This window comes from Dyadobacter sp. CY323 (assembly GCF_021390245.1).
GTDB lineage: Bacteria > Bacteroidota > Bacteroidia > Cytophagales > Spirosomataceae > Dyadobacter.
In genome coordinates, this window is sequence record NZ_JAJUXH010000010.1 from 57,672 (window position 1) to 115,342 (window position 57,671).

At 45.1% G+C, this 57,671-nt stretch carries 52 protein-coding genes (2 of these 52 cut by a window edge); 26 read left to right on the forward strand and 26 right to left on the reverse strand.

Annotated features, from left to right (window positions below; all coding sequences use genetic code 11):
• On the reverse strand, nt 1-1,295 hold the 5' portion of the coding sequence (locus tag LZG72_RS15610; RefSeq protein ID WP_233874156.1) for a M61 family metallopeptidase. The gene continues 184 nt to the left of window position 1, outside the view; the window shows 1,295 of its 1,479 coding nt (coding positions 1-1,295); it begins with the start codon at nt 1,293-1,295; its stop codon lies off the left edge, out of view.
• Nucleotides 1,296-1,406: 111 nt separating this feature from the next.
• On the opposite strand from LZG72_RS15610, the gene LZG72_RS15615 reads away from it, so the two are divergent.
• The 9 genes from LZG72_RS15615 (at nt 1,407) to accC (ending at nt 8,429) form a co-directional block, all read left to right on the forward strand.
• Nucleotides 1,407-2,048, forward strand: a complete 642-nt coding sequence (locus tag LZG72_RS15615) for a hypothetical protein (RefSeq protein ID WP_233874158.1) — start codon at nt 1,407-1,409, stop codon at nt 2,046-2,048.
• 109 nt (nt 2,049-2,157) lie between these two features.
• Nucleotides 2,158-2,790: an acetyltransferase gene (locus LZG72_RS15620; protein ID WP_233874161.1), complete on the forward strand. Its 633-nt coding sequence runs from the start codon at nt 2,158-2,160 to the stop codon at nt 2,788-2,790.
• A 129-nt stretch (nt 2,791-2,919) separates the two neighbouring features.
• Nucleotides 2,920-3,480: a DUF177 domain-containing protein gene (locus LZG72_RS15625; protein WP_233874164.1), complete on the forward strand. Its 561-nt coding sequence runs from the start codon at nt 2,920-2,922 to the stop codon at nt 3,478-3,480.
• A gap of 36 nt (nt 3,481-3,516) precedes the next feature.
• Nucleotides 3,517-3,711 carry a 50S ribosomal protein L32 gene (rpmF, locus tag LZG72_RS15630; RefSeq protein ID WP_215234912.1) on the forward strand — a complete coding sequence of 65 codons (195 nt, stop codon included), beginning with the start codon at nt 3,517-3,519 and terminating at the stop codon, nt 3,709-3,711.
• A 132-nt stretch (nt 3,712-3,843) separates the two neighbouring features.
• Entirely contained in the window at nt 3,844-4,782 is a 939-nt protein-coding gene (gene plsX / locus LZG72_RS15635; protein WP_233874168.1) for a phosphate acyltransferase PlsX, read from the forward strand.
• A gap of 88 nt (nt 4,783-4,870) precedes the next feature.
• A complete protein-coding gene (locus tag LZG72_RS15640) occupies nt 4,871-5,866 on the forward strand; it encodes a beta-ketoacyl-ACP synthase III (protein WP_233874171.1) in 996 nt (331 codons plus the stop codon).
• Nucleotides 5,867-5,910: 44 nt separating this feature from the next.
• Nucleotides 5,911-6,477 carry an elongation factor P gene (efp, locus tag LZG72_RS15645; protein WP_233874173.1) on the forward strand — a complete coding sequence of 189 codons (567 nt, stop codon included), beginning with the start codon at nt 5,911-5,913 and terminating at the stop codon, nt 6,475-6,477.
• Nucleotides 6,478-6,567: 90 nt separating this feature from the next.
• Nucleotides 6,568-7,050, forward strand: a complete 483-nt coding sequence (accB, locus tag LZG72_RS15650; protein ID WP_233874176.1) for an acetyl-CoA carboxylase biotin carboxyl carrier protein — start codon at nt 6,568-6,570, stop codon at nt 7,048-7,050.
• 35 nt (nt 7,051-7,085) lie between these two features.
• Nucleotides 7,086-8,429 carry an acetyl-CoA carboxylase biotin carboxylase subunit gene (accC, locus tag LZG72_RS15655; RefSeq protein ID WP_233874180.1) on the forward strand — a complete coding sequence of 448 codons (1,344 nt, stop codon included), beginning with the start codon at nt 7,086-7,088 and terminating at the stop codon, nt 8,427-8,429.
• A gap of 59 nt (nt 8,430-8,488) precedes the next feature.
• Here the strand turns inward: accC and LZG72_RS15660 are convergent, their stop codons facing one another.
• The 5 genes from LZG72_RS15660 to LZG72_RS15680 form a co-directional block, all read right to left on the reverse strand.
• Complete coding sequence (locus LZG72_RS15660) at nt 8,489-8,923, reverse strand: type II toxin-antitoxin system HigA family antitoxin (RefSeq protein WP_233874183.1); 435 nt, start codon at nt 8,921-8,923, stop codon at nt 8,489-8,491.
• Nucleotide 8,924: 1 nt separating this feature from the next.
• Entirely contained in the window at nt 8,925-9,257 is a 333-nt protein-coding gene (locus LZG72_RS15665; protein WP_233874186.1) for a type II toxin-antitoxin system HigB family toxin, read from the reverse strand.
• Nucleotides 9,258-9,326: 69 nt separating this feature from the next.
• On the reverse strand, nt 9,327-10,634 hold the full coding sequence (locus LZG72_RS15670; protein ID WP_233874189.1) for a Gfo/Idh/MocA family protein: 1,308 nt from the start codon (nt 10,632-10,634) through the stop codon (nt 9,327-9,329).
• Nucleotides 10,635-10,705: 71 nt separating this feature from the next.
• Nucleotides 10,706-12,028 (reverse strand): Nramp family divalent metal transporter, encoded by a 1,323-nt coding sequence (locus LZG72_RS15675; RefSeq protein ID WP_233874191.1) that lies wholly within the window; start codon nt 12,026-12,028, stop codon nt 10,706-10,708.
• A gap of 122 nt (nt 12,029-12,150) precedes the next feature.
• On the reverse strand, nt 12,151-13,611 hold the full coding sequence (locus LZG72_RS15680) for a TonB-dependent receptor (RefSeq protein WP_233874194.1): 1,461 nt from the start codon (nt 13,609-13,611) through the stop codon (nt 12,151-12,153).
• 109 nt (nt 13,612-13,720) lie between these two features.
• Between LZG72_RS15680 and LZG72_RS15685 the strand changes: the two genes are divergently transcribed.
• A complete protein-coding gene (locus LZG72_RS15685) occupies nt 13,721-14,116 on the forward strand; it encodes a gamma-glutamylcyclotransferase (RefSeq protein WP_233874197.1) in 396 nt (131 codons plus the stop codon).
• Here the strand turns inward: LZG72_RS15685 and LZG72_RS15690 are convergent.
• Nucleotides 14,113-14,880 carry a type III pantothenate kinase gene (locus LZG72_RS15690; RefSeq protein ID WP_233874199.1) on the reverse strand — a complete coding sequence of 256 codons (768 nt, stop codon included), beginning with the start codon at nt 14,878-14,880 and terminating at the stop codon, nt 14,113-14,115. The two genes, LZG72_RS15685 and LZG72_RS15690, sit on opposite strands and share 4 nt — an antisense overlap.
• 174 nt (nt 14,881-15,054) lie before the next feature.
• Between LZG72_RS15690 and LZG72_RS15695 the strand changes: the two genes are divergently transcribed.
• A complete protein-coding gene (locus LZG72_RS15695; protein WP_233874202.1) occupies nt 15,055-18,432 on the forward strand; it encodes a glycoside hydrolase family 2 TIM barrel-domain containing protein in 3,378 nt (1,125 codons plus the stop codon).
• A gap of 13 nt (nt 18,433-18,445) precedes the next feature.
• On the opposite strand, the gene LZG72_RS15700 is transcribed toward LZG72_RS15695, so the two are convergent.
• The 5 genes from LZG72_RS15700 to LZG72_RS15720 all read right to left on the reverse strand — a co-directional run bounded on the left by LZG72_RS15700 (nt 18,446) and on the right by LZG72_RS15720 (nt 22,526).
• Nucleotides 18,446-19,006 (reverse strand): YceI family protein, encoded by a 561-nt coding sequence (locus tag LZG72_RS15700; RefSeq protein ID WP_233874205.1) that lies wholly within the window; start codon nt 19,004-19,006, stop codon nt 18,446-18,448.
• Between the two features lie 12 nt (nt 19,007-19,018).
• Nucleotides 19,019-19,909 carry a DUF5777 family beta-barrel protein gene (locus LZG72_RS15705; protein ID WP_233874208.1) on the reverse strand — a complete coding sequence of 297 codons (891 nt, stop codon included), beginning with the start codon at nt 19,907-19,909 and terminating at the stop codon, nt 19,019-19,021.
• 11 nt (nt 19,910-19,920) lie between these two features.
• The gene (locus LZG72_RS15710; RefSeq protein ID WP_233874210.1) at nt 19,921-20,415 is read right to left on the reverse strand and encodes a ubiquinol-cytochrome c reductase iron-sulfur subunit; all 495 of its coding nucleotides are present in this window, start codon (nt 20,413-20,415) and stop codon (nt 19,921-19,923) included.
• Between the two features lie 64 nt (nt 20,416-20,479).
• Complete coding sequence (locus LZG72_RS15715) at nt 20,480-21,976, reverse strand: PorT family protein (RefSeq protein ID WP_233874213.1); 1,497 nt, start codon at nt 21,974-21,976, stop codon at nt 20,480-20,482.
• Complete coding sequence (locus LZG72_RS15720; protein ID WP_233874216.1) at nt 21,957-22,526, reverse strand: RNA polymerase sigma factor; 570 nt, start codon at nt 22,524-22,526, stop codon at nt 21,957-21,959. Before LZG72_RS15720 ends, LZG72_RS15715 begins: the two co-directional genes overlap by 20 nt.
• Nucleotides 22,527-22,760: 234 nt before the next feature.
• Here LZG72_RS15720 and LZG72_RS15725 point away from each other — a divergent pair, with 234 nt between their 5' ends.
• The 6 genes from LZG72_RS15725 to LZG72_RS15750 all read left to right on the forward strand — a co-directional run bounded on the left by LZG72_RS15725 (nt 22,761) and on the right by LZG72_RS15750 (nt 32,592).
• Nucleotides 22,761-24,572 (forward strand): ABC transporter ATP-binding protein, encoded by a 1,812-nt coding sequence (locus tag LZG72_RS15725; RefSeq protein ID WP_233874219.1) that lies wholly within the window; start codon nt 22,761-22,763, stop codon nt 24,570-24,572.
• Nucleotides 24,572-26,383 carry a MutS-related protein gene (locus tag LZG72_RS15730; RefSeq protein ID WP_233874222.1) on the forward strand — a complete coding sequence of 604 codons (1,812 nt, stop codon included), beginning with the start codon at nt 24,572-24,574 and terminating at the stop codon, nt 26,381-26,383. The genes LZG72_RS15725 and LZG72_RS15730 overlap by 1 nt, the downstream gene beginning before the upstream one ends.
• Nucleotides 26,384-26,483: 100 nt before the next feature.
• The gene (gene rseP, locus LZG72_RS15735; protein ID WP_233874224.1) at nt 26,484-27,809 is read left to right on the forward strand and encodes an RIP metalloprotease RseP; all 1,326 of its coding nucleotides are present in this window, start codon (nt 26,484-26,486) and stop codon (nt 27,807-27,809) included.
• Entirely contained in the window at nt 27,784-28,356 is a 573-nt protein-coding gene (locus LZG72_RS15740) for a DUF6702 family protein (protein ID WP_233874227.1), read from the forward strand. Before rseP ends, LZG72_RS15740 begins: the two co-directional genes overlap by 26 nt.
• A gap of 130 nt (nt 28,357-28,486) precedes the next feature.
• Entirely contained in the window at nt 28,487-31,003 is a 2,517-nt protein-coding gene (gene lon / locus LZG72_RS15745; protein ID WP_233874230.1) for an endopeptidase La, read from the forward strand.
• Nucleotides 31,004-31,113: 110 nt separating this feature from the next.
• On the forward strand, nt 31,114-32,592 hold the full coding sequence (locus LZG72_RS15750; RefSeq protein WP_233874233.1) for a tagaturonate reductase: 1,479 nt from the start codon (nt 31,114-31,116) through the stop codon (nt 32,590-32,592).
• Here the strand turns inward: LZG72_RS15750 and LZG72_RS15755 are convergent.
• The 5 genes from LZG72_RS15755 to LZG72_RS15775 all read right to left on the reverse strand — a co-directional run bounded on the left by LZG72_RS15755 (nt 32,576) and on the right by LZG72_RS15775 (nt 37,943).
• The gene (locus LZG72_RS15755) at nt 32,576-33,241 is read right to left on the reverse strand and encodes a bifunctional 4-hydroxy-2-oxoglutarate aldolase/2-dehydro-3-deoxy-phosphogluconate aldolase (RefSeq protein WP_233874236.1); all 666 of its coding nucleotides are present in this window, start codon (nt 33,239-33,241) and stop codon (nt 32,576-32,578) included. The genes LZG72_RS15750 and LZG72_RS15755 overlap by 17 nt on opposite strands.
• Nucleotides 33,242-33,324: 83 nt before the next feature.
• Nucleotides 33,325-34,320, reverse strand: a complete 996-nt coding sequence (locus LZG72_RS15760; RefSeq protein ID WP_233875015.1) for a sugar kinase — start codon at nt 34,318-34,320, stop codon at nt 33,325-33,327.
• A 145-nt stretch (nt 34,321-34,465) separates the two neighbouring features.
• The gene (uxaC, locus tag LZG72_RS15765; RefSeq protein WP_233874239.1) at nt 34,466-35,887 is read right to left on the reverse strand and encodes a glucuronate isomerase; all 1,422 of its coding nucleotides are present in this window, start codon (nt 35,885-35,887) and stop codon (nt 34,466-34,468) included.
• An 88-nt stretch (nt 35,888-35,975) separates the two neighbouring features.
• The gene (uxuA, locus tag LZG72_RS15770; protein WP_233874242.1) at nt 35,976-37,187 is read right to left on the reverse strand and encodes a mannonate dehydratase; all 1,212 of its coding nucleotides are present in this window, start codon (nt 37,185-37,187) and stop codon (nt 35,976-35,978) included.
• Nucleotides 37,188-37,331: 144 nt separating this feature from the next.
• Nucleotides 37,332-37,943 carry an RNA polymerase sigma-70 factor gene (locus LZG72_RS15775; protein WP_233874245.1) on the reverse strand — a complete coding sequence of 204 codons (612 nt, stop codon included), beginning with the start codon at nt 37,941-37,943 and terminating at the stop codon, nt 37,332-37,334.
• A gap of 278 nt (nt 37,944-38,221) precedes the next feature.
• Between LZG72_RS15775 and LZG72_RS15780 the strand changes: the two genes are divergently transcribed.
• Entirely contained in the window at nt 38,222-39,247 is a 1,026-nt protein-coding gene (locus LZG72_RS15780) for a LacI family DNA-binding transcriptional regulator (protein WP_233874247.1), read from the forward strand.
• 286 nt (nt 39,248-39,533) lie between these two features.
• Here the strand turns inward: LZG72_RS15780 and LZG72_RS15785 are convergent, their stop codons facing one another.
• Complete coding sequence (locus LZG72_RS15785; protein WP_233874250.1) at nt 39,534-40,814, reverse strand: DUF349 domain-containing protein; 1,281 nt, start codon at nt 40,812-40,814, stop codon at nt 39,534-39,536.
• Nucleotides 40,815-40,885: 71 nt separating this feature from the next.
• Between LZG72_RS15785 and ettA the strand changes: the two genes are divergently transcribed.
• Nucleotides 40,886-42,553 (forward strand): energy-dependent translational throttle protein EttA, encoded by a 1,668-nt coding sequence (gene ettA / locus LZG72_RS15790; protein ID WP_233874253.1) that lies wholly within the window; start codon nt 40,886-40,888, stop codon nt 42,551-42,553.
• A gap of 57 nt (nt 42,554-42,610) precedes the next feature.
• Here the strand turns inward: ettA and LZG72_RS15795 are convergent, their stop codons facing one another.
• On the reverse strand, nt 42,611-44,266 hold the full coding sequence (locus LZG72_RS15795; protein ID WP_233874256.1) for a hypothetical protein: 1,656 nt from the start codon (nt 44,264-44,266) through the stop codon (nt 42,611-42,613).
• Between the two features lie 122 nt (nt 44,267-44,388).
• On the opposite strand from LZG72_RS15795, the gene murC reads away from it, so the two are divergent.
• The 3 genes from murC to LZG72_RS15810 are packed head-to-tail and all read left to right on the forward strand — an operon-like array spanning nt 44,389 to nt 48,002.
• Complete coding sequence (gene murC / locus LZG72_RS15800) at nt 44,389-45,771, forward strand: UDP-N-acetylmuramate--L-alanine ligase (RefSeq protein ID WP_255701039.1); 1,383 nt, start codon at nt 44,389-44,391, stop codon at nt 45,769-45,771.
• A gap of 38 nt (nt 45,772-45,809) precedes the next feature.
• On the forward strand, nt 45,810-46,406 hold the full coding sequence (locus LZG72_RS15805) for a TIGR00730 family Rossman fold protein (protein ID WP_233874262.1): 597 nt from the start codon (nt 45,810-45,812) through the stop codon (nt 46,404-46,406).
• Between the two features lie 15 nt (nt 46,407-46,421).
• Nucleotides 46,422-48,002: an OmpA family protein gene (locus tag LZG72_RS15810; RefSeq protein WP_233874265.1), complete on the forward strand. Its 1,581-nt coding sequence runs from the start codon at nt 46,422-46,424 to the stop codon at nt 48,000-48,002.
• Between the two features lie 21 nt (nt 48,003-48,023).
• Here the strand turns inward: LZG72_RS15810 and LZG72_RS15815 are convergent, their stop codons facing one another.
• The 3 genes from LZG72_RS15815 to LZG72_RS15825 form a co-directional block, all read right to left on the reverse strand.
• Nucleotides 48,024-48,635, reverse strand: coding sequence for a heme-copper oxidase subunit III (locus LZG72_RS15815; RefSeq protein ID WP_233874267.1), 612 nt, complete (start codon nt 48,633-48,635; stop codon nt 48,024-48,026).
• An 84-nt stretch (nt 48,636-48,719) separates the two neighbouring features.
• Complete coding sequence (gene ispE, locus LZG72_RS15820) at nt 48,720-49,529, reverse strand: 4-(cytidine 5'-diphospho)-2-C-methyl-D-erythritol kinase (protein WP_233875052.1); 810 nt, start codon at nt 49,527-49,529, stop codon at nt 48,720-48,722.
• A 43-nt stretch (nt 49,530-49,572) separates the two neighbouring features.
• On the reverse strand, nt 49,573-51,036 hold the full coding sequence (locus LZG72_RS15825; RefSeq protein WP_233874270.1) for a M28 family peptidase: 1,464 nt from the start codon (nt 51,034-51,036) through the stop codon (nt 49,573-49,575).
• Nucleotides 51,037-51,354: 318 nt separating this feature from the next.
• Here LZG72_RS15825 and LZG72_RS15830 point away from each other — a divergent pair, with 318 nt between their 5' ends.
• On the forward strand, nt 51,355-52,839 hold the full coding sequence (locus tag LZG72_RS15830) for a xylulokinase (RefSeq protein ID WP_233874273.1): 1,485 nt from the start codon (nt 51,355-51,357) through the stop codon (nt 52,837-52,839).
• Here the strand turns inward: LZG72_RS15830 and LZG72_RS15835 are convergent.
• Nucleotides 52,834-53,166, reverse strand: a complete 333-nt coding sequence (locus LZG72_RS15835; RefSeq protein ID WP_233874277.1) for a single-stranded DNA-binding protein — start codon at nt 53,164-53,166, stop codon at nt 52,834-52,836. The two genes, LZG72_RS15830 and LZG72_RS15835, sit on opposite strands and share 6 nt — an antisense overlap.
• Nucleotides 53,167-53,410: 244 nt before the next feature.
• Between LZG72_RS15835 and LZG72_RS15840 the strand changes: the two genes are divergently transcribed.
• Together LZG72_RS15840 and LZG72_RS15845 are read left to right on the forward strand one after the other, a co-directional pair.
• Nucleotides 53,411-53,767, forward strand: a complete 357-nt coding sequence (locus LZG72_RS15840; protein ID WP_233874280.1) for a hypothetical protein — start codon at nt 53,411-53,413, stop codon at nt 53,765-53,767.
• A gap of 33 nt (nt 53,768-53,800) precedes the next feature.
• A complete protein-coding gene (locus tag LZG72_RS15845) occupies nt 53,801-54,676 on the forward strand; it encodes an aldo/keto reductase family oxidoreductase (protein ID WP_233874283.1) in 876 nt (291 codons plus the stop codon).
• Nucleotides 54,677-54,679: 3 nt separating this feature from the next.
• On the opposite strand, the gene LZG72_RS15850 is transcribed toward LZG72_RS15845, so the two are convergent.
• Nucleotides 54,680-55,612 carry an S-adenosyl-l-methionine hydroxide adenosyltransferase family protein gene (locus LZG72_RS15850; protein WP_233874286.1) on the reverse strand — a complete coding sequence of 311 codons (933 nt, stop codon included), beginning with the start codon at nt 55,610-55,612 and terminating at the stop codon, nt 54,680-54,682.
• Between the two features lie 38 nt (nt 55,613-55,650).
• Nucleotides 55,651-56,229 (reverse strand): hypothetical protein, encoded by a 579-nt coding sequence (locus tag LZG72_RS15855; protein WP_233874289.1) that lies wholly within the window; start codon nt 56,227-56,229, stop codon nt 55,651-55,653.
• An 87-nt stretch (nt 56,230-56,316) separates the two neighbouring features.
• On the opposite strand from LZG72_RS15855, the gene prfA reads away from it, so the two are divergent.
• Entirely contained in the window at nt 56,317-57,390 is a 1,074-nt protein-coding gene (gene prfA, locus LZG72_RS15860; RefSeq protein ID WP_233874292.1) for a peptide chain release factor 1, read from the forward strand.
• A gap of 148 nt (nt 57,391-57,538) precedes the next feature.
• Here prfA and LZG72_RS15865 read toward each other — a convergent pair whose 3' ends face one another.
• Nucleotides 57,539-57,671, reverse strand: partial view of a DUF255 domain-containing protein gene (locus tag LZG72_RS15865; protein ID WP_233874295.1) — the 3' end only. The gene runs 422 nt beyond the window's last position; the window shows 133 of its 555 coding nt (coding positions 423-555); its start codon lies off the right edge, out of view; the stop codon is at nt 57,539-57,541.

A 57,671-nucleotide genomic window follows, 5' to 3' on the forward strand; every position in this document is an offset into this window, starting at 1 on the left:
TAAATGCAGTCATGCCAATACCATTCCAGCGTTTCTCCGGCCACTTCTTCGGCGATTTGAATGTAATCTTCCAAAGTATATCCGATAAATGGCTTCCCGAACCGCAGCCAGAGCAGGCGCATCACATCATCCAGAGATTGAGCGTGATTCGTCTTCTTTCGGATGTAAAGGTCGAGGATCAATGCAGCCAGCGCGCCTTTATGGTATACGGATACTTTGCGGTTCGGTATTCCCTTTTCATAACCGTCCAGCCAGAGATCAAAAGAAGAATCGGCAAGTGATTGCGTTGCCTGCCCGGCAGTTTCAAAATGCCTCTTCATGTAAACCTGCAATTCCTTTATATATGCCTCATCCGTAAAAACTCCCGACCTTTTTAGGAAAAGATCCCCATAATAAGTCGTGCAGCCTTCCGCTACAAAACAGGTACGAAAGTAGTTTTCTTTGGTAAAATCGTATGGCAACAACTCGATCGGACGAATTCTGATAATATTCCATGTGTGGAATAGCTCATGAGAACTAACCCCCAGAAGATCAGAATAAAGCCCCTCACCTTCATCGTCCGGCCCGAGCACGATCATCGTCGAATTTTGATGTTCTACTCCATGGTAAAATGCAGTGGGCAAAATGAGGTTCAGGAAATGGTACTCCGTTTCCGGAAATTCTCCCATAGTTGCAATCTGTTCCCTCGAAAACCTTCTGAAATCTCTTTCAATGCGGCGCCAGTTGGGCCGTAGGTTACCGTGCATCCAGATCTTAAATTGCACGCCCCGCACCCTATAATCACATTGCTGAAGTGTTTCCGAGGCGAGCAGCGGGCTGTCGACAAGCTGGTAAAAGTCATTGGCATATAATGTGTTTTTACCGGTTTCCGGCAATCCGCACGCAATCTGATAACTGTCAGGCAATCCAAGCTTTATTGTGTAAGGTTCTGTAATACGTCCTTCGGTGTACATACAGAAATTGATGAAGTTCAGATACCAAAGTTCTTCGTCCACATAACTTGTCCCCGCATTCTGACTAATTGCATAATACGAATATCGGATGCGCACCTCTTTTTGACCGGCCGTTCCAACGCGCCAGCGGTCTTTTGTTACTTTGTGAAGTGGCAGTTTCTCATTTGCTTCTGAAATCGCTTCGATAAATTGAATATTTTTGGCGAAGTTTTGTATTTCGTACCGTCCGGGCCTCCACGCAGGCAGCTGAATTTCAATGTAGTCGCTGCTAATTTCGGGAATGGTGTAGGTGATATTCAGGAAGTGGGACTGTGGATCGGATACCGAAATTTGATAATGCATACACAAGAATGAGGTTGTCGTAGAGGAGTTTGAAGGCCTGGCAGCATTGGTAAACCAAAATCTTCGGCCGGTACGTTACTAATTACAATATATAAAATAAACGATTTTAAGATGAAAAGAAAAATCCTCCCGTTATGCATATTCCTGCTCACACTATTTGCCTCCGCAGACCTTCTGGCGCAAGACGATTATTACCGTCCGGATTCAATTGGCAAAGAAAAACCAGTAGAGAAAGATGTTCCACCGATTGAAAATAAGCAGATTGAGGATAAAAAAGATGTTGATTTCAGCCAGCTGCCTTTTAAAGACAGACTCCGGCTTGGCGGCAGTTTTGGATTAAGCTTCGGAACGGTCACAAATGTGAATTTGTCCCCCATGATCGGTTACGAGCTCACTCCCAAGCTTGTCGGTGGAGTTGGTGCAACGCTCATGTACTTCAGATATAAATATTATGATATCAATACAGCCTACTACGGTGGCAGGGCGTTTTTAATGTATAATGTGATACCTATTATCAACATCATCGGTGAATTTGAATCGATGAATGTGGTTGGTTCTTACCAAAAACGCCAGTGGATCGGCTCGCCATTGTTAGGTGCTTCCTATTCTCAGCCAATCGGCGGGCGATTCATCAAACAAGTGCATTTTACTGCATTGTATAACCTCAATTACAACAGTCAGATCGACCAGTATAGTGGTCAGAATCTCTCACCTTATGGCAGTCCGTTTGTTTTTAGGATCACCTTCCTGTAATTAGGTTCATTTTTTTGATACCAACTCCACTGCCAATCCGGCAGTGGTTCACTTTTTTAGTCTTCATTTGTCCCTCATTCAAATGAGACTTGACTTTTAATTTACGAATATGGAAAACCCCGTTTTAATTTTTGGTGCCGGAGATCTTGGAATGCAGGCACTGGATATTTTCAGACGTAACCAGGTTCTTGTTTACGGCTTATTGGACGATCACAAAGAACTACATGGCAAGGAATATGGTGATGTCAGCGTGCTTGGAGATACGGATGACAGCGCTTTTCTCAATATTGTAGGAGAAAAATGTGAGGCTTTTATTGCCATCGGAGAAAGGTCGGTACGGGAAAGGCTTGTGGAGACTTTGAATGATGAGCGTAAGGTTATGCCTGTCAATGCGATTCACGACAGTGCGATCATTTCCGCGATGGCTTCCATTGGTCATGGGAATCTGGTTGGTGCCCGTGTTACCATTGGCGCGAAATCTAATATCGGCCATCATTGCCTGATTCAAACTGCCGCTGTTGTCGATACTGCTGTCGAAGTTGGTGACTTTGTAACCATCGGAAGTGGCGCTGTAATCAACGATCGTGTGAAGATAAACAGTGGTGCTTTTATTGGATCAGGTGCCATCATCGTCGCAGGTGTGGAAATCGGAAAAAATGCGCGCATTGGTGCAGGATCCGTAGTTGTGGAAAACGTACCGGCAAAAGCCACGTATTTCGGCAATCCGGCGAAGAAGATTTAGTACCCCTAATCTCTGAAAGGGGACTTATAACTAGGTTTGTTAAGCGAAAGAGGAAGGTGAATAAAATCCTCTTATCGTTTTTTTATTAAATCGAAAGACATTACCTTTGCAGTCCTTTTGACAGAAAAAGTGAAAGAGCTAAGTAAATATAACATAGACATTTACGGTTTGGAAGACAAACAGTATGACTATGAGATGGAATCGGGAGACGCTTTTTTTGAGGAATTGGAACAGGATCTGATCCAAAACGGGCATTTCAAAACGCACGTTCAGCTCAACAAATCGGCGACGATGATCCAGCTCAATTTTCATACGGTGGGTGCTGTTACATTAACATGCGACCGCAGTCTCGAACCGTTTGAAGAACCCATTGATTCCAACGATCGGATTATATTGAAGTTCGGGGACCACAATGAGGAACTGACTGATGAGATTGAAATCATCAACCGGAACACGCCAAGAATTAATGTAGCCCGCTACATATTCGATTTTATTGCATTATCGCTCCCGTTCAAAAAGATCCACCCGGATCTGCGGACAGAAGATGATGAACTGGAATCGGCCGAAGATGAAGAAGAAGCAATTTTAGTATATTCTTCTGAAGTCTCCGACGATCCTGAAAGTGACGAAGAAGAAGAAAAAGTTGATCCCCGCTGGGAAGCATTGAAGAAGCTGAAAGGGGAAGGATAATAACAGATTTAAACAAAACAATAGACATAAAGCATCATGGCACATCCTAAGCGGAGACATTCCACTACTCGTCGCGACACTCGCAGAGCACATGACTTCCTTACCGGAAAGCAATTAGGTACTGATTCCTCGACCGGCGAAATACATCAATTACACCGCGCTCACGTGCACGAAGGTAACCTGGTTTACAGGGGAAAAGTGGTAGTTGAAAACTACACTAAAACCGTTTAGTTTCAGCCGGTGAACTTATCAATTTCGCAGCAACCGTATAAAAGTTGTTGCGAAATTCTTTTTTACTACGGCACATCTGCTAAATTTACACCTTCGATTTCTAACGTATTAGTCTAAAATAACAGCGTGTAAATGAAAATTGCGGTAGATGCTATGGGGGGAGATTTAGCTCCGCAGGCAATTGTTGAAGGGGTCATCCAGGCCGCTTCTGAGCTACCATCCGAGGCGAGAATCGTTTTAATTGGACGTGAAAGTGTGATTTGGGAAATATTCAATCAACACAATTTCACCCCTACTAATGTTGACGTCGTTCACGCAGAAGATGTTATTGAGATGGGGGAGCATCCGACCAAGGCCCTGTCACAAAAACCCAATTCCAGTATAGGAGTTGGTTTCAAGCTTCTGAAAGAAAAAGAGGCCGACATTTTCTGTAGTGCTGGTAATACAGGCGCAATGCATGTAGGCGCGCTTTTTAGCATAAAAGCAATTGAAGGAGTTATAAGACCTGCCATCGCAGGATTTGTGCCCCAGGTCGGCGGAGGACACTCGGTAATGCTTGACATCGGAGCAAACGCCGACTGCAAGCCCGAAGTGCTCGCCCAGTTTGGAGAAATAGGCTCTTTATTCGCACAGCATACATTCCAGATCGAGCGGCCCCGCGTTGCTCTGATGAACATAGGCGAGGAAGAACAAAAAGGTTCTCTTACTTCCCAGGCGACTTATCCGCTCCTCAAACAAAACAAAAAAATCAATTTTATAGGAAATATTGAAGGTAAAGATCTCTTTACCAACAAGGCCGACGTGATCGTTACCGACGGTTTTACTGGAAATATATTATTTAAACTGGGAGAATCACTTTATGAAATTTCCAAAAAACGGAATTTCAGGGACGAGTTCATTGACCAGACTAATTACGAGTCAGTGGGAGGTAGCCCGATAATTGGCGTGAACGGAAATGTCATGATTGCTCATGGAATTTCTTCGCCATTGGCTATAAAAAACATGATTGGCTGGGCTTACAAACAAGTTAAATCCAAAGCTTATTTGCACATTGCGCAGGCATTGAATTAATCCGGACACGGACAACCACAACCACATGTCTAAACTGATACTGTCTACCTTACCAAAACCTATTCGGATTTTGAATAGTTAATTTATCATGACCCAAATCAAAGCCTCTATAACAGGAATACAAGGGTATGTGCCTGATTATGTTTTAACAAATGCCGAGTTGGAAACAATGGTTGCGACAAATGACGAATGGATCGTAAGTCGCACCGGTATTAAAGAAAGGCGTATTTTGAAAGGTGAGGGTTTGGGAAGTTCACATATGGGTGCCGAGGCGGTGAAAGGGCTGCTTGCAAAAACCAACACCAGCCCAAAAGACATTGACCTTCTGATTTGCGCAACAACTACACCTGATTTTATTTTTCCCTGTACCGCCAATCTCATTTGCGATATGGTGGGCATTCGGAACGTGGGCAGTTTTGATATCCAGGCAGCATGTTCCGGATTTCTCTACGCGCTCACCCTCGGTTCACAATTCATCGAAACAGGAAAGTATAAGAAGGTCATCATTGTCGGTACCGATAAAATGTCCGCGATTGTTGATTACACCGATCGCAAAACGTGCATTCTTTTCGGAGATGGCGCCGGGGCAGTTTTACTTGAACCAAATACGGAAGGATACGGAATTGTAGATTCAATAATAAAATCAGACGGTGCAGGATATCCTTACCTCAACCAAAAAGCGGGAGGAAGCCGCTATCCGCCTACACATGAAACCGTCGAAAACAGGTTACATTACGTCTATCAGGACGGAGCGCAGGTTTTCAAATTTGCTGTGACCAATATGGCTGACGTTTCTGCCGAAATTATGGAAAGAAACGGGTTGGCGGGCAATGACGTAGCGTGGCTGGTCCCGCACCAGGCAAACCGCCGGATTATCGAAGCTACTGCTAACCGGATGGGCGTTGGCATGGAAAAAGTAATGGTGAACATTCAGAAATACGGCAATACTACGGCTGCAACAATACCTTTGTGTTTATGGGATTATGAATCTCAGATAAAAAAAGGTGACAATCTTATCCTGGCTGCCTTTGGAGGTGGGTTTACCTGGGGCTCTATTTATCTTAAATGGGCATACCAGGCTTAGACCAAGGTTTAGTGAAAGCTTCATATTAATTTTATTGACTAAAAATGGCAACTACTGCAGATTTGCGCAACGGACTGGTAATCAATTTTAACCACGACCTGTTTCAGGTAATTGAATTTCAGCACGTTAAACCAGGCAAAGGCAATGCTTTTGTTCGTACCAAACTGAAAAGTCTCACTACCGGAAAAGTATTGGATAACACTTTCTCTTCCGGCGCCGGCATCATTCCCGTTCGTGTTGAAAGACATAAATTCCAGTATTTATATAAAGACGAAGTCGGCTACAATTTCATGAATGCGGAAACCTTTGACCAGGTTTTGATTGATGAGAAATTGGTTACCAATGCAGATCTGATGAAAGAAGGTCAGGAGGTAGAGATTTTGATCAATACAGAAAATGACTCGGCACTGCTCTGCGAACTTCCTCCTTTTGTAGAACTAGAAGTGACCTACTCTGAGCCTGGCCTGAAAGGTGACACAGCCAACTCTCCAAAAAAAGCCATTGAGGTTGAAACAGGCGCCCGTATCATGGTCCCGCTTTTCATTGAAGAGGGTCAGAAGATCAAAGTCGATACCCGCACTTACGATTACGTAGAAAGAGTAAAATCATAATTTTGTTTGCTGTAAGAGGTAAATGCCGGAAATCAAGCACTTATTAAGTTGACCTTGATCGCTCATTCTCAACAGTTTAAATTTGACTAAATGGAAACCAGAGAAATCCAAAAATTGATTGACTTCATTGCCCAATCCGGCCTTGATGAAGTGAATATTGAAACCGCAGATCTGAAAATCAAAGTAAAACGTTACGGTTCGGCTCCCGCAACGGTGAGCTCGACTCCGGCAGCAAGTACTGCGCCATTGTTCGCACCTCCTGTTCCCACTACCGCTGTCACTCAGGCTGCTTCTACGGGGCCTGCTGCCACCAGCGATTCGGCAACTCAGAATCTGGTTACCATTAAATCACCGATGATCGGTACATTCTATCGTGCTTCAAATCCTGAAACACCTGCATTTGCCAGCGTAGGGGACGAAATCAAGCCGGGTAAGATTGTTTGCGTGATCGAGGCGATGAAACTATTCAATGAGATTGAATCCGAGATTTCGGGTAAAATTGTAAAAGTACTGGTAGAAAATGCCACGCCGGTAGAATTTGATCAGCCATTATTTCTTGTGGAGCCCATCTGAAGCAGAGGATGATCTGCAAAACCTAATTGATTTTTATGTTTAAAAAGATACTCATTGCTAATCGGGGAGAAATCGCCTTACGGGTTATCCGTACCTGCCGGGAAATGGGGATAAAAACCGTTGCAGTATATTCTACTGCTGATCGGGACAGCCTTCATGTACGTTTCGCGGACGAGGCAGTGTGCATTGGCCCGCCTCCCAGCCGGCAATCCTATTTAAGTATTCAAAACATTATATCAGCAGCAGAAGTTACCGGGGCAGATGCGATCCACCCGGGTTATGGCTTCTTGTCGGAAAATGCTGAATTCTCTCAAATTTGTGCGGATTACGGGATCAAATTCATTGGAGCCACTGCTGCTCAGATCAATGGAATGGGCGATAAAGCCACCGCAAAAGCTACGATGATAACGGCCGGCGTGCCCGTCGTTCCGGGATCGGAAGGCTTGCTCGATTCGGTTGAACACGGAAAAAGACTGGCAGAAGGCATTGGTTATCCGGTGATCGTAAAAGCAACTGCCGGAGGTGGTGGTCGTGGAATGCGAATCATCAACAAGCCTGATGAATTTGAGAAAGCTTGGAATGACGCCCGCACAGAATCAGCCGCTGCATTTGGCAACGACGGTTTATACCTCGAAAAATTTGTCGAAGAACCTCGTCACATTGAAATCCAGATCATCGGGGATCAGTTTGGTAAAGTTTGTCACTTGTCCGAGCGCGATTGTTCCATTCAGCGTCGTCACCAGAAACTGGTTGAAGAAACACCTTCTCCAATCATTACGCCTGAGCTGCGCGAACAAATGGGGGCTGCGGCGATCAAAGGTGCGCAGGCAATCGGTTACGAAGGAGCTGGCACTATTGAATTTCTAGTTGATAAACATGGGGACTTCTACTTTATGGAAATGAATACCCGTATTCAGGTAGAGCACCCTATCACTGAGGAAGTTACAGATTTTGATTTAATAAAAGAGCAGATAAAAGTAGCTGCGGGCGAGCCTATTTCCGGTCAGAATTATACGCCCAAACTGTTCGCGATGGAATGCCGGATCAATGCAGAAGATCCTGCCAATAATTTCAGACCGGCGCCGGGAAAAATTACGAATCTGCATTTCCCAGGTGGTCATGGTGTTCGGATCGACAGCCATGTTTACAGTGGCTACACCATCCCGCCGAATTACGATTCCATGATTGCGAAGCTTATTGTGAGCGGCCAGTCAAGAGAAGAAGTGATCACCCGTATGAAGCGCGCCTTGCAGGAATTTGTGATTGAGGGTATCAAAACCACCATTCCATTCCATATCAAGTTAATGGACGATCCAGGTTTCAAATCAGGGAACTTCACGACTAAATATCTGGAAACGTTCGATTTTTCGACGCTTTAAGATAAAAATTATAAAAGTAAAAAGTCCGGTAAACCTGTCGTTTATCGGACTTTTACGTGTTATACATCTTGCAAAATTCGCTTGGTGCTTTCCTTACTGCGCTCGCCGGAGTTCTCGTGCAAAAGCTGATATTCCCTGTTAAATGCCTCCTGCCTCATTTTGAAACGCTCGGCAAGTTTGCGGATTACTTCTTTTGACATCCCTTTTTTATAATGCAAGATGTCAGATACATAGCCTTTGCTTACATTCAAAATTGCAGCTAGATCACGTGCTTTCAGCTGATGATCAGACATTAATGAGTGGAGCAGTTCAACCGGATCGTAATTTGATTTAGTCTCCCTCTCCGCATCGTAAGTTTCTATCAGAAGAGTTAGAAGCTCAGCCTCATCGACAAATTTGTCGGCTTCCAAAGAATCATCCAGCTTTTCTAGCTCCCGGCAGTATTCATAGTACTGTTCCTTCGTTTTTATCACTTTATACTTAAGGACCTCCATGCTAAAATTGATTAACTGTGTATTGATGGCCACGCCTACACAAATATGTATAATCAGCATGTGTTCCAATCCAACAAACATATATGCGGACAGAGGCCTCGCCGAAAACGTACTTACATATTATGCGGTAATTGTTCCCCCCTACATCAAAAACAACTCGTCTCGAAGCATTACCTAGGAAATCTGCCGTTGAAAAACTTTCCTGAATATCTCCCGGAAACCGCCAATCCGCATGCTTTACCCTTTGCAGCCAATCTTCAAATGACGTTTTACTTCTCGCATGATTTCTTACAAATTCTTCAATACTCTGTTTTTTTATTAAATGTACTCTCATGAACAAGTGTGTAAATATAAAAAAAGTTCTCGTAAAGAGAACTTTTGAAAAGCCTTAGTTAGAAACCGGTCAAACCGCCCCAGGCATCGAATATGGCGATCTATACTTTCTGGTCAGCATTTTATTAGCTTCATCATCTGCAATGAACTTTTCAGTTTTAGGGTCAAACGTCAATGCGCGCCCGGTGCGATATGCGATGTTTCCTAGATGCGCCAGGCCCGACGATAAATGTGCGGTTTCAACCGGGCCGTTTAGCAACTTGGCATCCTTAGCTACTACTGCGTCTATGAAGTTTTTGAAATGGTCTCCACCGGCTTTACGCGTTGGTCCCGGCTTCTTTTCCTTTCCCAGAAACGTTTCGTAAAAGTCATAGCCTTTCACAACCATATACCCTTCTGAACCATAGAAAATGTTCCCGATTCCCGTTCCACCTTCATCGTTTGTCATCCATGGACGCACTTCGAATTCGATGATCTTTTTTTCTTTGGGATAAACAAAAGAAGAACTCAATACCTCAGGCGTTTCCTTCGCATCATTCCACAGAAATTTACCTCCGGAAGAGGTAATCTTTTCCGGGAAACTATCAACCCCCAAACCCCACATACACATATCCGTCTCGTGAATTCCCTGATTACCGATATCGCCGTTCCCATAGTTCCAGTGCCAGTGCCAGTCGTAATGCACATAGTTTTTAGAAAATGGCTTCATTTCGGCCGGGCCGGTCCATAAATCGTAATTCAAACCTGCCGGAACTGCCTCCGTTCCTCTGTCACCAATATCGGGGCGCCATTTATAAACGAGACCTCTCGCCATATACACATTCCCTATCAAACCGTCGCGCAGATGCTTCACTGCTTCCTGCAATGCTTCCGAGCTGCGCAACTGCACGCCATGCTGCACGATTCGTTTGTATTTGTGAGCAGCCTCGATCATTTTGCGACCTTCATGCAGATTATGTGAGCCTGGTTTTTCAACGTAAACATCTTTTCCCGCCTGACAAGCCCAAATCGTTGCCAATGCATGCCAGTGATTGGGAGTTGCGATACTGACTACATCAATCGATTTGTCCTCATATACCTTTCGAAGATCATTTTCAGTCTTGACTTTTTTGCCTGTTTTGGTTTCAAACTCCTTTGCTCTCGTCTGAAGAATGTTATTATCAGGATCGCATAATGTAGCTACCTCCACATTGCTCAGTTTGCTGAACCCCGCAATGTGCGACTGGCCCCGCCCATTTACACCAAGAACGGCCACCCGTACACGATCATTCGCGCCAAATGCATTCGCAGGAATAATGTAGGGGATTGAGAGCGTTACCGCTGCTGCCGTTGAATTTTTAATAAAATCTCTCCTTGAAACTTCGTTCGGCTTTTCCATATGACAGAATTTAAGATCCGGTTAAGGTTAACAGCTTTACTATTATTTTAAAATTTCGTACTATTTAAAAATCAGAGAATCTGCACAATGCCGTAGCCGCTTACTGTTAAAATCGATACGACACTTATCCAGAAAAACAGATCATATGCCATTGATGGCTTTAATGAAGCAGGCAATTCACGATAGCGGAAAACCAGTGACACATATACAATCAACAATAGCAAAATAGACGTCGCAATTCCGCCGAGAATAACCATCATCACGGGAGACTGTAAAAACAAAAACAAGATGCACCAGATTGCAGGCAAAACCCATGATAGTATGCCGATGCTTTTACGTTGCTCTGCCTCAGTATTGAATTTCATCCATCCCAATTGTCCGAAGGCATCCCCCCACACTCTTGCCCAGCTTGCAGCAGCCGTAAATAAGGTGGAATACAAAACGAAAAATGCCCCGACCAGAAACAGGTTTTTAGCCCAAGGGCCCAGCGTTTCAGTGAATATTCTTGACAACACTTCTACCATTTCATATCCCTCGGGAACGCTGCCTGCACTGTGCAGAACCGCCGCCCCAAGTAAGTAAAATGCAGCCGTCACGATCGTATAAACCACCATCGACAGAACGGCATCCAGGTACATGACCCGAAACCATCCTTTGGCCCTGACCGCCCATTCTTCGCTTCCATCGTTTGGCCCCGTGTATGCGGCATAACCCTTTTCGATGCACCAGTAATTGTAGTACATGATTTCATCGCCACCCACGCCGGTAATACCAAATGCCCCGAAAGCCATCGCAACCATGCCAACCGGAAGTGAAAACTGCAGTCCCGTCTTTATTTGCTCCCAATGAATGGCATATTTTGTTCCTTGCAGCAGAAAAAGTGATAATAAAATCACAACTGTAAACAGGAGGATCATCACCAGAGAGCCTTTTTCGATCGGTCCGTAGTTTCCTCTGTAAACCCAAAACGAAGTAACAAGTACCGAGATAATTGCCCAGACATTTACTGAAATTCCAGGCCAGGCCATATTGAGTACAATGGCGACACCTCCGACAATTCCTCCTACCTGCAACAATTTCAAACCCTGCAGTGAAAGCCAAAGCCAAATGCTCCAATGCGATTTTCCAAACCTCAATCCGGGCAGGTTATTGAAATTATGCATGATAAAAGTGCCGGTGTAAATCGCATTTTTACCAAATTCCAGTTGGAGAGCCACCTTCACCAGGCAACTGAGAATGATAATCCAGAACATGACGAAACCAGCTTTCGCGCCTAATGCGGTGGTCGCGATCAACTCGCCGGAACCGACAATTGCTGCCGAAAGGATGAATCCGGGGCCGAGGTAACGTATTCTGCCTAAAAAGGTTGTGGGAGGGGTTAGGATTTTGGTCATTAATTTTGTTTAATGCCAAAAGTCAATTTTAGAGGGGGACTACTCGGTTTTTAAAGCCACGGATACACGAATGTGACACTAATACATTCGTGTGTCATTCGTGCATTCGTGGCATTAAAAGACTAAAGATTACCAACCGCCTGATGGATCTGTGTAACAGTATCCGCGTAATTATCTTCGCTCGGCAGACCAAAAAGCGCCTTCTCCTTGATCATGACCGCCACATTTTCGGGAACCAGTTTTTCCCAGCCCGGCTCACCCCTTTTAATTTTTTCGAGAACACTATCAGTGGTAATATGCATGTGTTCTTTATTATAATTCCGGATATCCTCTATTTTATCATTAATGATCAAATATTGAAAAAGTGGTCTCAGATGATCAGGAACCACGAAATTCTCACAACTGTAAACAGAACCGTCGGGCTGTAAAGTGGGGTAAATGAACAGCTTTACTTTCCGGCTGAAAAGTGTTGCAAAAGATTCCAGAATACCTCCCTGCAGAAACTCATAATGCTTTTCTTCAAAAATATCCTGCAAACTCGGACTACCCAGCAGCAGCCCCGCTTTCAATTTGGTAAGCCGGGAAAGATAGGCGACCAGACGATAATATTCATGGTGGTTGGAAATCATTACCATGTGGCCGAGAGAACAAAGAATGTCTACACGGTCCAGAAAGTCCTTTTCGTCAATATCCCGGTCGCCGCCTTTGAGGTTATGCAGGGTAAGTTCGGAGATCAAAACTACTTTCGACTCGTCCACATCCGGCTCAGCCAGAAACTGCTTTTGCCCATTGCTGATCAGGTCGATATGGACGTTCGTGATCGGCCTCAACCGGCCGCGCATCATCAGGATGTGTTTTTTATATAAAGCCTCCGAAGGTTGCAAAACACCACCATCGCTGCCAAAAAGTGCGGCGTCCGTAAACCCGTTTTTAACCAGTCTGAGGCTCATTAACCGGTTATCCACCTTCGCGAAATCCGGCCCGCTGAAACGCACCATATCAATTTCGATCCGATCACTGGTCAGATCGTCCATTAAAGACAAAAGCAGTATTTCGGGCGATTTATAGTAAAAAAAACAGCCGTACATCAGGTTTACGCCGATAATACCGAGCGCCTGCTGCTGCAGAATGTTCTCATCATCACGCATCCGGATATGTATGACCACATAATTGGTAGGCCCCATTGGCGTAAGCTGAAATTGCAGACCCACCCAGCCGTGTGATTCATTGGTTTTTTGAAAATTAAGAGCAACTACGGTATTGGCAAATGCAAAAAACTGGCTGTCCTCGCCCCGTTTCTCCGAAAGCCTTTTTTCTACCAGATTATATTCCCGGTTCAACATCTTCATCAGCCGGGATTCCACCACATATCGTCCTCCTTCTTCCGTTCCGTAAATTGCGTCGCTGAAAGTCATGTCGTAGGCGGACATGGTTTTGGCTACCGTCCCGGAAGCCCCGCCAGCCTTAAAAAAATATGCAGCAGTCTCCTGACCAGCCCCGATTTCAGCGAAAGAACCATATATTCTGCGATCAAGGTTGATCCTTAATGCTTTTTGTTTGGTACCAAGGTTCTTTTCGTACATAACTTGAATAGGTAAGATAAAAAACGTTACTTGTAAATATAAGAAAAATGCATTACCATATTAACGTATTTAACCGCATTCTAGTTACAGAATGGAAAAGTTCTAAATCATGTTTCCCGAAAATGTTTATCTGTTTACTTACGGCACCTTGAAGAAAGGATTTAAAAATCCATTCGCCGAAACGCTTCGTTTCGCTTCGGTTTTTGAGGGCGAAGGTTATTTCAATGGGCGTCTGTACCTGATTTCTTGGTACCCGGGTGCCGTATATGATGAAATGGAAACGGCAAAAGTGCATGGAGAAGCTTACCGGCTCACCGACACTGAAATACTTTGGGAGCTCGACGAATATGAGGAGGTTCTTGGGGATGAAGCATCCAGCCTGTATCTGAGAAAGGTTGTTACTGTGACCCTGCAAAACGGATCAGAAGTTCCATGCTGGACCTATTTGTATAACCAATCTGTCGACGGATTACCACTTATTTCAGACGGCCGTTTTACGGTTTAAGCGCGAAGACTTTCACCGATTATGCGCAGACCGTCCAAGGTCAATTTCCGGTCAATTTCTACAAATTCGTCACGCAATGTGTCGATGATCGAGGATAGCCCGCCCGTTGCCACGGCAATGCATTCGCCTCCCAATTCGGCCCGAATGCGACTGATCAAAGATTTCACCAAACCTTCATAGCCTAACAAAATACCCGCCTGAATTGCTTCTGTAGTATTTCTGCCGATTGCAGTGGCAGGTAATTGCAACGGTACCTCGGGCAACTGCGCAGTGTTGGCAAATAATGCTTTTACGGCGGTCAACAATCCAGGCAGAATGGCGACGCCCAGGATCTTGCTATCTTTCGATACCGTGGTGAAAGTGAGCGCGGTACCGAAATCCACAACGACACAATTTTGTTTATACCGCGTAGAAACGGCGACCGCATTGGCGATCAGATCGGCGCCTATTTCGTGCGGATGATCGATGGCAATGCTCAATGCGGGATAAATTTCCGGACCGACAACAATGACATCATCCCCGAATAAAGACCGGAGCATTTTCTGGATAATGGGTGTCATTGCCGGTACAACACTGCTTAAAACAACGGTTTCTACATCGCCAAACCAAAGTCCGGCTTCCAGGAAGTGCAGCCTGAGCCTTGACTCATAATGTGATTCATTTTCTTGCACCAGTGACCGCATCCGCCAGATATGTTCCCAATTACCAGATTGGTAGAGTCCAAAAACGGTGTCGGTATTGCCGACGTCTACGGCTAAAAGCATAAAATTGAATTTACATCCACGGGCAAATTAAAGGCATTATTCAAATAAAACTTCATCTTGCCCATGATTTGCACCCGTTTCTTTTTGAGAATATCTATTTTTAACAAAAAAATAAACCAGTCTGTACCGCAGACATTTCAGATACCTTTCGCAAGATTTACCGGGAACCTCACTATGTTTTTTAACAAACTGGAAAGACTCATTTTAACGGGCTTTCTACTTATATTTCCGCATTTGTCAGCTCATTCTCAGGCTATTCCTGAATGGCAGGATCCGCAGGTCATCAGCATCAATACCGAACGTCCACGCGCCGATTTTACACCCTACCCTACTGAAAAAAGTGCATTGCTCAGAGAAGTGAAAACGCCGTTTGTGCAATCGCTGAATGGGAATTGGAAGTTTAAATGGGCTCCTCATCCGTCCAAAGCACAAGTCAATTTTTTCGATCCAAAAACACCCGACGCGAACTGGGAGACGATACCAGTCCCATCCAACTGGCAGGTGTTCGGAGCGCGGGAGGGTCGCAGTTATGACAAACCGATTTTCTCCAACATCAGGCATCCATTTAAGGCAACGCCCCCGCGGATCACGGCCGACACGAATGCGGTTGGCATGTACCGGACCACATTCACGGTTACCGACAATGTAAAAGATAAGCAGCTATTCCTGCATTTCGGCGGCGTTCAGTCTGCCTGTTATGTGTGGCTGAATGGCGTTGCGCTGGGGTACCATGAAGACGGGATGACGCCTTTTGAATTTGATATTACAGAAGATGTAAAACAAGGTATTAATTCGCTGGCAGTGGAGGTAATCAACTGGTCTGATGGAAGTTACCTGGAAGATCAGGATTACTGGAGGCTGTCCGGGATTTTCAGGGATGTGAACCTGCTTCTATTGCCGAAAGCTATGCTGGCCGATTTTTCCGTGCGGACCATTCTTGACGCCAATCATGAAAATGCTACGTTGAAACTGAGTGCGTTTGTAAAAAATTATGGCCCGCAACCCATTCATGCACATCAGGTACTTTGTACCTTATACGATCATGCTAAAAATGTAGTGGTAACCCCTGCAAGTCAGATGGTTGGAACGCTGGAACCGGGTAAGGAAGGGGCTGTGAGACTGGACGTTGCTATTCCGAATCCAACCAAATGGAGTGCTGAAAATCCCTATTTATATACTCTGAGCGTCCAGCTGATGAATTCGGATGGAAAAGTGCTGGAAGCAACAAGCCAGCGTGTAGGTTTCAGAGAGGTGAAGATCAAAGGCGGTCAACTGCTGGTGAATGGAAAAGCGATTACATTAAAAGGTGTAAACCGCCACGAATTCGTTCCTGAAACGGGCAGGGTTATGAGCCGGGAAACCATGGTCCGCGACATTACCTTAATGAAGCAATACAACATCAACGCAGTCCGCACATCGCATTACCCTAACGTATCGGAATGGTACGACCTGTGTGATGAATATGGCTTGTATGTCATGGATGAGGCGAATATTGAGAGTCATGAGTTATGGAGTAAAAATGTGATCCTGGCTGACCAGCCTCAATGGAGGTCTGCATTCCTGGCACGCGGCAATGCCATGATCGAGCGGGATAAAAATCATCCGTCTGTCATTATCTGGTCGCTCGGAAATGAATCAGGAATGGGGCAGAATTTCACTGCGATGGCCGATTTCATCCGCCTTGCCGATCCGACACGCCCGATCCATTACGAAGGCAGAAAAGATTACAAACCGACTACGCTGAGCAACTTTGACATCATTTCAGTCATGTACCCATCCGTTCAGGATATGATTGAATTGGTAAAAAAAGACAAAACGCGCCCATTGATCGTTTGCGAGTATGCACACGGAATGGGTAACAGCATTGGTAACCTGAAAGATTACTGGAACGTGATCGAGAAAAACCCAACCATGCAGGGAGGTTTTATCTGGGATTGGGTGGATCAGGGACTTAAACTAAAAAACACCGATGGAACAACCTATTGGGATTATTTCAACTACATCGACGGTGCCAATGCGGGCGATGGACTGGTAAATCCGGATCGGACGCCACAGCCCGAGCTGAACGAGGTGAAAAAGGTTTATCAGTCTGTCAAATTCGAAATGCCGGACACGTTACGCGTCGGCGAAAAGCAGATTACCCTCCATAACGCATTTGATTTCCAAACTCTGAGCGGCTATGAGTTAGTATGGAATCTGCAGGAAAACGGAAAGGTAATTGGAAAAGGGGGTACGATTGGAAATCTCAACGCTCAGCCGGGCCAAAAAAACCAGGTTACCATTCCTTACGAACTTCCAGCCACAGCGAAACCGCTGACAGAATATTTTTTAAATCTGAGCGTGAGATTAAAAAATGCAACAAACTGGGCATCAAAAGGTCACGAGATTGCCTGGCATCAGGTACCTGTTTTAAAACAAACTCCTCAGGCTCCATTGGTGAGTATGTACAGTGAAAGGCCACTTCGCGTTGCGCAAATCAGCTCAGGACGCGTTTCCATTAGCGGGCAGGATTTTTCGGTAGTATTTGATAAAACCGCCGGCCGGATGATTTCTTTTAAAAACAAAAAAGAAGAAATGCTGGAAACAGGTCCGTTCCCAAATTTTTGGCGCGTACCAACGGATAACGATGAAGGTGGTGGTGCTAACAGTTATGCCTCCAAATGGCGTGGCGTAAATCTGGATACCCTTGAACTGGCGTCCTCAGAAATGAAAACCCAGCGTCTGACTTCGCAAGTTTACAGGGTTACATTAAATAATACGCTGAAATCCGGCAAAGGTGAAGTGGTGGTGAATGCCGAATATCTGGTATATGCTTCGGGTGATGTTCTGGTACGTTGTACCTATACCCCAACCGGCGAATGGCCGGTGCTCGCCAAGGTAGGAATGCAGTTTCGGATGCCGGTTAGTTTCAATAAAACGCAATGGTACGGAAATGGCCCGCACGAAACTTACCCCGACCGGAAAACCAGTCGAAAAGTCGGAATTTACGGCGGAACTGTTGCAGACCAGCACTTTCCGTACATTTCCCCGCAAGAGAATGGTAACAAAACGGATGTCCGCTGGGCCAGCATAACCAATGCAGAGGGGATCGGATTGCTCGCAGTGAGTGACTCGGTGTTCAACTACAACGTACATGACTATACGGACAAAAGCTTACTAGCCGCAAAAAAGCGGGCGGCAACATTGGTAAGAGGCTCCTCGACGACCGTCAACATCGACCTGGCCCAAATGGGACTCGGGGGCGACGACAGCTGGTCGCCGAGGGTTCATACCGAATACCTGCTTCCAGCCAAAGTGTATTCGTATAGTTTCAGGTTGAAAGCCATTGATAATACTTCTAACATCGAACAGATTGCCGGTAGCCAGCTTCCGTATGCCCGCAAGTCCGGGAATGCTGAGTCCAGTACTTCTAGCGATGAAAATGCAGTTACATCTGAGGACGATGCTGAAGCTGAACTGGAAGAACCTGCTCCTAAACCGGTTGTGAGAAAAGCGCCGGTACGGAAAAAGCCCGTACGGAGGAGAAGCTCCTCCCGGAGAAGGCGGCGGTAAGTCTTTCTTCCTACTACTTCGCCACCAGCGTATAATTCGCTTTTACGCTGATTACCTGGGCTATTTTTACAAAAACTACCTGCGGAACTTCGATTTTGTGATCGGTTAATGGTACCTCGAATGCAGAAGAAATGGAGATCTTCCCGCCTTCTATCCTCATCTTTCCGGGAATGGTCCGCACTTTTGTAACACCATGCACTGTGAATTTGCCGGTGGCCGAAACATCATATTCCCCATCTTTCGCATAATCCGGCGCTTTATCCACTTTTCCACTGAATGTGGCCGTCGGGTATTTGGCCGACTCGATGTAGTTTTCATTAAAATGCTCCTGCATTAACTTATTCGGAAAATTAAATTCCCTCATATTCATACGGATAGCAATTTCTCCTGTGGCCGTATTCAGAATTGCCTGGGACTTCTTATTCTCGGCAAATACATTTTCCAATGGCGTTACCGAAGAAAAAGTAGTGACTCCGGACGAAGTAGAAAACATTCCCTGCGCCGAGAGCGGTACCGAATGCAAAGTCATCCCCAGCAAGGTTACGAGAACCATGCGAATAAAAAGCGCTTTCATAATCGTGTTGATTTAGTTTGCTGGCTGTCTTTTATTCTTTTTATCAAAACTGAAAGTCCTGGACAGATTGAACCCGTAATGAATATCACCTTTGCCCCAGGTTCCGGCTGTTTCTCCGATAAATTGCTTTTCGATCATGCCTAACGAATTTGTAAAGTGGAGCTGGAAAACGTGTCCGCCCGTTTCAATGTCGACTCCAAAAGACATAGAATCATAGTACCGAGCAGTGACAGTATTTTTTTCGCGGGCTGTGTAAAAGTACTCTCCATTCAGTGAAACGCGTTTCGATAGCTTAAACCGTCCGCCAATCCCAACCGCCAGAAGTGTATTCTCGTCGCCCAGCACATCCGGATGATTTCGATGCAGGAATGTCGGCGAAAGTTGCAACGATAATCGTTCCCCAAACTTTCTGGCGATGAGCACCTGCGCCGTATACGTGAGCTTATCCTGAAATTCGAGCTCTTTGTTCACCGTTGCAATGGCCATGCTGCCGAAAAGCGTCACCGATACAGGTACGGACCGAGCACCGGTACTTTGTTTTAACACTTTATATTTTCCCAAAAAATCATAGGCTTTTTGAGAGGTACTTCTGCCGACGCCAATCATGAAATTGTCGGTCAACCCATATTCAAAACCCATGCGCATAGTCGCCTGGTCCAATCCGAAAAAGTTATATGCGCCGGAATTCAGTCTTCCGAAACGGTGCGAGATCCGGAAATCCATGTGCTTTTTCTTCATGGTTTCGACGGAATGCCCATTCACCACACGGGTTGATTTGAATGTGGCATCAACCGGGATTTTCTGTGCGCTATCTTGTTTCGACAGTTGATTTAACAGATCATCCTGAGCGTAGGCCACAGCGGATGAGCACATTAACAATAATGCGAGGCGGAGCATTTTCATAATGAGTTTGGTTAGGCTGTAATTGTAAGCGTATTTCCGTCCGCAGAGAGTGCGGTTTTGTAAACTTTCAGCGCGGTAGTTGCCGGTCCGTTTTTCACGGCACCGGTTGTTGAAAATTGTGATCCGTGATTGGTACACAAAAAGTCATTTTCACCCGCACGGAAACCGATTGTAAAACCTTCATGCGTACACGTTTTTGAAAGTGCGACATAGGACCCCGCTGTCGTGTGAGCTACAATGGTATCACCAATGACCCTGAAACCTCCACTCGCTTTAATGTCGGTGGCCTTGGTCAGATCGATGGAAAAGTTTACCGAGCCGGTCGTTGTTCCCGTAATGCCCGTACTTGTACCACCGCCGGGAGTCGGTTCCGGGTCATCACTACCCGACCCGCAGGATGACAGGGTGGTGCCCATGCAGTAAAAAGCCATTAAAGTGGAAGTACTGAGTCCAAGACTTCTTAGGAATTCGCCTCTTTTCATTCCCTCTTTTTGAGTAGTATCCATAGTGAATAAGTAATTAATAATAAATTAATTAGTAGATATTAAGCAGTACTGGTAATTCGTGTTCTTAACGGAATGCAGGTGTGTAGCGGAGGGATAGCCACATACCTGTGGTGAACAGGTTGACTTTGCCGTATCCTACCCTTTTCAACGGCACTCTTAAATAAGGTTCGGCAAGTAGGGAGAGTTTTTGAGAAATCTTGTATTCATAACCCGCGGAGACATTCAGATGGCTGAACCAGTACCATCCTGTCTTTCCATTCCAGCTTCGCATTTTAATCTTCGGATCCATTTCATTCTCGAAGCTGTATTTATATTTTTCCTTGTTCATGTGATAGGAAGAAAAACCACCACCAGCAAATATGGACGATCTTGCTATTTGTAAAACATCATATCGCAGATTCAGAGGTATTTCCAGGACTTTGCAAAAGCCATCCACACTCTTTACATCAGGTCCATAATAATGGGGATCTTGCATCAAAGGCAACTTGTAACTTTTTCCATCTCCGTAATACCCTTTTGAACTCCATACTGCTCCGGTTTGTACGAACAGTCTAGGCACTATCGAATATTCGACAAGTAGTGATACCGCTGTTCCAGGCTTCGTAAAGTCCTTCATACCAACTGTACTTAGGTCAGGAGAATAGCCAAACCGTACAGCCCATTTCGCATTAGATATCTCAATGCTTTCTTTCGATTTCTCCTGATTAGCATCAGGCTCTGCTTCTGTTACAGCAATTACTGGGTAGTCAATCCGATTTGCCCAGTTTATTTGTTTGTTACCTAAATTGGACACCGTAATCTGCATTCTATCCAACTGGTCATCGGCTGATATAACCTCATTTTGCTGGACATTAACAGGCGACATATTGGTCGCATCTGCATTACCTCCCATTTCAGTCCGATTGGGTGTGACCCCATTGGAACCAATTGCCTGCCTTGCCCCAAGTTCGGAGGCACTGGTTCCGTTAGGATCATTTTTATGCACTTTTTCGTCGGCATTTAATGAAAGAGCCCCGTCGCCTCCTTCCCTTTTTGAGCGGTTAGGCTCTAAGTACACTCCGCCTGCCTTAGATAGGCTCCGGGGCAATGTTTTACTGCTTTTTGAAGAAACAGCCTTCAAATCTGATTTTAAGGAGGATTCCGGAGTACGGGTATCCTTTTCTGATCTTGGTGAAATGCTCGGTTCAGTATTTTCTTTCTCCTGCGCTGCGTTCGTTAAAGCTTCTTTATCTATTTTCTCGATGATTTTCGCATTGGTTTGTTCTTGTGCAGCCGATTTATTTTCAGTAACCTTTGATCCCGGAACAAGCTGAATTTGCTCATTTACCTGGTTTTTTTCTTCATTACCAAACAAATAATAAGACGCAATTCCTCCGGGGATCATCAATAACAACAACCCCAGCGGCCACCATTTCCTGAACCAGGCAGCCGGAGTTTTCCCATCCGTCTCATCAAGTCGTTTTTTCAGGCTATTCCAATCTTCCGGATCAAATTGCGGATCAAGCTCTTCTGATGACTTTCTGAAGAGCTTATCCAGTTCGTCATCTGGTAACTCTATCATAATTGTCAATACTGATTTTGGATAACATTTCTCTTAATTTTTCTCTTGCACGCGACAAATTCGACTTTGACGCCCCAACCGAAATATTCAGCTGATCTGCAATTTCTTCGTGTGTGTAGCCGTCAATCACTGATAAACTAAAAACAATCCGGTAGGAGGGTGTAAGTTTTTGGATCAGGCCAACCAGCTCCTCATGAGCGATTTTACTGATCACCGTCTCATCAACAGACACTTGCTCCGCCATCTCCACGTCGTCGAACACATCCCTGCGGACCTCCTGTCTGTAATGATCCAGTGCTGTATTAATCATGATCCTACTCAACCAGGTTTTAAATGAACGGTCTGAATCAAAACTGTCAAGTTTTGTAAAAACCTTCAGAAATCCATCGTTGAGTATTTCCTTAGCCTCCTCCCGGCTACGTGTATAGCGTAAACAAATGCTCATGGCATAGCCGTAAAACTGTTTGTACAACAGCTCCTGACTGCGGCGGTTTTTTCTTAAACAGCCGTCGAGTAGTTCATGAAGAACGGCGGAGTTATACTCGGGCATGCTATTCGCTTTTTTACACCATTACGTTCATTTCAAAACAACGGTTGCTTGGTATGGTCAAGATTTTCGTTAATTTTTATAACTATTTGAAAATGTTAAGGTTAAAACGCAAAAATCGGTTTAATCTCCTGTTAACCGCATCCTTGATTTAATTGACTATTTTTGCAGGCTGATCCAATCAGTTATTTTAAAACAGCCGGAAGATGGGCTGAGTAATGCACAATATGAATTGTAATGGCTGCTATCGACACTAAAGAAGACCCTCAATCACCGTTTGCAATAAAAAAAATCAGTTGGCAGGGTCTTAAAACCACAAAGGAACTTTTAAAATACCTCCGGCCATACCGCTGGACATTCTTTGTCGGAATGATCTTCCTGGTACTCTCAACCGGTACTTCACTCGCATTCCCCAAGCTCGTCGGAAACATCATCAAAGTTATTGAGGGAAAGTCAAAATACACGATCAACGAGATTACCGGATTTCTTTTTATCGTTCTGATCTGCCAGGCCGTCTTTTCTTATTTCAGGGTATTTCTCTTTACAAAAGTGAGTGAAATGGCCATGAGCAATATCCGGTCTGACGTTTTCAGCAAGATCATTACATTACCGATCTCGTTCCTGGAACAACGTCGCGTTGGTGAGCTAACGAGCCGCATCACTTCCGATGTATCCCAATTACAGGGACTTATGTCATTTACACTGGCCGAGGTTTTCCGTCAGGTGGCCACACTCATTGTCGGTATCAGTATTCTTTTTTACACCTCCTGGAAACTGACCTTATTCATGCTGGCGACTTTTCCGATGCTGGTCGTCGCCTCGGTTTTTTTCGGGCGTCATATGCGCCGGCTATCCAAAAAGGCGCAGGACGAGCTGGCAGCGGCGAATGTAGTGGTTGAAGAAACACTCCAGTCTGTCAATGTCGTAAAAGCATTTACCAACGAACCGCTTGAAGTGGATCGCTATAACACAATCCTTGGCCGCGTGGTCGACCTTTCACTTTACGCTGCCAAGTTTCGGGGCGGGTTTGTGTCATTCATTATTTTTGCCATGTTTGGCGGCATTGTTGGCGTGGTATGGTATGGCGCCGGGCTGGTGCAGGCGGGCGATTTCGGACTTTCCGAGCTTTTTACATTTATCCTTTATACTACATTTATTGGTGCGTCGATCAGCGGAATGGGTGACCTATATGCCCAAATCAACAAAACGATCGGCGCTTCCGAACGCATTTTCGAGATTTTACGGGAAACACCGGAGATCTCCCTCGAAGTTGCCAAAAACGCGACGGCGGGCGGCGTCACCGGCGACGTGGTGTACGACGATGTGCATTTCTCTTACCCATCCCGCTCCGATCTGCCGGTGTTAAAAGGTATTTCTTTCCACATCAAAGCAGGTGAAAAAATCGCATTGGTAGGTTATAGCGGCGCAGGCAAATCCACGATCGTGCAACTATTACTGCGTTTTTACGACCATCAATCGGGTAATATCCTGGTTGACGGAAAGCCATTGAGCAGTTTCGGGATTACGGAGCTTCGGAAAAATATCGCGGTCGTACCTCAGGAAGTGATGCTTTTTGGCGGGACGATCTATGAAAATATCTCGTACGGAAAGCCAAATGCGACCCGTGAAGAAATTTACGATGCCGCCAGACGCGCCCACGCCAGCGAGTTTATCGATACGTTTCCCGAAAAGTTTGAAACCATTGTGGGCGAGCGCGGCATTAAGTTATCCGGTGGTCAACGTCAGCGCATTGCCATTGCGCGGGCCATTTTAAAGGATCCGAAAATTCTGATATTGGACGAAGCTACCAGCTCGCTCGACGCAGAATCGGAAAAACTGGTACAGATCGCACTCGACGAATTAATGCAAAACCGGACCACGATCGTCATCGCGCACCGGCTCGCTACCATCCGCAAAGTGGATATGATTTACGTGATCCGCGAAGGCCGCATTGCCGAATCGGGCTCACATCAGCAATTGACGTTGCTGGACAATGGTTTGTACGCCAATCTTATCAAGTTGCAGTTTGAAACCGCAGAAAGTAATTAATGGAAAACCCCACAGAATTTTCTAAAACTGCCCCGCAACATTTTTTTGAAACCGAATTCGAAAAGGCCCGCCTCGCACAAGCCGCAGCGCAAAAAAGATTTAATGCATTAGCGATTGTAAGGTTATCCGTTTTCGCAGGGATATTAGTCGCTGCCTGGATCTGGAACAGAACCGGTGAATCGCTGCTGGCAATCGTAGTTGTGGCATTGATTGTGGCCTTTTTTATTTTAATGAAAAAACACCAGGCCGTAAAAAGAAAAAGGGATTTTCAGAGAAATATTCAGACCGTCAATGAAGATGAATTGGAAAGATTGGCTTACCGGTTCAAAAGAACGGATACTGGAACTCAGTTCTCAGAAAAAGAACATGCATATGCCACAGATCTGGATATTTTCGGCGGATATTCTTTATATAAGTTATTGAACCGCACGAGAACCGCAGAAGGAAGCCGGCGGCTCGCAAACTGGTTGAAAAATCATGCGGATACCGAAGAAATTGCATTAAGACAGCAAACTTCCATTGAATTCAAAAACCAGCCTCAGTACATTCAGGAATGGGAAGCGACTGCATTGCTTCATGAAAAAGCCGCGCAACAGATCGGTACATTTCGCGCCTGGATTACGGAGAAAATGCCGGATGAACTAGTCAAGTCCCTCCGTTTGCGCTGGGTTCCGTTGTTGACACTGGTCATTGGGATTGCCGCAATTTTAAAATTGATTCCCGTCGGATTGTTTTTACTGGCATTAGCCGCGCATTTTCTTATTCTGAGAAGATACCTTACTAGCATTCAACAGCTTACAAATAAAACGGCGACGCTAGGACGTACGCTTATTGCTTACGCAGACCTTTTAAAAAATGCAGAATCGGCCCCATTCACATCTCCGTGGTGGCTGCGCCGCAAGGAATTTATTACCGGTTCTTCGTCAGCATTACATCAGGCCGGAAGTTTGTTCGAGCGGCTTGATTATCGTAATAATCCATTCTTCTCGCTTTTTGTCGGCCTTCCTACACTTTGGGACTTGCATTGTTTGGCTGCTTTGGAAAGCTGGAAAGAAACCAATCGCTCAAAATTGGCGGACTGGCTCGATGTACTTGCCGACACCGAAGCCATGAACAGTCTGGCCGGATATGCATTCGCCAATCCCGAATGTGTGATACCGGAAGTAAGTCGGCAGGATGATGTTTTTATAAAAGCCAAGGAAATGGGACATCCGCTCATCCCCGGATCGAAAAGGGTTTCAAATAGCTTTGAAATGAATGGGACCGGGCATACAATTCTGATTACGGGCTCGAATATGTCAGGTAAAAGCACGTTTTTGAGAACGATTGGGCTCAATTTTGTTTTAGCTCAAACAGGTGCGGTAGTGAGTGCCGATTCATTTTCATGCGCTCCCGTTCGCATTTTCAGCAGCATGCGTACGCAGGATTCGCTCGAAGAAAGTACTTCTTCCTTTTATGCTGAACTAAAAAGGCTGCGGAAGCTGCTCGAACTGGCCGACGAAAAATCAGGAACACCCGTTTTTTACCTGCTCGACGAAATTCTGAAAGGTACCAACTCCGCAGACCGGCATCGCGGCGCGGAAGCTTTGATCCGGCAATTACATAAGAAAAATGCTTCCGGGCTTGTTTCAACGCATGATCTTGAACTGGGTGAATGGGGCGCTACTGAAAACTACGTGCATAACTTCCATTTTCGTTCCGATGTGGAGAACGGAAAGCTGCATTTTGACTATCGCCTGCACGAAGGAATTTGTACGAGTTTCAATGCGTCGGAACTCATGCGCATGATGGGGATTGATATAGAATTGTAACTTTACTCACTACATTTACGTTTAAATACTTATAATTACACCAGCCTGAAATCCGAGTAATTGATTTAATAAATAACATAATAACGACTAAGAAACCTGAATGGAAGTATTAATAATGGCGGGACAGCTCATACTGGGCTTGTCGATTTTGGTAGGACTGCACGAGTGGGGACATATGTTTGCCGCGAAAATGTTTGGAATGCGGGTTGAGAAATATTTTATTGGCTTTCCGCCCAAGATTTTCAGTATTACAAAAGGAGAAACAGAATATGGCATCGGCGCGATCCCGCTTGGTGGATTCGTGAAAATATCGGGGATGATTGACGAGTCGATGGATACCGCGACTATGAACCAGGAACCTCAACCCTGGGAATTTCGCTCCAAACCGGCCTGGCAGCGTCTGATTGTCATGCTTGGCGGAATCATCGTCAATGTAATCGTGGGTATCTTCATTTTTATCGTGATCGCATATCATGAAGGTGACAAATTTCTTTCGATCAACGAGGTCAATAAATACGGTATTTTCGCTGGCGATCTTGGCCAGGAACTGGGTTTAAAAACCGGGGATAAGATTGTGAAGGTCAATGGAAAGTCTGTTGCCAATTTCAGCGACGCGCTCAGTTCGGACGTATTTCTGGGAAGTAACAGTTCGTATACAGTTAATCGCAATGGTCAGGAAATCCAGATCGATATCCCTAATAACTTCATCGAAAAGCTTTCTGCAAGACAAAGTCCGGAAGAAAGAGGCAGATTTATCCGCGCGCAGGAACCGTTCACGATCGGCGAGGTGGCGGCTGATTCTCCCGGCGAAAAAGCAGGGCTTGAAACGGGCGACAAGGTGATCTCCATTGCTGGCAAACCAATCAATTACTTTCACGAACTTCAGAACGAACTGGCAAAGCTGAAAGGGAAAACGACGCCATTGATCGTGCAGCGCGGCACAGAACAAAAAACGCTGAACGTCACAATCTCGGAAGAGGGCACTCTCGGTTTTTACCCACAAAGCCTGCTCAACTACACCTCTGTCGATTATACCCTGGGCCAGGCGATTGTAGTCGGTACCAATGACGCTTTTGCTGTTGTTTTTAATAATATCAAAGGTTTTGGCAAGATCTTCCGCGGCGAAGTTTCGGCTTCCAAAGCATTGAGCGGCCCGATCGGCATTGCCCGGATGTTTGGCGGAGTTTGGGACTGGGGCCGTTTCTGGTACCTTACCGGCTTGCTTTCTATGGTGCTAGCATTCATGAATGCACTTCCAATTCCTGCTCTGGACGGCGGCCACGCAGTAATTCTTTCTTACGAGATCATCTCGGGCCGCAAACCTTCCGATAAGTTTCTTGAAAATGCTCAGAAAGTCGGAATGGTACTTTTGCTCGGCCTGATGGCATTTGCAATCTTCAATGATGTTTGGAAAGCTGTTTTTTAATAAAGGGAGAAGGGAGGAACGGGAAGGAAAGGGAGGAAGGAATTATGGATTTCAATCCTTATTCCCTATCGTCCTTTTCCTCCCCCTTCTCCTTTTCCTCCTATCCTCTACTCCAAAGCACGACTATCACGTTTCGGTCACCCAGATGCAATACAATCCTGCATTGAAATCGTTTGAAATCAGTATCCGGATCTTTACAGACGATTTGGAAAAAGGCCTGTCGTTAAGCAATGATAAACAACGGTTTATACTTAAAACCGGCGACAAAAATGACGCATTTATCGAGAAATATATTCGTAAATCGTTTATACTCACGGATAGCCAGAGGAAACCTGTCACCATCCAGTTTGTAGGAAGAGAACAAGAAGAAGACGCGACCTGGGTTTATCTTGAAATACCGTTCCAGGGCCCATTGGACGGCTGTAAACTTCAGAATGCAACCCTGATGGAAGTGTTCGACGATCAGGTCAATATGACCAACATTAAGTTAGCTTCTGACAAGAAAACGCTTTTGTTTAAAAAAGGCCAATCAACACACATACTTTGAATTTTAGCGGACAAAAAACGCCTGACATCCGGGTCGTGGCATGGCTATTTTGTTTGTAAGATTCCCTTTCTTTTAAGAGTCATTATATATATATTGGGAAAACGATATCTGTCAAATTGACAGAATGCCTATGAAATTTGAACCTTCTGACTTATATAGTCGGCTCCTCATGTCTGATTCAGATATGGATAGCCTAGAAATTGTCCCTCTCGGTGGCCCTGACGGTTCCGATGAGCCTTTTGAGCTTCCAAATGAACTTGCTATACTGCCAATAAGGCAAACAGTGCTCTTCCCCGGAATGGTAATTCCTGTCACCGTAGTGCGTCAGAAAGCCATTCGTTTGGTTAAAAAGATCTATCGTAATTCTGATATCAATCAGCGGATTTTAGGAGCTGTAACTCAGGCTATTCCAAATAAAGAAGATCCCACTGCCGAGGATCTGTATAACGTAGGTACAGTTGCTCAGATCTTAAAAATGATCACTCTTCCCGACGGAAACGTAACGATTATTGTTCAGGGAAGGCAGCGTTTTGAGATCAAAAACATCATTCACGAAGAGCCATATCTTACCGCGGAAGTACGTGCGATCGAGGACTCTTTTTCTGGACCGACCAAAAAGGAATCCAAAGCATTATTACAGTCATTACGCGACGGTGCTCACAAGATCATGCGCCTGAACCCTGAAATTCCTCAGGAAGCACGGATTGCATTAGATAACATTGAAAGTCCGATTTTTCTGATCCATTTCCTTTCTTCCAATATCAATGTGGAAGTGGCGGACAAGCAAAAACTGCTCGAAGAACGGAATGGTCACAAGCAGGCCACGCTTTTGCTTCAGTACATGATGCGGGAGATTGAAATGCTGGAATTGAAACGGGAAATCCAGACGAAAGCCAGCTCGGATATAGATCAGCAGCAACGGGATTATTTTCTTCGCCAGCAGATCAAAGTATTGCACGATGAGCTTGGAATGGATAGTCCGGAACGCGATCTGGATGAGATACGCCTGAAAGCAAGTCAGAAAAAGTGGTCGGATACCATTCGGAACCATTTTGATAAAGAACTGAGCAAACTTCAGCGCATTAACCCCATGGCACCTGAATATCCGGTAACGATGAATTACCTGGAAACGCTGGTCGATTTGCCATGGGCTCAATATACGAAAGACAATTTTGACCTGGTGCGCGCTCAAAAAGTACTCGACGCGGATCATTTTGGACTGGAAAAAGTAAAAGAACGGATCATAGAATACCTGGCTGTTTTGAAGCTGAAAGGCAATCTGAAAGCACCAATCCTTTGTTTATATGGCCCTCCCGGAGTTGGTAAAACTTCCCTTGGAAAATCCATTGCGAAAGCTTTGAACCGGGAATATATTAGAATGGCCCTCGGCGGCGTGCATGATGAAGCCGAAATACGCGGGCATAGAAAGACTTACATTGGCGCGATGCCGGGTAAGATCATTCAGAACATTAAAAAAGCAGGTTCTGCCAATCCGGTTTTTATACTGGATGAGATTGACAAGGTTAGCTCCGATTATCGCGGCGATCCGTCTTCTGCATTGCTGGAAGTACTCGATCCTGAACAAAATTCCTCATTTACAGACAATTACCTGGAAGTTGAATACGATCTTTCCAAAGTTTTGTTTGTAGCTACTGCCAATTCGCTGGATACCATTCACCCTGCATTGCGCGACCGGATGGAAATCATTGAGATGACGGGCTACACGATCGAGGAAAAACTGCAGATAGCAAAACGTTACCTGGTCCCGAAACAACGGAAAGATCATGGTTTGAAATCCAGCGATATTCGCATTGATGATTCTGCACTTGTGCGCATCATTGAGGGATATACACGAGAATCGGGTGTCCGTAACCTGGAACAAAAAGTGGGATCTGTTGTTCGTAAAATTGCCAAATCGGTGGCAATGGAACAGGAATACTCCAAAACAGTCAAACCGGAGCAAGTTGAGAAGTATTTAGGTGCTGAGATTTTTGATAAAGATCTGTATCAGGATAACGATTTCGCTGGCGTAGTTACCGGGTTAGCCTGGACTTCTGTCGGTGGGGAAATCTTGTTTATTGAAACCAGTCTGAGCCGTGGAAAAGGAAATCTGACCCTATCCGGCCAACTTGGCGATGTAATGAAAGAATCGGCTGTCGCTGCATTATCTTATCTCAAAGCAAATGCCGATCGTCTGGGAATTGATTACCGCATTTTTAACCATTATGACCTTCACGTGCACGTGCCTGCGGGCGCGGTTCCAAAAGACGGGCCGTCGGCGGGTGTGACCATGGTGACGTCAATGGCCTCGATTTTCACGCAGCGTCGCGTAAGGCCATTTATCGCCATGACCGGTGAGATTACCCTGCGCGGAAAAGTTCTGCCGGTTGGTGGTGTAAAAGAAAAAATCCTTGCTGCGAGACGTGCCGGTGTGAAGGAAATCATTCTTTGCGTGAAAAACCGGAAGGATGTGGAAGAAGTACCGGCGAACTACATTAAAGACCTGAGCTTCCATTATGTGGACCAGATCGACGAAGTACTGGGGATTGCATTGCTTGCAGATAAGGTGAAGAATGCGACAAACTTTGTATTTCCGGAAGAAAAAAGAGAAAAAGAAGAAAGCGGCTATGTTACATTAGGCGTTTAATTTTTCAATATTTCATATAGCAACAAAGAGACGTTTTTATGCGTCTCTTTTTGTTTTTAGGGGTTTGCCATTCGAAATGGCGTCATGAAAGTGTACTTTATTTTTTGACAATGTCTTTACCACTGCTTTCACCCGCATTTCTCGATTCTCATCCGGAGATTTTACCGAACCATAAAAGCCTGCTTGCTCTGCCCGAAAAAATCATCCAGTTTGGAACGGGTGTGTTGCTGAGAGGATTGCCTGATTACTTCGTCAATAAAGCAAATCAGCAAGGCATTTTCAATGGGAGAATTGTGGTTGTCAAATCGACAAACAGCGGTGGTACGGATTCATTTTCCGAACAACAAAACATTTTTTCTCACAGCATCAGAGGGATCGAAAACGGCAATCAGATTGATGATCTGGTTATCAATACGGCAATCAGTCGCACGCTTTCGGCAAGCAACCACTGGGATGAAATTCTGGAATGCGCACATAATCCGGAATTGAAGATTGTGATTTCCAACACAACCGAAGTTGGTATCCAGCTCACCGACGACGATATTTTTGCTTCGCCACCGGCTTCTTTCCCGGGAAAACTGACTGCCTACTTATTCGAACGCTATAAAGCATTTGCCGGCTCGCCGGAAGCAGGTATGGTGATCGTTCCAACTGAATTAATTGTCGGAAATGGGCCTAAACTACGTTCCATCGTGCTGGAACAAGCTTCGAGACACAATCTTGAATCCGGTTTCATCCAGTGGCTGGAAGAGTCTAACCACTTTTGCAGCTCACTCGTTGACCGCATTGTACCTGGCAAACCGGATGCAGAAACGATTGAAGAACTTTCCGAAAAACACGGATTTGAAGACAAGTTACTAATCGTTTCGGAGGTGTACCGGTTATGGGCCATTGAGGGAAATGAGGCAGTCCGTTCCATTCTGAGTTTTGCGCAGGCAGATAGCGGTGTCGTGATTGAGCCGGATATTGATCTTTTCAGGGAATTGAAATTGCGTCTGCTCAATGGAACGCATACATTGGCTTGTGGCCTATGTTTTCTGAACGGTCTGGACACCGTCAGAGAAAGCATGGAGCAGCCAGAAACCGCTGCATTTATTTCAAATGTTATGTTGGGAGAATTGGCCCCGGCAATACCTTATCCTGTAAATGCGGAAACGGCTTCTACATTTGGCAATCAGGTTTTGGATCGTTTCAGAAACCCTTTTATCAGGCACCAGCTCATTGATATTACCGTACAATACACGGCAAAAATGAAAATGCGCAACATTCCGACGCTTCTCAATCACTATCAAAAAACCGATCAGGTGCCTGCCCTTTTTGCAAAAGGTTTTGCTGCTTTCCTCAGATTTATGAAGCCGGTGATTCATAAAGAAGAAGCGTACTACGGCGATAGAAACGGGGAACCTTATTCCATCCGCTGCGATTCAGCCGCATATTTTGACGAAAAATGGAAGAATGCAGCATCTCCCCTGGACCTTGCCCAGCAGGTCATGAGCGATGCATCACTTTGGGATGCGGACCTTACTTTGCTTCCTGGATTTGCGGATGCGGTAAAACAACATATGGCAGAGGTTAATTCCCCTGCCTGAATGCTTTAACGAGCGCGATACTTTCCGCGACTTTTTGTTCGATCCACCCGAAATTACCCTCGGCAATTACGTCTTTGGGAAAAAGGTTGGAACCTAAACCGACTGCGTACGCTCCTGCGCCAAACCATTCACTAATGCTTTCAACCGTCGGCTGCACGCCGCCGGTTACCATGATTTTAACTTTCGGCATCGGCCCGCGGATGGCTCTCACGAACGCAGACCCTACTACCTCTCCCGGAAAAAGTTTAACCACTTCCGCGCCAGCCTGTTGGGCATTGTAAATTTCAGTTAACGTGGAAACACCGGGTATCCAGGGAATGTTGGCTGCCACGCAAGCCTGCCCCACAGCCGGGTTTAGGCAGGGAGTAACGATGAAGTCAGTTCCCGCAGTGATGAATTTATGTGCTGTTTCAACGTCATATATCGTTCCAATACCGAGCGACAAGCCCGGCAGACTTTCTTTTACGTAAGCCAGCAATTCAACAAAAACCGGGTACGCATTCTCGCCGCGATTGGTAAATTCAAATGCGCGTGCGCCGCCACGATAGCTCGCATTGATCACTTCTTTGGCGATTTCTATATCTGCATGATAAAACAACGGGACGATCCCGATTTCGTTTATCAGCACCAATGTAGTTTCTCTGTCCATAGTTTTTGGGCCGTTAGCTTTGAGCTATTGGCATTAGCTTTTGTTAGTTATAGGAGTTAAAATTTCGTCGAACCTAATTACGATTACCGTTTGATCCGCCCGGAGGTTTCTCCCTGCCTGATTGCCTCGACTTCTGCGATGGTTGAGATCAATGCATCACCTTCAATGGTATGCTTTAATGCAGATGCGGCCACTCCAAATTCAAGCGCTTTTTGCTGATCGTCAAACGAGATCAAGCCATGAATCAATCCAGCAATAAATGCATCTCCGCCGCCCACACGGTCAATGATAGGATTTATTTCAATATCGTCTGTCTCCAGAAGCTCCCTACCATTCCATAAATAAGCTCTCAGCAAATTATGCGACGCGCTAATGGATGTACGTTTTGTGTCGACAATTGTGGATACCTGCGGATAAGCCTTCTGTAAGTTGACGCACGATTCTGTAAAATCGTTTCCTTCTATCCCAAAAATCTCTTTGATATTTTCCTGGTTCGCGATAACAATATCCGTTCCAGCAGTCAATTCAGGTAAAACTTCGGAAGGCTTTTTGCCGTATTTCCAGAGATTTGCCCTATAAAAAATGTCACCGGAAACCGTAATCCCATATTTCCTGGCAGTTTTGATCCCATCTAACAGTGCATCCGCGGCGCCTTGTGACAACGCGGGCGTAATTCCTGCCCAGTGAAACCATTTCGCATCTTTCAGGATCGAATCCCAGTCGATTTCTTTTGGATCAATTTCTGCGAGCGACGAATTGGCCCGGTCGTAAACGATCTGGCTTCCTCTCAATGCAGCACCCGTTTCCAGGAAATATACTGCCATTCTAGGCCCGCCGTAAATGATTTTTGAAATATCTACTCCATGAAAATGCAGATATTGTGCCGCCGCCCGGCCGATTGGCGAATCCGGGAAACGGGTAACGTGGGCGGTATGATGCCCCCAATAGGCTAGCGCTGTCGAAACATTGGCTTCGCCGCCCGCATAGGTAACATTGAGTTGACGGGCTTGTTCGAAACGGGAAAAACCAGGAGTGGAAAGTCGCATGAGGACTTCTCCGAAAGAGACTATCTGAGCCATATACAAAACGGTCGCCTGCTTTTCAAATGCACAAATTACAGGCTTTGGGAAAAATTGATTAGAAGTCAAAAATAGGTATTAAACATTAAAATAGCCCACAACAAGTCGCGGGCTACCATCTTAAATTCCGGTAAAACTGAAATATCTAAAATCCGAAGTAACGGTTTGCATTATGATACGAAATATCTTCTACCATTTTGCCCAGCCACTGAAGATCATTTGGAAGCTCACCGTTTTTGACATCGTTACCAATGAGATTGCACAAGATCCGGCGGAAATATTCGTGCCTCGGATAAGACAAAAAGCTGCGTGAATCCGTCAGCATTCCCACAAAACGGCTCAAAAGTCCCATATTCGAAAGCGCATTCATCTGGCGCTCCATACCATCTTTCTGATCCAGGAACCACCAGCCGGACCCAAACTGCATTTTCCCGGCAACGGTACCATCGTTGTAATTTCCTGTCATCGTCGCCAGCACCTCGTTGTCCGACGGGTTCAAATTATAAAGCACCGTTTTAGCAAGCTGATTGGTAGAATCCAGTTTATTCAAAAACTTCGATAATGCCTGTGCCTGGCTATAATCCCCGATCGAATCCCAGCCTGTATCCGGGCCGGTTTCGCGGAGCATTCTCTCATTATTATTTCTTAATGCGCCCAGGTGAAACTGTTGCGTCCACGATTTCGCGTGATCCATTTTGGCAAGTTCATACAGCAATACCGACTTAAATGCATTTCGCTGCGCAAGACTAGCCTGCTCACCTTTCAATGCAGAATTAAATGCCTGCTTCGCAGCCTCTTCATCATAATCGGCATAAATATGTTCCAAACCATGGTCGGAAAGCTTGCCGCCCATTGATGCAAAAAAGTCGTGACGGTTTTGCAACGCAGCCAACAAATTCCCATAATTGCCAATGGTAATGCCGGAAGCTTTTTCGAGTTTTGAAAGATATTGCTTAAAATCTTCCGGAGAATCGATCAAAAGCATTGACTTATCCGGCCGGAAAGTTGGAAGTACCTTTATATTAAACCCACTTTCACTGATCTGACTGTGGTATTCCAGCGAATCAATGGGATCATCGGTAGTACAGATCACCTTTACATTCATACGGTTCAGCAAACTTTTCACTGAAAAATCAGGCTGTTTCAGCTTGGCCGAGCACTCGTCGTAGATTTCCCTGGCCGTATCCTTATTTAACAGAATATCAATATCAAAATAGCGAAGCAACTCCAGATGCGTCCAGTGATATAATGGGTTTCGCATCGTGTACGGTACCGTACCTGCCCACTGCTCAAACTTCTCCCAATCGCTCGCATCACCGGTGCAATACCGTTCATTGATCCCGTTGGCTCGCATGGCCCTCCATTTGTAATGGTCGCCATACAGCCAGATCTGCGTCAGGTTTTCGAATTGCTTATCCCCGGCAATCTGATCCGGCGGAAGATGGCAGTGATAATCGATGATCGGCATCTCCTTGGCATATTCGTGATAAAGAATACGCGCGGTTTCCGAGCGAAGCAGAAAATCCTCGGAGATAAATGTTTTTTGAGTTGTAGCGATTGTCGTCATATTCCCCTGTTGTATTTGCACCTTCGGTCGTTGCCCTGCTGGTCTTTCTCCCCCAACCCCCTAAAGGGGGCTATTTATATATTATATTTCAAGTCCCCTTTAGGGGATTCAGGGGCAACCCCCGCTCAATTCCATATTCCAACCCGCGTAATTCCGCCAATCCTCTCAATCTCCCAATTGCAGTATACCCCGGATTTGTTCTTTTGGTAGCCGAGAGATCGTCCAGCATCCGATGTCCGTGATCGGGACGGAAAGGCATGCGAAGATCTGTTCTTCCCTCTTCCTTTCTTCTTTTTTGTTCCAGTACCAAAGCCTTCATCACGCCATACATATCCACGTCCCCGTCGAGGTGATCTGCTTCATAGAAGCTGCCATCATGTTCACGTCTTGTTGCGCGTAAATGGATAAAATGGATCCTGCTACCAAGTCTGTTTACCATTCCTTTCAGGTCATTGTCGGGCCTCACGCCGTATGAACCCGTGCAAAAGCAAATGCCGTTTGCCTGATCGTCATACGCTTCCAAAAGCATTAATACGTCGTTTTCCGTACTCACAACTCTTGGCAAGCCAAGGATCGGATACGGAGGATCGTCGGGGTGGATGGCCAGCCTGATGCCCGATTCGGCAGCTACCGGCCCTATTGCCTGGATAAATTGGTATAAATGCGTCCTTAATTCCAGGTCGCCGATATGTCTGTATGTTTCTAAAACCTTCCGGAACTCTTCGATTGTAAAGCTTTCTTCCGAACCTGGCAATCCGGCAATAATGTTGCGTACCAGTTTGTTTACCAGTTCTTCCGAAGCACCGTCGAGCCAGTTTTTAGCCTTAATTTTCTGCTCCTCCGAGTATAATTCCCGGGCTTCTGGCCTGTTTAAAAGAAATAGGTCAAATGCGGCAAACTGTGCGGCATCAAATCTCAATCCGGTAGAACCATCCTTCATGGGAGCGTCCAGGTCTGTTCTGGTCCAATCTAGGATCGGCATGAAGTTGTAGCATACGGTATCGATACCACATTGACCCAGGTTATATAAGCTTTGCTGGTAGTTTTTAATGTATTTTTCAAAATCACCCGTACGTGTTTTGATCGCCTCGTGAACCGGAACACTTTCCACCACGGACCAAGTCAGCCCGGCAGACTCAATTTCTTCCTTGCGTTTTTGAATCTCCGAAATTTCCCAAACTTCGCCGTTGCGGATATGGTGCAGAGCAGTCACAATGCCAGTCGCCCCTGCCTGACGTATATCCGATAAAGAAACGGGGTCATTCGGTCCGAACCACCGCCATGTTTGTTCTAATGCCATTGTTTAAGATTGTTAGCGATTAGCTTTTAGCTGTTAGCCGTTAGCTTTTTGGCTACGCGGTTTAATCGCTGTACTGTTTAATATGTTTTTTTTATTTAAAAAATTGAAGAGCATTTAGCTAATGGCTAACAGCTAAACAGCTCTTCAAGCCACCAACCTATGCTCCGGTACCCTTTCTCTCAATACCTTCAACGCCCGGCTCATTTGTGTTTCCACTGTTTTGACTGAAATTTCGAGTTTTTCTGCGATGTCACGGTAACGCAGACCCTCTTCTCTGCTGAGCCTGAAAATGAGCTGGCATTGGCGTGGGAGAGCCTGAATACAACCTTCCACGTGCGTGTAAAATTCGTTGAACGAAAGTTCATCGGCTGGGGAAAAATGGTCTGCGTGAGACAAATTCCATTGTACCGATTCCAGCGATTCGCGCTCATTCTGCCGGTGAACCCGCAGTTTCAGATAGTCCAGCGCCTGATTGCGCACTGCTCTGTAAATGTAAGCTTGAAACGAAGTATGCACTTCAATCTGCTCACGATTTTTCCAAAGTTTTACAAATACATCGGACACGACTTCCTCGGCAATCTCACGGGTTACTACCACGCGCATCGCGTAATTGCATAATGACCTGTAATGATGCGTAAACAACTCCCGAAAAGCATTGTAATCCCCTGTCGCCACTACTTTGCCGAACAAATTTTCCAGCAGATTCTTTTGTGTGTAAACAGACTGTACCGGTTTGGTAAAAGATTTTGTTTCCATTTAAATCAAGCCAGGTTATTTATAGAAGATTTCCGCGATGAGTAGTGGTGCGCCCGGCACAATCGCCGTCAACATTAAACCTAGTTAACCATTGGTTCGTTGATACACAAAAATAATTCTTGAAAAAAAGCAATTAATTTACGCAACCGTTCCCGGAACCGTTCCCGTTTGCGGAATTATTCCCGGAAACATTTCAAAAATGCATAAACTTGCGCAACCGCCCGACATGTTGCATATTTTAGATTGTTTAGCATGATTGCACTATTCCTATATCACCGATGAAGAAAGTTTCCATTACCATTAAGGAGATCGCCAGGCAGCTTTCTATTTCGAAATCCACGGTTTCTCGCGCACTCCGGGATAGCAGTGAAATCAGTGAGGAAACGAAAAAGAAGGTGATCGACCTTGCGGAGCAGCTCAACTACTATCCGAATCCCATTGCAATCAGTTTGCTCAAAAACCGGACACAGACGATCGGCGTGATCGTACCGGATATTGCCAACCGGTTTTACTCCTCGGCGATCGGTGGCGTAGAAGATATCGCTTACAGCCGGGGCTACCACACTATGATCTACCAAAGTCACGAGCTGCTCGAAAGAGAACGATCGGCCTCCAGACATATCGCTTCCCGGCGGGTGGATGGGCTGGTTGTCGCCATTTCAAGTCAGTCCGAGAATATCGATCACTTCGTTTCTTTGCAGGAACAAGGTATCCCTGTCGTATTTTTTGACAGGGTAAGCGATGCCATGCAAACGCATAAAGTACGCGTGGATGATTATAAAGGCGCGTTTGAAGCGACGGAACATTTAATCAGAAGAGGTTGTCGTCGCATTGCACACATCGCTGGCCCAAAACCGGTTTCGATCACCCGTTTCAGGCTGGAAGGTTATAAAGACGCATTGCGAAAATACGACATCGAATTTCAGGAGGAATGGGTACTTCACACCGAAATCACCCAGGCCGGCGGCACCGACCGCACATACCAGCTCATGGCCCTGCGGGAAAGGCCCGATGCCATTTTTGGCGCAAGCGACCGCATTACCATGGGAATCCACTGGGCGCTAAAGCAGCTCGGCTATAAAATGCCCGACGACGTTGCGGTGATCGGTTTCTGCGATCTTGCCATGTCGTCACTCCTCGACCCTCCTGTAAGTTCCATCACCCAGCCTTCTTTCGAAATGGGCCAGCAGGCAACATCCCTATTGCTGGATCTGATCGAAAGCAAAAATACCCCGGCCACTTTCGAGACCAGGGTACTGCAATCAAATCTTGTTATACAGAAATCTTCGTTGAAGAAAGTGTGAGATGTGAGGCGTGAGGCGTGAGATGTGAGATGTGAGGCGTGAGATGTGAGGTGTGAGGTGTGAGATGTAAAATGTGAGATGTGAGATGTGAGATGTAAAACGTGAAAAGTGAGATGTGAGATGTGAGGTTTAAGCCTTTTAACTTCTCACATTTTACATTTTACATTTCACTTCATTTTACATTTCACTTCATTTCACATTTTACTTCCATTTCACTTCATTTCACATTTTACTTCCATTTCACATTTCACTTCTCACATTTCACAAATCTCACATTTCACAAAAATCACCCCGTAATCGTTTTCAGCTTTCTGTCAAATTCCGCCAGGATACGCTCTTTCATCTGAACCTTGCGTTTCTGGATGTTGATGCGGCCTGCGGCTTGTTTATCGATTTCAGGATCGCCGGTGGCAGTTCTGTCGAACTCGAGAATGGCAAATTCAAGGTCGCTTTTCTCGCGTTTTGCAAGCCATTCCAGTTCCCGGTATTTGGTACGCAGCTGCTCTTCCTGACTTTTCATTTCAAAAGCCGGGTATTTGCGGCTGATCACGCGCGCCAGGTAGCTAAGCTCAAATATTTTGTCACAAACCATCCTGAAACGTTCCGCAAGTTCTTTGTCCGCCATTTTGAAAGGAATTTTGATTTCTTTCCATTTGCTTAAAAGAACTTTTGCCTCCTGCGATGCCTCGATAATATCCGGGCCGCGCAAAAGCGTTTCTGCCTGCGCCAATAATTTTTGCTGTTCTACAATGCGCGGGTCTACACGTACTTTTGGCTCGATACCTTTTGCCAGATTGTATTTGTCGTAAAACAATTTGAGAAAGTGCCGGTATGCCTTATTTACTTTAAAGAAACGCTTTGGAGGCACTTCACCGATATTATTCCAGGCATTACGCACATCTCTTGCTTTCGCATAGGCATCATCGAGGTCACGTGAATAGCTGAGCGTTTTGGTAATCTTGATCAACTTCTCATATTCTTCAATGCGAGACTGGTTAATCTTATTCTGCTCATCAAAATAATCACGGCGACGTTGGAAAAAGTCATCCAGGATTTGTTGGAACGTCGTCTCAACTTCTTCCTGATACTCTTTTTCAACAGGCCCGGTACGTATCCATTTTGCTTTGATTTCCTGTATCTGATCCGTTGCCGCCGCATAATCTTCAATTGCAGCAGCTACTTTTACATCTTCAATCAGTGCTCGCTTGATTTCAAGGTTTTTAAGTTGGTTCACCTCGATCAAACCTTTCAGGTACTCCTCTTTCTCTTCCAGTCGTTGCAGCAAAGGCACAAAGTCCCCAAGTGCATCAAAACCTTTAAGCTTACGTTGCAGCTGGATCAGTTTTGTCAGATATGAGCCTTTGTTAAGTGCTTCATCGATCTCTTGCTCCAGTTGCTCTACTTTGTTCAGGACAATGTTGAAACGATTCTTGAAATAATCTATCGCTTCCTGCTCTGTCCTTTTCACTTCTCCAATTTGCCGGTCGGGGAAATCGAGGTACCCCTTTAAAAATACTTTGCTGTCTTTAACATAGCCGTATTCATCATTCAATGTGGCATTTTCCATTCTTCCAATTTTTTTATCTGCTAAGTGTAGGGATATATAACGATATTTGTTACGCACAAATTAAACAAAAAATGAGTAACGAAACCATTATTTTCTCAATGTCTGGGGTTAACAAAGTCATACCTCCCAACAGGCATATTATTAAAAACATCTATCTATCCTTTTTTTATGGTGCAAAAATCGGGGTTCTAGGTTTAAACGGTTCAGGTAAATCGACACTTCTCCGGGTAATAGCAGGAATTGACAAGGACATTCAGGGTGACGTAGTTTTCTCGCCAGGTTATTCAGTCGGCATGCTGGAGCAGGAGCCGAAACTGGACCCCACAAAAACGGTGCGGGAGGTTGTGGAAGAAGGCGTTCAGGAAATCGTAAACCTTTTAAAAGAATTTGAAGAGATCAACGAGGCATTCGGGGAAGAGGATGCTGATTTTGATAAGTTACTTGAAAGACAAGGAGAAGTACAGGAAAAACTGGATGCGACGGATGCCTGGAACCTGGATAACCGTCTCGAAATCGCGATGGATGCATTGCGCTGCCCGCCTTCCGATGCATTGGTTTCAACACTCTCGGGAGGTGAAAAACGCCGGGTTGCATTGTGCCGCCTTTTGCTGCGCCAGCCTGATGTACTTTTACTGGATGAACCTACCAACCACCTGGATGCCGAGTCGGTACTCTGGCTTGAAGAACATTTAAGACAATATAAAGGAACAGTAATCGCAGTAACCCACGATAGGTATTTCCTGGATAATGTGGCCGGCTGGATCCTGGAACTCGATCGCGGCGAGGGAATTCCATGGAAAGGAAACTATACTTCCTGGCTGGAACAAAAGCAGGAACGTTTGAAAAAAGAAGAAAAAACAGAATCCAAACGTCAGAAAACCCTGCAGCGTGAGCTGGAATGGGTACGCATGGGGACGAAAGGGCGCCAGGCTAAATCCAAGGCACGTTTGGGCGCATACGAAAGATTGCTCGGGGAGGAAGGAAGAGAGAAGGAAGAAAAATTGGAGATCTTCATTCCAGCTGGCCCAAGACTTGGTAACAAGGTGATCGAAGCCCATAATGTCTCCATGGGTTTTGGTGACAGGTTGCTTTATGAAAACCTGAATTTTGCTTTGCCCCCAAATGGTATAGTGGGAATTATCGGGCCTAATGGTGCCGGAAAGACGACTCTTTTTAAACTGATAACTGGCCAGCTGAAACCACTTTCGGGCCATTTCGATGTCGGTGACACGGTGGAACTGGCTTATGTAGACCAGGAGCATGATAATCTCGACCCCGTAAAAACGGTGTACCAAAGTATTGCCGACGGAAACGACTGGATCATGATCGGCGGAAAGCAATCGAATGCGCGGGCGTATGTGAGCCGGTTTAATTTTGGTGGCGGTGATCAGGAAAAGAAAGTCGGGACCCTTTCGGGTGGCGAGCGAAACCGGGTGCATTTGGCGATGACGCTAAAAGAAGGCGGTAATTTGCTGCTGCTCGATGAGCCGACCAACGACTTGGATATCAATACATTACGTGCATTGGAAGAAGGCCTTGAGAATTTTGCAGGATGTGCCGTAATCATCTCCCACGACCGGTGGTTCCTCGACCGCGTTGCAACACATATTCTTGCTTTCGAGGGTGATTCTCAGGTATATTGGTTTGAAGGGAATTTCACGGAGTATGAAGAAAACCGGCGCAAGCGAATGGGAAGCGATTTGACCCCTAAAAGAATAAAATACAAGAAGTTAGCTTAAATTTCCATAAGAAAATTCAAATGAAGACGGGGCCGGGGAAATTCTCCGGTCCCTTTTTTAGAATATTAAAGGCTTTGAGATACCACGCGACATGGGCTTTCCGTCCGCCAGCCAGCAAAACCGTGCGAGATAGGTCCCGTGCCGAAGCTTTTCCGGAATCTCGCAATAGTAATTCACACGGTCCGAACCCTTCGAAAACATGTTGGAAAAGATTGCTCTATTACTGTGGAGGGCCACAAGATAAAAGTCTTGCGGATCAGTACTGGAAGTCAGCCCAAGGTATACATCTTCTTTCGCCAGATCCTTGTCTTTATTTTCTATCCCAATGATTTGCACCGGAAAAACGGGATTCGTACTCAGTTCCCCCGCAGAAAATCTCTGAATGGAAATGGTTGCATTTGCAGGCTCCCCGACCGGTTTACGCTTCCATGATTCGATAATGCTTTTGTAAAAATAGACCGGGAATGTGTAGTTCACGTAGAATTCCGGGTCGGCATCCGTCATGTTAAGGTATTGATGAAGGAAAACCCGGTGGCGTGGATAATTGTAACTATCCGCCTTCAAACCGTGCTCAAAACTACTTACGGCCGATTCATACTTTGCATAACTGTACACATTCAGTAGGAATGAGACGAATAAAAACAATGCTTTAAATATTCTTAAGTCCCTGTTTTTTAAATATTTAATTACAAATAAATAAAACAGGATCAGCATACTGACTGAATAGATCTGGTACCGGATAGCGACCATGGATTCAGCCCCGGATGCCTGCCTCCCGATTGCAATGAAAGCCATACTAGCCAGCAGGCGCAGAAAACAAATGTCAGTAAAATCCAGCGCTAGTAAATTTCCGGTTTCAAACCGGTCCGATCTGGCAGCTATATTCGGGAAGAGTTTCAGGGTTACAAAAACCGCTAAAATAACACTTCCTATGAGCAGCGAAATGGGCACTGCGCGCGTGTCCGAAATCACTTTTCCAATCGATCCGGTTCCCACAACAAAACCTTTTGCCATTGAAACAAGCGTTTCTGCATTGAAAATAAGCTTAGAATCGCTGGTAAACTTAAAATCGGCAAAGTAAATGATCAGATACGCAACCCCGAAAACCAGGAAAAACGCAGCATGTTTCCACCTTTTTTGGGTCATCAGCCAGACAATGGCCACCGGAATGATACTGATGCCATCAAGGTTGGTGAGGCTGGCCATGACTGCGAAAAGAATGGAGTAATACCAGACTTTTCGCTTTTCCTCGCGAAGAAAATAAAGACACAAAAGGGAAAATGCAATGGAAGGCGTATGCTGCAAAGCCGTCAGACTCCACATATGAACCTGATAAACCATCGGCGAAAACAATAGCAATGTGACCGGCAAAAATGACAGAAATCCATTGCCCGAGGTTCTGAATATGAGGTAAAACGTATATCCTAACAGCATCAGATACAGATAACCAAACATGATCGTCATCTTGAAATCGAGCGTGCCTTTCACTAAATAGGTAAGGAAAATGCCAATGCGGGGAAATGCGGAGCGGTGATCGTTTTGTTGCCGGACAAGTACCGAGAAAAAGCGGGAAAGGTCATTTTTCAGGATATTAACTGAATCGATCAGTTCCATATCGTCCATATAAGGAACATTCACCGCATGCTTGAATATGTAGCAGGCAAATAAAATGACCGGCAGGAATACCAGTATCGGCCGATAAAGTTTTATCACTGACTGTGGATTTGTTATTAAAATACCTGCCAATTTAAGTCATACCTTTCTCTTTTTACTCAGATTTCTCTCAAAGATCAATTCTTGCTAACTTTCGCACAGAAATCTGTTTAGAACCATCAATGACTCAAAATCCGTCTCTTCCCAAAATACATTTCATTTCAATAGGTGGCAGCGTAATGCATAATCTGGCCATCGAGCTTCATTTAAACGGCTTTCTTGTCAGCGGATCGGACGATGAGATCTACGAACCATCATCCAGCCGGCTCGCCCGTTACGGTTTGCTTCCGGCCATTACCGGCTGGTTTCCGGAAAAGATAACATCTGATCTGCAAGCTGTCATTTTAGGAATGCACGCCCGGCAGGACAATCCGGAGTTGGCAAAAGCCAGGGAATTGGGGATCAAAGTCTATTCTTACCCTGAATACATATTCGAACAAAGCCAGAATAAACAACGTGTGGTAATCGCTGGAAGTCATGGAAAAACGACCATTACTTCGATGATCCTCCATGTTTTAAAATTCAATAACCGCATTTTCAATTACCTGGTAGGCGCTCAGATCGAAGGGTTTGACAACATGGTCAACCTTTCGGAAAAAGCGCCGCTGATCGTGATCGAAGGAGATGAGTACTTTACTTCTCCGCTCGATCATACCCCGAAATTCATGCATTACCAGCCGCACATCGCATTGATCAGCGGCATTGCCTGGGATCATTTCAATGTGTTTCCTACCTGGGAATCGTATGTCAAGCAATTTGAACTGTTAGCCGATTCCCTGCCAAAAGCCGGTACCATTATCTTTGACGAAACCGATGATATGCTCGACGTGATCGGTCAAAAAGGTCGGCCGGATGTGGTCAGTACACCTTATAATGAACATCCAAACAAGATTGAAAACGGGAAAACCATCCTTCTGACTGCGGAAAATGGAGAAGTTCCGGTTCTTGTATTTGGGAATCATAATATGAAGAACATCAGTGGTGCCCGTGCGGTTTGCGAAAGATTAGGCATTACCGATGAAGAATTTTACAAAGCAATCCAATCCTTTAAAGGCGCTTCGAAAAGGCTGGAATTGCTGGGCAGCAACGATTCGGTGAAGGTATACCGTGATTTCGCGCATGCTCCATCCAAAGTAGAGGCCACAACAATTGCATTAAAAGAGCAATTTCCGGACCGTACGCTGGTGGCCTGCGCCGAGCTGCATACATTCAGCAGCCTGAACAAAGCATTTTTAAAACAATATCGCAGAAAACTGAAAGCGGCTGACGTCGCGGTTGTATACTATAACCCGCTCACTGTTGAACATAAAAAGCTGGAACCGATATCGAAGGAAGATATTCGTCTTGCATTCAAGAGAGACGATCTGCAGGTTTTCACAGATTCATCAGAAATGGTTACTTTCCTGAAATCCCTGACCTGGAAGAACGCAAATTTGTTGCTCATGAGTTCTGGCACTTACGGCGATCTGGACCTTAAAGCATTGGCTGAAGAAATTCTTGCATAATAATTCTCATCATTTCACACATTTAATATTCTCATTCCATGCAGTCCATTGTTGTTTATTGCGGTTCCAATTCGGGTAACAAGGCGGTTTATGCCGAAGCAGCGTATTCTGTCGGCGCCGAGCTCGCGAAAAGAAATATCAAGCTAATCTACGGTGGCGGCAATATGGGATTAATGGGGCGAGTGGCCGACGGGGCAATGGAAAACCAGGGCTTCGTCACGGGCATTATCCCCAATTTTCTGGCAAAGCTGGAAAACGCCCACAAGACACTTTCTGAACTGCATTTTGTAGAAACAATGCACGAACGAAAAGCGAAAATGGTCGCAATGTCGGACGGGGTTATTGCGCTTCCGGGCGGATATGGCACATTCGATGAACTGTTTGAAATCCTTACCTGGTCTCAACTTCGCATTTTCAATGGGCCGGTAGGTCTTTTAAATGTGAATGGATATTACGATTTTCTTTTAATGCAACTGGACAAAATGGTTGAAGAAGGTTTCCTGCGTACAGACAATCTTAAATTGCTGGTTGTAGCCGACGAAGCCGGAACGCTCCTTGAAAAAATGGATGATTACCGGCAGAAAAATCCGGAAAATAAGCCGCTTGACAGCTCGTTATACGTAGACAACAATTAGTCACTTTCCCGTTCAATGCGTATTTCTAATCTTATCCTTATTATCCTGCTGATTTCCTTTACTGCCCAGGCGCAGCTGGAAAATCTCGGCAAAACAGTAAATACCGAATATAACGAGATCAGCCCCATCATTTCTCCCGATGGAAAAACCATTTATTTTTCAAGAGTTAGTCACCCGCAAAACACCCACGGACCGAAAGGAAGCCAGGATATCTGGTTCTCCGAACTGAAAAACGACAAATGGACGCAGGCAAGACGACTTCCTCCCCCTCTAAACAAAGAAGGTTACAACAGCCTATATAGCATCACCCCCGATGGTAACACGTTGCTTATCAAAGGTTCCTACAAAAATGGGGTCTATGAAACCCGAGGCTTTTCTACCAGCAAAAAAACAACACGAGGCTGGGCGGCACCTAACAAAATTGAAATACCCGGCTATGCTAAAATGAGCAAAGGCCAGTTCGACTGCGGCTACTTGTCGACGGACGGCAAGGTACTTGTCATGTCGTTTAGCGAAAAGAAGAACAGTAAAACAGACGATATGTACGTCAGTTTTAAACAAAAAAACGGCGAATGGTCGAAACCGTTAAACCTTGGTCCTGAGATAAATACAGAGGAATTTACAGAAACAACTCCTTTTCTAGCTCCGGATGGTGTTACGTTGTATTTTTCAAGTGACCGAAAAGGCGGGCAGGGAAGTAACGATATTTATTACAGCAAACGCATTGATAAAAGCTGGAAAAGGTGGAGCAGACCGGTAAACCTTGGAGCGGCAATTAATACCGACGGTTATGACGCCTACTACACTATTTCGGCGCTGGGCGACTATGCATATATGGTTTCCTTCAAAGATACCGAAGGAAAAGGCGATGTCGTCCGATTTAATCTTCAGCCTAAAACTACGCCCGGAGATACCACGGAAGCACCCATTGCAAACATTCCTGTGGCTGATCCGGTCGTCATGATCAGTGGTAAAGTGATTGATTCAAAGACTGGCAAACCGGTCCAGGCTACCATTATTTACGAAAATCTGGTTGATGGAGAAGAAGTCGGAACCGCCACCACGAATCCGACTACCGGGGAATACAAAATTGTACTTCCGTATGGCCAAAAGTATAGTATGCGAGCGGTTGCGCCTGATTTTATAGCCGAAGGCGAAAACATTGACCTAACAGATTCGACAGCAAATGGAAAGGGAAAAACATTCAGAGAAATTACCAACAAGTCGCTGAAACTGATCCCCATCGAGGAAGGTCAGATTGTCCGCCTCAACAACATTTTCTTCGCCACCGGGAAGTCTACATTAAACAGCGAATCCTTTCCTGAGTTGAACCGAATTGCGATTTCTATGACGGAGAACAAGACTCTTGCGATCGAGCTTGGAGGCCACACGGACAATACGGGCAGCGCGGAATTCAACCTTAAACTCTCACAAGATCGTGCCGATACGGTAAGAGAGTACCTGATCGGAAAAGGCATCGAACCAGATCGTGTCGGCAGCAAAGGATACGGCGAAACGATTCCTGTCGCCAAGAACGATACGCCCGAAGGTCAACAACAAAACCGGCGTGTGGAATTCAAGATTTTAAAGAAATAGTAAGACGGAACTATTGAAATTTTAATAAAGGAATATCAGCACGATAAATACCGCCAGCCAGAGAGCTCCTGTGAAGTGCCAAAACCGCGTTAAAAGCTTGATACGCAACCGGTTCGGGGGGTTTACGCTGTAAACAAAAGAGTCCACATAACTTCTGTTCTTAACCGCTTTCCGAAATAGATAACTCAGGTAAAGAACGCCTGCCAGGATGTGAAGTAAATGCAACCCGGTTAAGAGGTAGATGAAACCTTCCGAATTACTTACTCCAATGAAAACGCCTGTATTGACCATTTCCATCCAGCCCCCGATCTGTAGCAGGATAAAAACAAACCCAAGGAGTAATGTCGCACCCAGAAAAACACGATAATGCAAAAAACGCTCGGTATTGAATGCAAGATTTGCTTCGTGTAGGGTGATGCTGCTGAACAAAATGACTAATGTGCTCAGCCAGAACATATCGGGCAGTACAATCAGGTTGCCTGAATCTCTGTGTAAAAGCAGCAGAAAAATGATGAATATCGACGTAAAGAGTAATGCACTTCCTGCAACACCAAGCCAAAGCATAAAGCCAAGAGGCTCACGCCGCTTTGTAAAAGGGCTTTCCCTTAATTTGGTTGTTGGTTTTGGACTCATTCTAACTCTCAGCTATTTTAAAATGGCACCCTTCTGGATATAACGACCGTTTTAAACAGTCGGGCATATGCTTAACAATTATATTTATTTAAGAAACCCCTGCCACACCATAAAAGGCTTAAAGTGTGAACGTAAATTAATTTCCTGGTCGAAAATTCCAAATATCGTCGAGCCGGAACCACTCATAGAAGCATATTCTGCCCCGCATTCGTATATTTTAGTCTTTAATTCTTCCAAAAGAGGATATTTCCGGAACAGCGTTGCTTCAAAGTCATTTTTTACCTGAAATTTCCATTCCGAAACTGGCAACTTCAAAGCATTCCGCAAATCGCTTTCCCCGGGTTTTGCCACTACACCCGCGTATGCCTCGATTGTCGAAATGTGTATCCCGGGATTCACCATCACAATCCTTTTCCCTTTCAGGCTCAGATCAATATCTTCAAAATGATCCCCTTTTTCGAAACAGTACGCAGGTTCATTAAGAATAAAAAAAGCACAATCACTTCCTAATCTACGTGCATATTCGAGCTGTTTTTCAAAAGAAATATGAAGATTGAAGTACTGATTCAATGCTTTGATTGTAAATGCAGCGTCCGATGAGCCTCCCCCCAACCCTGCACCAACCGGAATGCTTTTCAGCAGATGCAATTTCACCGGTGCAAGTTGATAATCGTCACTCAGCATCTTATAAGCTTTGAGGCAAAGGTTATCCGAGTTGTTTCCCGGAATGGCAATACCATCGGACTCGAATAGCAACTCACCAGAATCTGTGACTTCCAACGCGTCCGTCCATCCTACCGGGTAAAAACATGACTCGATATTATGGAAACCGTCGGACCTTTTTTCAACGATATTTAAACCAATATTGATTTTTGCATTTGGAAATACCAGCATACTATCCTTAAAAATTGGCCGCAAATATCCGCATATTTCCTGATTATTGCTCCCAACGCCACTCCTGACCAATCACTAATTCTTCCTTCAAACCCTGCGAGATAAGAAAATCCCGTGTTTTTTGGTCTGAAAGCTTTTTAACTGCGATGTCCTGCGTATTCGTCAGTGCATATAAATACATTGCCGCAATTCGAACTGTGCTTTCCAGCTGATCTTTATTTACCAAACTAAAATCATCACAATCCGCATGGTAACATTGTAAAACATTTGGATCAAGGTGGCCAGACAACCCTGCAATAGGAATACCTTCCAGCATAAACGGCTGATGATCACTGTGAAGGCCTGCACGGTTGATCGTTTCGTTCTTGTAACCTGCATCTATCTGCTGAATGGCAGTCCCCACTGTGGCGAAGAAATTGTTCATTTCCTCTCTTCCAAATGCGTTCACGCCCCTGGGATCATTCGTCATATCGAGGTTCATCATATAACTTACCTTGTCAATATTCCCGGATTTCTTCAGTTCACTCACAAAATGCTTTGATCCAAGCAATCCTTGCTCCTCCCCCATAAATAACACGAACTGAATGGTCTTCTCCGGTTTGACTTTGATAGCCTTGAACGTCCGTGCGATATCCATTACCGCAAAAGACCCGATCCCATTATCGATTGCACCCGTGGCCAGGTCCCAGGAGTCAAGGTGGCCGCCGATAATGACTTTTTCATCTGATTTTCCTCTCAGGGTTGCGATCACATTTCTGGCCTTAATGGGTTTAGAAACGTTATGCATATCGATATGTGCTTCCAGGGGTCCCTCTTCTTTAAGCCATTTGCGTACCTCAATGCCACTTTCACTTGAAATGCAAACTGCTGGGATGGATATAATGGCACCGGTTACCGAGGCGGTTCCCGTCAAAAGTATTTTCCCGGGCGCTCCATTTACCATGATTACGCCGGTAGCGCCATATTTGATAGCTAATGCTGTTTTTTCAGAACGATGAAGATTTTTCTTGCCTGACGCGCCCACCAAATTAATATTGGCAAGAACCACTTTTCCTTTCACTTTTTCTTTCACCGCGGCAAAATCCTCGTCCAAACCATTTCCGACATCCACAATCTCTCCTTTCAGATTGGATTCTACCGGAGAATGCGCCAGCGAAACAACCGGAACATCCCGAAAGTTGTCACTGCTGCCCGGTGCAATAGATAAAGTCACGGTGTCGCGCATCCAGGCTTCCACTTCGAAAGGTTGGTATACAACATCTGTAAAACCGTAACTTTTCAAAAGTTTAAAAGCATATTCTTCGGCCTTTTCTCCGTTTGCACTTCCTGTCAGACGGTGACCAATCGTTTTGGTGGCTTCTTCAAGTGTTGCGTATGCCTTGCTGTTCCTTCTTACCTCATTGTCTAGTTTAGAGAAAGGCTTTTCCCACTTCTTATCCACGGGTCGAAATCCCGCGAAAGACATGAAAAATCCACTAATTAAGACGACTTGTACAACTTTTTTCATAAGACCCGATAAAGGATATCTGTATTTTTAATTATGATTCAAATATGGATTGATATTTGATTTCGTGCAAGATATACACAAATAAGACCTCAAATAGATTCCCATTTTTTGATAATCTTTCTTAAAATACAGAATTTTTTCTACACGGAAATGATTTGTTGTACAATGATTAAAAACACACTTTGTTTGACATTTCCTTTTAAGTGTAAAGTTTACACTTAACTCATTTTCTTTATTCAGATTGTTTATTCATTTTTGTATTTTTCAAATCAACTGTTTGAAAAAATTTAGTACGTCAATTCATTAACCTGTATTACAATGTATTTTCTTGGGTTTGACTTGGGCAGCTCTTCCGTTAAAGCTTGCCTGATCCACGCAGATTCTGGTTCCGTTGCTGCTTCCGCTTTTTATCCTGAACGTGAAATGGCCATAGCTTCACCAAAACCAGGCTTCGCTGAACAACAGCCTGAGATGTGGTGGGAAAATGCATGCCTGGCTTCCAGGTCTGTGATTCAAAAGGCTGGAATTTCGGCGGATGAAGTCGGAGCGATCGGGATCTCCTATCAAATGCATGGACTTGTTGTGATTGATAAGGATCAGAATGTACTTCGACCATCCATCATCTGGTGCGACAGCCGGGCCGTGGAAGTCGGAAATCAGGCAATGGAAGCGATTGGAGAAGAATATGTTTTGCCACACCTTCTGAATTCTCCGGGCAATTTCACAGCTTCCAAGCTGGGCTGGGTAAAACAGAATGAACCGGATGTTTTTTCCAAAGTATATAAATTCATGCTGCCTGGCGATTATCTGGCCATGCGGATGACTGGTGAAGTCGTAACAACTCCTTCTGGCTTGTCGGAAGGTATTTTCTGGGATTTTGTAAACAACCGCCCGGCTGATTTTATATTTAATCATTTCGGTTTTGATCATCAGATCCTTCCACAGGTACTACCTACATTTTCCGAACAAGGCAAGATCACCGCAGAAGCTGCCGCTGCACTGGGCTTGCGGCAAGGAGTTCCGGTAACCTATCGTGCCGGTGACCAGCCCAATAATGCTTTTTCACTCAACGTTCTTGAACCTGGCGAGGTAGCTGCAACGGCCGGCACGTCAGGCGTGGTTTACGGCGTTAGCGATCAAATAAAATTCGATCCCAAATCAAGAGTAAACACTTTTTTGCACGTCAATCCTTTGACCGATTCGTCACGTTACGGTGTTTTATTATGCGTTAACGGCACAGGGAGTCTTAATGGCTGGCTCAGAAATTCACTTTTCCAGGGCACTATTTCTTATCCAGATATGAATCAGATCGCTTCTCAGGCCCCGGTCGGAGCGGACGGATTATTCTGTCTGCCATTTGGGAACGGCGCAGAACGCATGCTCGAAAATCAGGATCCTGGAAGCACTTTTAAAGGCCTTCAGTTTAGCCGCCACGATATAAGTCACTACGTCAGAGCGTCACAGGAAGGCATTGTTTTCGCCTTATATTATGGTATGGAAATCATGGAAACTGTGGGTGTATCGTTAAAAAATATCCGCGCCGGTGAAGCCAATATGTTTCTTAGCCCGGTATTCCGCGAAACGTTCGCCAATATCTCGGGTGCCACCGTCGAGCTTTACAATACGGACGGTGCGCAGGGAGCAGCACGCGCTGCCGGGTTCGGACTCGGTTACTACAAGAGCAGAGAGGATGCTTTTACAGGCTTGACTGCATTACGTACCATTGAGCCGGACATTTCTTTCTCGGAAGCTACGAAAGATGCATATGGCAAATGGAAAGAAACATTGGGAAACAGTTTATGACACTTCCTGGGCTTTGGTCACTTCCTCCACTTTGAATGCGACGATCTCAGTAACTTTCACCATCTGATCCTCTTTATTCTGATATTGCCGATAGCTTAATTTTCCCTCAACGGAAATCAATTTTCCTTTTTCTAGCAGTTTCTCGCAATGCACCGCGGCTTGTCCCCAGGCAACAACGGAGTGCCAGACCACGGTTTTGACTTCTTCCTTGTTTTTGTTCACGTACTTTTCATTGGTAGCAACTGAAAATGTGACCATTTTTCCGCTTTCGACTTCTCTCACGGTTACCTCACGTCCAACGTTCCCGATTAATTTTACTGAGTTCATATGCTTTGCGTTTGACTGTTAAATGAATAGTTAAGTCCTCCGTTTGGATCGACTCTGCAAAAGTGTGGGAGCCATGAAAATTGATTCGGTTTTTAAATAATTACAGTCGGGTAAAAGCATTTGCAGCCGTTTGCAAACAGCTCGGCAGGTGTGAGCGCAACTCGTGAATTTTGTTATATTCGCAGCAGGAGATATACACACGATGTCGGATCCTTGATGCAAGGATTGACCAAACAATCATGAAATGAAGAATTGCCTCGAATGCAATAACACTCTCAATGGCAGGATTGACAAGAAATTCTGCTCGGATATGTGCCGGAACAGCTTCAATAACCGGCTTAATTCAGACTCTTACAACATTGTGAGAAACATGAACAACCAGCTTCGGAAAAATCGCAGGATCCTTGAAGTTCTATGTCCCGATGAGAAATCGAAGACAACAAAGAGTATGCTAATCAGCAAAGGTTTTGACTTTAACCTGATTACCAGTATCCGGCCCACTCTTAAAGGCAGCATTTACCATTTTGTGTACGATTATGGGTATCTGGAACTGGAAAACGATTTTTATCTGATCGTAAAAGGTAAACGATTGGAGAAATAGATATTTTTGCACCGAATTCAAATTTTCCCCCGAATGAAAAAAGTAAGCCTCAGTGATTCCGGACCGAAAGTATCAGAAGCAATTTATGGTTTCTGGAGATGGACCGACGAAGGTGCCGTAACGACTACTCAAATCGAAAAAACGATTAATCTGTGCCTGGAACTTGGTATTAATACGTTTGATCATGCAGACATTTACGGCGATTTTACCATTGAGGAGCATTTTGGAAAAATTATTCAAAACAAATCTTTCAAACGCGAAGACATTATATTGTTCAGCAAATGCGGGATAAGAAAGTCTGCCGACAAGTACTTAACCTACTACGACACGTCGCGCGAGCACATTCTGGACAGCATTAATGGATCGCTCAAAAGGCTAAAAACGGATTATCTCGATATTTTCCTTCTGCACCAAAGTGACTTTCTTTCTGATCCTGAAGAAACTGCGGGCGCATTGGCTGAAATTGTTACATCCGGAAAAGCGAAACACATCGGTGTTGCCAACTTCTCAGTTTTTCAACATCAACTGCTTGCCTCTTATCTCAGAATTCCGATTGTAACGAACCATATTGAGCTTAATCTGATGAATATTTCGGCCATAGAGGATGGTCGCATTGATTTTATCAAACAAAGTTTCAGCAAACCACTTGCCTGGGCACCATTGGCCGGTGGTAAAATCCTTCACGGAACGGATGAAAAAGCGGTGAGGTTGCGTTCAAAACTGGAAGAAATCAGCAGGAAATACGATGCAAACATCGAACAAACTGCGGTCGCCTGGTTGATGAAACTAGGTACTTTGCCAATCATCGGCTCACTATCCGAAGCACGGATCAGGAATGGCGCAAGTGCATCGGATGTGCAGCTTAGCCGGGAAGATTGGTATGAAATCTATCAGGTTGCAGGAAAATAGACGTTATTTACTCAGCACGACGCTCCATTCATTTCCACTGAATACGTGTTCCTGCTGGGAGAAATTTCCCATATTAATCGCGATTGAAAACTTGAGCAGGCTGTTAAAATAGCCTACTCTTTCTCCCTCCGGTGCCTCACCAAATGTATTAACGTACAGTACCTGGCCATCGAAAACTTTCTTTTTTTTACTAAAAACCTGCACTTTGACCCTTTCTCCGGGCTTGATATTCAGCTTATTAAAAGTCGTTTTATCAATATTGGTCCAGACATTTCCGTACTGAATGTCCAGGATCGGAATTCCGCCTTGAACCTTATTATTCCCGAACTTCGGTTTTTGATAAGGAATCGCAACAACTGCAGCTGGAAGCTTTTTGCCAACTTCTTCAAACTTAATGACTTTCGATGCTAAACGGGCGCCGGTAAATGCGTAAACATCCCGGCCGTGAAACGTATACGATTCACCCGAGTTTTGGCGACGATTGATTGCCTCATCGATTTCCCGGATTTCCTGAATGCCCATTTCTTCTGCAACCAATGTGAGTGTGCCATTGTCCGGCGTTACAAAATAATGGCCGGTTTTTGTCAGAACAACAACGGATTTTCGCTTCGTGCCGACTCCGGGATCGACTACTGAAACGAAAACAGTGCCCACTGGCCAATATGGGGCCGTTTGAACCAAACGATAAGATGCCTCCCAAATGTTAAACGGAGGGATTTCATGCGTGACATCGTAGATTTTCAAATCAGGTGCTACGCCGGAAGCAACTCCTTTCATGGCTGAAACTGCGCCATCTTTGAGCCCGAAATCCGATTGAAATACCAAAATACCAGGCTTCGTTTCCGAACCACAAGATAGGAATGCAACTGTACAAACGAGTTGAACAAACAGGGCTAACCCTTTCAGATACAATCGTTCCGCCGTTGAAATTCTCATATCATATATCCTCGTGTTGAACCGGTTGAGACTTAAAACTACTTCAACTGTTTGGCATCCAGCTTTCTGATGATGGCTTTTTTGCTAAACAATAATCGCCATACTGCAAAAGGCATTTCCTGAGTGGGCATACATGCTTTGCAAACCGGGCTTTCGGCCGCGACCGGCGCATTGTACACCAACAGTGTATCATTTAATTGCTGCAGATTATCATTTGCTACCGAGTTGTTTTTTGCACTATATAAATACGCATCCAGCAATTCACGCTCTTTCGCCGCAAGGTCCGGGTTTTTCAAATCAGCCATTCCCAGTAGTTGAATGTGCACGCCATATTCTTTTTCCAAAGCGGCGATAACCGGAATTTTAGAAAGGTCTTTACAAATTTCACCTGCCCGGTCCGGACTTTGACCGAGTTGATTTGTCAGCGATTTTTCAGCGATTTTCGAGATTTTCTTTCCCCACTCATCTGCCGAATAAATCAACTGAGTATTTGTAACCCGTTTTATCTGAGAGGCTTTGATTTCCGCATTCAGTTCCTTTGTATTTTCTATCCGGCCACTGGTATCACAAGCTGCCAGCAAGAGTACCAGGCTGGCACAACCTATTAGTCGTTTCATTTCATTTCAAATTTAGCTTTTCTACATCCTTCCTAAAATCCCTATCTTTGTGCCCCGAATGGGTCGTGCCAAAGATATTCAATAAAGATGATCGATAAGTTAGAAGCTATAAAAGAACGTTTCGAAGAAGTTTCGCAACAAATTGTACAGCCCGAAATCGTTTCGGATTCTGCCCGTTATTCCAAGATCAGTAAAGAATATAAAGACCTTGGAAAGATCGTTGCGCAGTATAATATGTATCTCAAAATTCAAAAAGATATTGCCGGAACAAAGGAACTCATCGCAACCGAAAAGGACGAGGAACTGAGAGAAATGGCGAAAGAGGAGCTCGACGACCTGAGTCCGAAATTGGAAGAATTGGAACAAAATATAAAAGAGTTACTAATCCCAAAAGATCCGAACGACAGCCGCAACATCATTTTAGAGGTACGCGGCGGAACGGGTGGCGACGAGGCCGCGATTTTTGCGGGGGACTTGTTCCGGATGTATCAGCGGTTTTTCGAAAAAATGGGCTGGCGATCGTCGATCATGGACTTTACAGAAGGTTCAAATGGCGGTTATAAAGAGATTATCTGTAAGGTTGAGGGAGAAGATGTGTATGGCAAAATGAAGTTTGAATCGGGAGTTCACCGGGTTCAGCGCGTACCTCAAACAGAATCTCAGGGGCGCATTCACACGTCGGCAGCTTCTGTGGCTGTATTGCCGGAAGCGGAGGAAGTGGATGTTCAGATCAATATGAATGATGTCCGGGTTGATACATTCCAATCGTCCGGTGCTGGTGGTCAGTCTGTTAACACCACTTATTCAGCAGTAAGATTAACCCACATTCCTTCCGGGCTTGTGGTGAGCTGCCAGGACGAACGTTCTCAATTAAAAAACAAAGACCGCGCATTGAGCGTTTTGCGTTCCAGGTTATATGAGATTAAACTAAAAGAACACAACGACGCGATCAGTTCTCAGCGTAAATCCATGGTTGGTAGCGGCGACCGTTCCGATAAAATCCGCACCTACAACTACCCTCAAAGCCGCATTACTGATCACCGGATCGGCTATACCGTTTACAATCTCCCCGCGGTAATGGAAGGCGACATTGCCGAATTCATCGAAAGGCTAAGAATCGCTGAAAATGCGGAGAGAATGCAGGAAGGAGAAACGGTTTAAGCAAAAGTTAGTGCGAAGGTAGACCTTCGCGACTAATATGAGGAGGCCTCTGGCCGACAGCAATCAAAATGCTTATACCATACTTATTTCCGCTTCACGGCCGGAGGCCTTGGAATAGTTGGTCCGAACGGGACGTTCGAACCAACTGCTATGGATAAAGTGCCGAGTAGGTCTTCGATTTATAGGCTTCGAAGTCTTCTTTTTTGTGATGATCGTCGCCGATGAAGGTGATGATCTGATGAAATTCTTTGGCTTTCAGGTATCCGGGAAGTGGCTGGATC

Excerpts from the sequence above, each read along its gene's own strand:
- LZG72_RS15840 (WP_233874280.1), top strand. The coding sequence starts at position 53,411 with ATGAAGAATTGCCTCGAATGCAATAACACTCTCAATGGCAGGATTGAC.
- LZG72_RS15850 (WP_233874286.1), bottom strand. The coding sequence starts at position 55,612 with ATGAGAATTTCAACGGCGGAACGATTGTATCTGAAAGGGTTAGCCCTG.
- LZG72_RS15685 (WP_233874197.1), top strand. The coding sequence starts at position 13,721 with ATGTTTCCCGAAAATGTTTATCTGTTTACTTACGGCACCTTGAAGAAA.
- ettA (WP_233874253.1), top strand. The coding sequence starts at position 40,886 with ATGAGTAACGAAACCATTATTTTCTCAATGTCTGGGGTTAACAAAGTC.
- LZG72_RS15715 (WP_233874213.1), bottom strand. The coding sequence starts at position 21,976 with ATGATAGAGTTACCAGATGACGAACTGGATAAGCTCTTCAGAAAGTCA.
- LZG72_RS15725 (WP_233874219.1), top strand. The coding sequence starts at position 22,761 with ATGGCTGCTATCGACACTAAAGAAGACCCTCAATCACCGTTTGCAATA.
- LZG72_RS15815 (WP_233874267.1), bottom strand. The coding sequence starts at position 48,635 with ATGAGTCCAAAACCAACAACCAAATTAAGGGAAAGCCCTTTTACAAAG.
- LZG72_RS15690 (WP_233874199.1), bottom strand. The coding sequence starts at position 14,880 with ATGCTTTTAGCCGTAGACGTCGGCAATACCGACACCGTTTTTGGACTC.
- uxaC (WP_233874239.1), bottom strand. The coding sequence starts at position 35,887 with ATGACGACAATCGCTACAACTCAAAAAACATTTATCTCCGAGGATTTT.
- lon (WP_233874230.1), top strand. The coding sequence starts at position 28,487 with ATGAAATTTGAACCTTCTGACTTATATAGTCGGCTCCTCATGTCTGAT.
- LZG72_RS15710 (WP_233874210.1), bottom strand. The coding sequence starts at position 20,415 with ATGGATACTACTCAAAAAGAGGGAATGAAAAGAGGCGAATTCCTAAGA.
- LZG72_RS15615 (WP_233874158.1), top strand. The coding sequence starts at position 1,407 with ATGAAAAGAAAAATCCTCCCGTTATGCATATTCCTGCTCACACTATTT.
- LZG72_RS15670 (WP_233874189.1), bottom strand. The coding sequence starts at position 10,634 with ATGGAAAAGCCGAACGAAGTTTCAAGGAGAGATTTTATTAAAAATTCA.
- LZG72_RS15700 (WP_233874205.1), bottom strand. The coding sequence starts at position 19,006 with ATGAAAGCGCTTTTTATTCGCATGGTTCTCGTAACCTTGCTGGGGATG.
- LZG72_RS15845 (WP_233874283.1), top strand. The coding sequence starts at position 53,801 with ATGAAAAAAGTAAGCCTCAGTGATTCCGGACCGAAAGTATCAGAAGCA.
- LZG72_RS15640 (WP_233874171.1), top strand. The coding sequence starts at position 4,871 with ATGACCCAAATCAAAGCCTCTATAACAGGAATACAAGGGTATGTGCCT.
- prfA (WP_233874292.1), top strand. The coding sequence starts at position 56,317 with ATGATCGATAAGTTAGAAGCTATAAAAGAACGTTTCGAAGAAGTTTCG.
- rseP (WP_233874224.1), top strand. The coding sequence starts at position 26,484 with ATGGAAGTATTAATAATGGCGGGACAGCTCATACTGGGCTTGTCGATT.
- LZG72_RS15750 (WP_233874233.1), top strand. The coding sequence starts at position 31,114 with ATGTCTTTACCACTGCTTTCACCCGCATTTCTCGATTCTCATCCGGAG.
- LZG72_RS15680 (WP_233874194.1), bottom strand. The coding sequence starts at position 13,611 with ATGTACGAAAAGAACCTTGGTACCAAACAAAAAGCATTAAGGATCAAC.
- LZG72_RS15785 (WP_233874250.1), bottom strand. The coding sequence starts at position 40,814 with ATGGAAAATGCCACATTGAATGATGAATACGGCTATGTTAAAGACAGC.
- plsX (WP_233874168.1), top strand. The coding sequence starts at position 3,844 with ATGAAAATTGCGGTAGATGCTATGGGGGGAGATTTAGCTCCGCAGGCA.
- LZG72_RS15675 (WP_233874191.1), bottom strand. The coding sequence starts at position 12,028 with ATGACCAAAATCCTAACCCCTCCCACAACCTTTTTAGGCAGAATACGT.
- LZG72_RS15620 (WP_233874161.1), top strand. The coding sequence starts at position 2,158 with ATGGAAAACCCCGTTTTAATTTTTGGTGCCGGAGATCTTGGAATGCAG.
- LZG72_RS15695 (WP_233874202.1), top strand. The coding sequence starts at position 15,055 with ATGTTTTTTAACAAACTGGAAAGACTCATTTTAACGGGCTTTCTACTT.
- LZG72_RS15720 (WP_233874216.1), bottom strand. The coding sequence starts at position 22,526 with ATGCCCGAGTATAACTCCGCCGTTCTTCATGAACTACTCGACGGCTGT.
- ispE (WP_233875052.1), bottom strand. The coding sequence starts at position 49,529 with ATGCTGGTATTTCCAAATGCAAAAATCAATATTGGTTTAAATATCGTT.
- LZG72_RS15660 (WP_233874183.1), bottom strand. The coding sequence starts at position 8,923 with ATGGAGGTCCTTAAGTATAAAGTGATAAAAACGAAGGAACAGTACTAT.
- LZG72_RS15755 (WP_233874236.1), bottom strand. The coding sequence starts at position 33,241 with ATGGACAGAGAAACTACATTGGTGCTGATAAACGAAATCGGGATCGTC.
- LZG72_RS15775 (WP_233874245.1), bottom strand. The coding sequence starts at position 37,943 with ATGGAAACAAAATCTTTTACCAAACCGGTACAGTCTGTTTACACACAA.
- efp (WP_233874173.1), top strand. The coding sequence starts at position 5,911 with ATGGCAACTACTGCAGATTTGCGCAACGGACTGGTAATCAATTTTAAC.
- LZG72_RS15835 (WP_233874277.1), bottom strand. The coding sequence starts at position 53,166 with ATGAACTCAGTAAAATTAATCGGGAACGTTGGACGTGAGGTAACCGTG.
- murC (WP_255701039.1), top strand. The coding sequence starts at position 44,389 with ATGACTCAAAATCCGTCTCTTCCCAAAATACATTTCATTTCAATAGGT.
- accC (WP_233874180.1), top strand. The coding sequence starts at position 7,086 with ATGTTTAAAAAGATACTCATTGCTAATCGGGGAGAAATCGCCTTACGG.
- rpmF (WP_215234912.1), top strand. The coding sequence starts at position 3,517 with ATGGCACATCCTAAGCGGAGACATTCCACTACTCGTCGCGACACTCGC.
- LZG72_RS15740 (WP_233874227.1), top strand. The coding sequence starts at position 27,784 with ATGATGTTTGGAAAGCTGTTTTTTAATAAAGGGAGAAGGGAGGAACGG.
- LZG72_RS15705 (WP_233874208.1), bottom strand. The coding sequence starts at position 19,909 with ATGAAAATGCTCCGCCTCGCATTATTGTTAATGTGCTCATCCGCTGTG.
- LZG72_RS15665 (WP_233874186.1), bottom strand. The coding sequence starts at position 9,257 with ATGAGAGTACATTTAATAAAAAAACAGAGTATTGAAGAATTTGTAAGA.
- accB (WP_233874176.1), top strand. The coding sequence starts at position 6,568 with ATGGAAACCAGAGAAATCCAAAAATTGATTGACTTCATTGCCCAATCC.
- LZG72_RS15830 (WP_233874273.1), top strand. The coding sequence starts at position 51,355 with ATGTATTTTCTTGGGTTTGACTTGGGCAGCTCTTCCGTTAAAGCTTGC.
- LZG72_RS15810 (WP_233874265.1), top strand. The coding sequence starts at position 46,422 with ATGCGTATTTCTAATCTTATCCTTATTATCCTGCTGATTTCCTTTACT.
- LZG72_RS15760 (WP_233875015.1), bottom strand. The coding sequence starts at position 34,320 with ATGGCTCAGATAGTCTCTTTCGGAGAAGTCCTCATGCGACTTTCCACT.
- LZG72_RS15805 (WP_233874262.1), top strand. The coding sequence starts at position 45,810 with ATGCAGTCCATTGTTGTTTATTGCGGTTCCAATTCGGGTAACAAGGCG.
- LZG72_RS15855 (WP_233874289.1), bottom strand. The coding sequence starts at position 56,229 with ATGAAACGACTAATAGGTTGTGCCAGCCTGGTACTCTTGCTGGCAGCT.
- LZG72_RS15780 (WP_233874247.1), top strand. The coding sequence starts at position 38,222 with ATGAAGAAAGTTTCCATTACCATTAAGGAGATCGCCAGGCAGCTTTCT.
- LZG72_RS15825 (WP_233874270.1), bottom strand. The coding sequence starts at position 51,036 with ATGAAAAAAGTTGTACAAGTCGTCTTAATTAGTGGATTTTTCATGTCT.
- uxuA (WP_233874242.1), bottom strand. The coding sequence starts at position 37,187 with ATGGCATTAGAACAAACATGGCGGTGGTTCGGACCGAATGACCCCGTT.
- LZG72_RS15730 (WP_233874222.1), top strand. The coding sequence starts at position 24,572 with ATGGAAAACCCCACAGAATTTTCTAAAACTGCCCCGCAACATTTTTTT.